Consider the following 57671-nt stretch of genomic DNA (forward strand, 5'->3'; position numbering starts at 1 on the left):
CCGGGACGAGCGGTTGCACCGGGTCGACTTCATCAAGGCCGACGTGGAGGGCGCCGAGGCTGCGGTGCTCCAAGGAGGCGCCGAGGTGCTGGTACGGCACAGGCCCACGTTGATGTTGGAAATCGAGGACAGGCACCTGGCGAAATATGGCTGCGACTCCTCCGCGGTGGTCGATCCCCTCCGCGAACTCGGCTATCGCATGCACGTCTTCCGCTCCCCGGCGTGGCGGCGGACCGACGTCGTCGACGAGTCCAGCCGCAACTATCTGTTCACCGCGAACCGCCGTAGGGGGTGATGTCCATGCCGGGATAGAGATCGGCGACACCACGCAGCGTGTCCTCGTTCCAATAGGGGTCCTCCGGCGTCGGGAATCCGATCAGTTCGCGCTGGCCAGGCGTCGCCTTTTCGATGAACCGCCGGATCGGCGCGGATTTCGGGTCGGCGGGCAACGCCGACCAGGACCGCTGGAAAGCCCCGGGTGCGGTCGCCGCGTGGTAGTTCATGAAATGCGCGAACCGATATCCCTTGTCGGCCCGTACGGCGGAGCCGCGGTGCACGGTCGTGCCCTGAAAGAGCAGCAACGACCCGGCGGAGGCGATGATCGGCTGCTCGCCCGCATAGAGCTCGGGGTAGTCCTTTTGGTCGAACGCCGCATGGCCTTCCTTCGTCATCATCGGCGTGTCGCCCACTCGGTCACGCGGCACCACGAAGGTGGGGCCGAGCTCCCCAGTCACGTCGGTGTAGTAGACGATCGCGAAGACGCGCAGGTAGTGCCCGTCGGATCGGGGGCAGACCAGGGAGGTCTTCTCCCAGCCGTCAAGGTGGAGGCGCTGGTCCCGGTCGGGGCCGCACAGCGGGCCGTACTTCGCCTGGAGCAGCGAGTCGCCGAGGCGCACCTGCGGAGTTCCGAGCACCTTCGTCAGGAAGGCGATCGTCTCGGGGTGGGCCGTGACCTGGTTGAGCGCGTCGCCCTCGAAGGGGAACGTCGCGAAGCGGTCGGTCTTGCGATAGCGCTCGGGTGTGGCGAGGAACTCGTCGACGTCGGGGAAGTAACGCGCGATATCCCGCCGGCAGCGGTCAAGCTGCTCAGGGGGGATGAACCCGGGGATCAGGACGTGGCCTTCGGCGAGGAATTCGTCGATGTGCTCCTGGGTGATGTGCATCTCTCCACTTCCCTTGCCCTAGAGGCCGATGTTTTCCGTGAGGGAGCGTATTGGTGGGGCGCGGTCAACCGGTTGACTCGCCGGTCGACATTTATCCAGGCAGATCGGTATCGGCTGGCCGGCTGTGGATAGTCCGGCGAGCCTGGGAGGGTGGGGCGGATTTACCGACAGTATCAACTGAGGATTTCCATGCAAGAGGGAGATTCTGCTCTCCGACGGCATGCGGGTTTGCTTTGCCGTCGGCAGTGGACTGCATTTGTGCAGGTGGTAGGGGGTTTATGTAGGTCAATGATGTAGTGCGACCCTTCTATGTGATAATTCCGACTTCCCTATCCGATGATGCGCTGCCTAGCCTGGTGGAGCTTCAGGGGAGTTTCGCCGGGATGTTCCGGCGCTCTTTCTCCTGATATCCAGAGTTCTTCTCTGTATGCGGGAGGAGGTGGAAGAACATGGAGCGGCGTGAGCTTGAGCTTGAATTCCTCGGCAAACTGGAGGATGTGACTCAGGGTTGGACCGGCCCCACCTGGGACTACTGGGATGGTGACTGGACCCCGTGAATCCAGGGAGATTCTTCTCAGCATCCCGGAAAACCGTTGGGTGAGGCTTTTGCCGCGAGAAATCCGGCGGAGGTTCATGGGGTGCCACGAAGAGCCCGGTAAAGGCCGCGAATGCGGCGATGGTGCGGACACGCAGGACACGCATATGGGCCTGTGTGTCCGCACCTTCCCTGACCCGGCGCGAGCGCGACCTGAAGTAAGGAAAGGACCCCTTCCCATGTTCCGGCAGTGGGCAGAACGCAAGCGCCTACGGCGCGTCCTTCGCGACTTCGCTCTCACCGGGGATCCGGCGGGCGCACCACGGTCCCGCGGCACACCGCCACCCCCTGACGCGACGCCGTTCACCGAACTGCTTCCCGCGCTCGTGCAATACCTCCGCGTGGGACGGGCCTTCCGCCGGCGCGGACTCGGGGCCGCCCTCGCGGCCCTCCCCTCGCCGCGTGTCCGTCCGGGCAGAGCGGAACAGACCCCCGCGACGGTGTTCCACGCCAGGGACGCCGCGTGGCGGCTCACCGGGCTGGGCCGTACCTTCGGCGGCAGGCACCTGTGCCTCCACGAATCGCTCGCCATATGCGCCGCGTTGCGGTGGCTCGGCTACCCCGTCGAGGTGGTGGTCGGCTACCCCGTGATCGAACCGGCGAACGGCGGAGAGGAACTGCACGCCTGGCCGGTGCTCGGCGACGCGCCGCTTTCCGGCCGGACAACGTCGGCCGCGGGCAGCTACATCGAACTGCTGCGATATCCGGCGGCCACCTAGCGAGGAGTGATCGTGCTTTTGACCTCCTTTGGCATGTGCGGACGACTGCCACTGCCAGCCTGGTCCGCCTTCCCGGGCTACCGCCAGGTCGACCGGCTAGAGGCGCTCACCTCCTCTGCCCGGGGGGAGGAGGACGGCGGGCGAGCCGTCCGCCTGGCCCAGGGACCGATCTCGGCGGGTGGCCGCGCCCAGCCCGCACAGGACATGCGCGTCCTTCTGACGGGCTGGATGGATCTGAGCCCCGAGACTCCGCCGGCGCGTGGAGAATCGGCGCTGCACCTGCTTCAACGCCTGATCGACCTGGAGGGGGCCGCCGCCGTGCGCCGCCTGCGGGGAGAGTTCGTGCTCGCCCACCTCTCGCCTGATCTGCGGGAGATCTCCCTCTATCGGTCGGTGAACGCGCTGATCCCCCTCTTCTGGCGGCAGAGCGCCGACGCGCTGACCTGGGCGACCGATCCCCGCCACCTCCTGCCGGGAGCGCGTCCCAGCCTGGGGGACGTGGACGTCGAGTTGCTGCCGATGATCATCGCGGAGCGGGGGGTGCCGGCGCGGCGCTCGTGGTTCGCCGGTGTGCGACGGCTGGCCGCCGGTGACCGCCTGACCGTGACGGGTGCCGATCCACGCCCGCGGGTGGGGGGTTTCGATGCGTTCGGCCCAGCGGAGGTCACGCCCCCGCGAACCATCCGTGAGGCCGCCTCCGGTCTCGGCACCCGGCTCGCTCAGGCGTGCGGCCGTATGCTCGCCCCCGGTGATCCTGCTGTCGTGCTGCTCAGCGGCGGCATCGACTCGGCCGCCGTCGCCGTGGAAGTGGGGCGGCGCACCGCCAAGGGCACGGCTCTGCACTTCACCCTGCCCGGCTTCCCCGGGTTCGGCGAGGACTTGGAGGCCGCGCGGGTGGTGGCCGAGGCCGGTGGGCTGAAGCCGGAGTCGTGTGACATGTCCGTCTACACCGTTCCGGGCGGCTCCTACCTGGACGAGCCGCAGACCGGTTCGTTGCCGCAGACCCACGTGCCGAGGGGCGGCCTCGCCGAGGCGGTCGCGAGGGCCCGGGCAGACGGGGCCGCCTTCGTGTTATCGGGGCTGTTCGCCGACCAGATCCTCGCCCACGACCTGCACCGCGGCCTTTTCGAGGTCGCCGGCGCGTCACTGCTCCGGCCGACGGTCGCGGGTGAACCGATCTGGCAATTGCTGCCCCGCGTGGTCAAGGAGTCCTTCGCCGGGTCGGACGGGCGCGGATGGAGAACACCGGCCTACCTCTACAGCCTCCTCGCGGGCGACCCCACGGTGGCGCTGCCCAACCGGGAAACCTTCATCCACCCTCTCGGCTTCACCGACACCGCCGCCGAAAACGTCACCGAGGCCGTGCGGGCCGCCGCCCGGGAGGCCCGCACCGAACTGCTGAGCCTCGTAAACCGCTCCGGATCGGCACGCCACCTGCCCGCCGGCATCACCTCCCTCTATATGATCCGGGAGGCTCTGAACAGCGCCAACATGCAGGCGTCCTGGCTCAACTACGGCATGCCGGGCGAACGTTTCCTGACCACCCCCTACCTGGACCGGGACGTCGTCGAGTTCGCTCTGACGCTCCCCACCAAATACCGGATCGCCTTCGGCTACGGCCTCACCCTCGACAAGTTCGCCCTGCGGCTCGCCTACTCCCGCTCCGGGATCCCCGCCGGGATCGGCCGCCGCATCCAGCAGGCCCGGCTCGACGCCGTCTCCTCGGTGTTCGTCACCCGGAACTTCGACATGTGCCGACACCTGCTCGCCGAGGACTCGATGCTCGTCGAACTCAAAGTGGTCGACGAGGCGTTCGTATCCAGGCTGTCCAGGCAGAGCGTGCACCGCAACGGTGAGGAGATCGCCCGTCTCTGCGTCCTCGAACGCTGGCTACGCGGCCTGGTGTGAGGAGAACCCATGAGTCTCGACGCCCCCGGACGGCCCGTCGCGGTGCTCGCCGACCACATGCTCTTCCGCGAGCTCCCCTTCTGCGGCGTGCTTCTCGACACCCGCTCCTTCCACGCCTACCGTCTCTCCCGGCCCGCCGCCGCACTCCTGCGCACCGCGCTGTACGGCACAGCCGCCCCGGCCCCCTATCCCACCGCCGCCGAAGAGCTCCCGCCAGAGGAGACCGGCCGCGCCGAGGCCACGCGCCTGCTCCTCGGCTCCCTGGCGAAACGCGGCATGATCCGCCCCGCTCCCCCCATCGAGAGCACACCATGAGCGACCTCTCCAGTACGGCGGAAGCCATCGCGGCCTCACCCGTGAAGGTGGACGGCCACCCAGGTCTGGCGTGGGTGACGAGAAATCTCCACCACTTCGCCCTCTCCGGCGCCGGCACGCCGAACCTGCTTCTCTCCAAACGTGTGGGAGAGCTCGCGATGCTCCACTTCTACCTGGGGCGCCGCCTGCGGTCCGGCCTGCCTGCCGCCGACGCGGTGCACCGTCACCTGCGCGACTGGCGACGGCTGCTCCTGCGCGAATGCGGCGGCACAGGCTATCTACGCCATCTCGGGTCAGCCCCGGACTCGGGGCTCTACCACCTTCAGCCCTATCTCTGGCTACGCGCCGCGGGTCACCGTACCGATCTCGGTGAGGGGACGTTGCGCGGGCTCGCGGCGCGGGGGGTGCGCCCGAGGTCGGCGGGGGAGTTCCACGCATTGTGGACGGCGGGGCTCGTCCGGGACCGGCCGGACTGGGGGTCGCTTCTCCGCCGGACCGCTGCCGTGCCGCACGGCCGGCTCAGACGTGACGGCTACCGGCTCACCCACGCGGTCTACTACGCCACGGACTTCGGCGCGCACGACGCGCGGGTGCCGGCCGACGTCTCGGACACGGCGGCCGGTGTGCTCGACCGCCTGCTGGAAGAAGCTCTCGCGGCCGGCGACCACGACCTTACCGGCGAATCGCTGCTGGCCCTGTCATGCCTCCCCCCGCGGGACGTCGGCCGGGCCGCGCGGCGGGAGGCGGTTCACGTGCTGGCCGGGGCACGCCTGCCGGGAGGGGCATTGCCGAAGAACCGCGCCTCCGGAAGCCGGCCGGACGGTGCGGAGGTGCCGTTCCGCGACTGCTACCACGCCACGATGGTCGACGTGCTCCGGCACTATACCGACCTGGAAGCAGGTGATTGACGTGGAGGAGCCGGAGGTCGTCGTCGTGGGCGCCGGGCCCGTGGGGCTCATGCTGGCCGGGGAACTGGCGCTCGGCGGCGTGCGGGTCACCGTACTCGAACGCGAGGAACGCGTCGACACGCGGCTGCGCGCCCCCGGCATCACGGTGCGCACTATTGAGGCGCTCGACCGGCGCGGCCTGCTGGAGCCGCTTCTCGACCGGCTGGACCGGCACGGCGCGCTGCCGGGCGAGGTGCGCGTGGCAGGGGAGGGGAGCACCGTGCCCGAGGCGCTTCCACTCCGTGAAGGGGTGCTGGAGCGCGTGCTTGAGGAACACGCGCTCGCCCTCGGGGTGGAGATCCGGCGCGGGCACACCTTCACCGGTCTGGCGAAAGGGGTCGCGGCGGGGGACGACACCGCCGAGGTTGTCGCGCACGCCGAGGACGGGGAGGGGCGGCGGACCCGCGTACGCCCGCGCTATCTGGTCGCCTGCGACGGGGGCCGGAGCTCCGTGCGCAAAAGCGCGGGCATCGCCTTCCCCGGCACCACCCCCACAGTCACCGGCTACCAGATCGTCGCCGACCTCCCCGAGGCCGGCACACTGCCGCGAGGGTGGCATCGGGGCCCAGGCGGCGTCACGGCCTACATGCTGGGTCCCAGCCGGGTTGTGACGATCGAGTTCGACGGTCCGCCGCCCGATCAGGCCACGCCCGTCACCCTGGCGGAGGCGCTCGCGAGCCTCCGCCGCACCAGCGGCATGGACGTCACCGTGTCGCGCACGCGCGGTCTGACCCGCTTCACCGACAACACACGGCTGGCCGAGGTCTACCGCCGCGGGCGGGTCCTGCTGGCGGGGGACGCGGCCCATGTGCACCCGCCCTTCGGCGGGCAGGGTCTCAACCTCGGTGTGCAGGACGCGGTCAACCTGGGGTGGAAACTCGCGGCGGCGGTGCGCGGCTGGGCGCCTCCCGGCCTGCTCGCCACCTACGAGTCCGAACGCCGCCCCGTCGCCGAGGAGGTGCTGCGCTACTCGCGTGCGGCGGTCGCCCTGCTCGACCCGAGCGACCGCAACACGCCGCTGTTCGACCTGTTCTTCCACGAGCTCATCCCGCACGCCCCCATCGGCCGCTACCTGCGCGAGAAGACCGCCATGACCGGCGTGCGGTACGGCGGTGCCCAGCCGGACGGGCACCCCCTCACCGGCCGGGCCGTACCCGACCTGCCGCTGGAGACGACGACGGGCCCGACGCGCCTGGCGGCCACGAGGCGGGCCGGCCGCGGGGTGCTGCTCGACCTCGGCGGCACTCAGCCGGGGCACTACGAGTGGTTCGCCCCCTGGTCGGACCGGGTGGATCTGCTTACGGCGCGCTGCCTCGGCGACGGCCCGGACGGGAATGTGCTGCTGGTCCGGCCCGACGGATATGTGGCCTGGGCCGGTAAGGCCGGGGGCCACCGGGCCGCGTTGACGGAGGCGCTGCTCACGTGGTTCGGCCCGCCCGGACGCGGCACCCGCGAGCCGGACCGCCCCACCTCGATCGAGGAGTGACATGCAGATTGCAGGCGAGCGCCGAGACGCCGGCGCCTTTCCCATGCCGCGCACATGCCCTTATCACCCGCCACCGGGTTACGCCGGACTCCGGGAGCGCGGCCCGGTCTCCCGGGTGACGCTCGCCGACGGCCGCCCGGCCTGGGTGGTCACCGGCTATGAGGAGGTGCGGCGACTGTTTGCCGACCACCGGGTGTCGTCGGACCGCGCCGACCCGAACTATCCCAGGTTCCGCCCCGGTCCCCCCAGCGCCCGGCCCGACCCGCGGGCCGTGCGGGCCTCGCGGACCTTCGTCGAGATGGATCCGCCCGAACACGGCCACCACCGCCGCATGGTGACGCACGCGTTCACGTTGCGGCGCGTCCGCGCCATGCGGCCCGCGGTGAGCCGGGCCGCCGGCGAGCTGCTGGACCGCATGGCCGAGCTCGGCTCTCCGGCCGACCTTGTGCGGGCTTATGCCGTACCGCTGCCCGCGTTGACCATGTGTGATCTTTTCGGCGTGCCGGGGGAGGACCGGGGGTTCTTCGTCGAGCAGACCGGGTGGGCGGCGCTGGACCGGCGGGCGGCGGGGCGGGCGCGGCGGGAGCTCGGGGCATATTTCGGGGAGCTGGCGCGGGCCAGGGAGCGGCGGCCGGGGCGGGATCTGCTCAGCACGCTGGTGGTGCGGCATGTGCGGGCGGGGGAGCTTACCGGTCAGGAGCTCTCGAACATGGTCGTCATGATGGTGGTGGCCGGGCACGAGACCACCGCGAGCATGATCGCGCTCGGCGCGCTCACCCTGCTGGAGCACCCAGGGCAACTCGCCCTCCTGGCGGAGGACCCGTCGCTGGTCCCGCGGGCGGTGGACGAACTCCTCCGTTTCCTCACAGTGGTCGACACATTCCCCCGGGTCGCCAAGGCGGACATAGACCTCGGCGACGTGCGCATCCGGGCGGGGGACGCGGTGATCCTGCTGACCGCCGCCGCCAATCGCGATCCCTCGGTCTTCCCCGACCCCGACACGCTGGACGTGCGGAGGGCCGCCCGCCCGCACCTCTCCTTCGCCTACGGCGTGCACCAGTGCCTCGGCCAGAACCTCGCGCGCCAGGAGCTTGAGATCGCCTTCTCCGCGTTGTTCACCCGCTTTCCCACGCTGCGCGGCGCCGCGCCACTTGGCGACATCCCGGTGAACGAGGCCGTCGGGGTCCAGGGCGTGGGCGCGCTCCCCGTCCAGTGGTGACGCACCTGGCCCGGTGGGCGTCCCGCGCCCCGCGCGAGACCGGCTCGGAGCGGGGCGAGTGGCGCGCCCTGCTCGGCTACGCGGCGGCCGAGCGGCGGTGGCTGCTGGTCGGCATCCTCCTCGGCCCCGTCGGCACACTCGGCGCGCTGGCCCAGCCCGTGGCCGCCAAGGCGATCATCGACGCGCTGGAACGGGGCGCCTCTCTCTGGCGTCCGGTGGTGGTGCTGACCGTGCTGGTCGTGGCCGCCGCTGCCTTGCGCGGGCTGGATCTGTGGCTCCTGGAGCGTACGGCGGAGCGGATTGTCCGCCGGGTCCGCCTGGACCTGGTGACGCGGCTGGTGCGGGCGAGTGTACCCGCCACCGACCGGCACCCCGTGGGCGAGCTGACCACACGCGTCACGGCGGACACGACGCTGCTGCGCTCCGGTGTGACGCACGGGCTGGTCGACACCCTGGTGGGCGCCATCGGCATGGTGGGGGCCGTGGTCTTCATGGCGGTGCTGGATGTGCGGCTCCTGCTCGTCGCGGCGTTCGTCGTCGGGGCGACCTTCCTCGGCCTGGTCGTGCTGCTTCCCCGCATGCGGCGGGCCACCGAGCACACCCAGCGTGCCCTCGGCGGCGTCGGCGCCGCGTTGGAGCGGGTGCTGGTGGCGACCCGCACGGTGAAAGCCAGCCAGGCCGAACACCGAGAGCTCGCGACCCTGGCGGAGCGTGTGGAGGACGCCTACCGGCATGGGCTGAGCTTCGCGTGGCTCCGCAGCGTCGGCGGCGTGGTGACCGGCCTGGCGGTGCAAGGGGCGTTCCTGGTCGTGCTCGCGGTCGGCGGTGTCCTGGTGGCGCGGGGCGAGCTCGAGGTCTCGGCGCTCATCGCCTTTCTGCTCTACCTCTTCTATCTCGCCGGGCCGATCGGCTCCCTCACCACGGGCGTTACGCAGATCAATCAGGCGCTCGGGGCGGTCGCCCGGCTGGCACCTCTCGCCGCGCTGCCTCAGGAGGAGACATCCCACGGGCTCCCCGGGGGCCTGGACGGGACGGGCGCCGGGGGCGTTGTCGAGTTCGACCGGGTGACCTTCGCCTATCGGGCGGACCGGGACCGGGTGCTGGACGGCGTCACCTTCGCCGTGCCCGCGCGGGGGCAGACCGCCGTCGTCGGCCCCTCGGGTTCGGGGAAGAGCACGCTGTTCGCGCTGCTTCAGCGCTTCTACGAGCCGCAGGACGGGCGCATCCTCCTCGCCGGTCGCGACATCCGCGACCTCGGCCGGTCCGAGTTGCGGCGGTGGCTCGGATATGTGGAGCAGGACTCACCGGTGCTCGACGGCACCCTGCGCGACAACCTCCTCTACGCCGCTCCGGACGCCTCGGAGGCGGACCTGCGCGACGTCGTGCGCGAGACGCGACTGGACGAACTGGTGGAGCGCCTGCCGCGGGGACTGGACACCGATGTGGGCACGCGGGGGACCGCCTTGTCGGGCGGTGAACGCCAGCGGGTGGCCATCGCCCGCGCGTTGCTGCGCCGCCCGGAGGTCCTGCTGCTGGACGAGGTCACGGCCCATCTCGACGCGCTCAACGAGAAGACGCTGCGGGAGGCCGTCGCCCGTGCCGCCGGCCACTGCACGGTGATCGTGGTCGCCCACCGGCTGTCCACGGTGCGATCGGCCCGCCACATCGTCGTCATGGAGCGCGGGCGGGTGCGGGCGCAGGGAGCACACGCCGATCTCATGGCGGAAGACCTTCTCTACCGGCGGCTGGTCACGACGCAATTGACGGTGCCATCCGCATAGTCGTCTTTCGGATTCTCCGATGTTTTCCGCGTGCCGTCGTTCGATGGGAGTAAGTCTCGATTTAAATCGCCGTGGGATTTCATGGTGATGCCGATTGCGGGTGGCCGGGGCGGAGGGTGGACACGTATGGCTGAGAGAGTTAGGGGCGTCCTAAAAAGGGGTTAGGCACTTCCCTAATTGGATGTACATGAGTGAAAACCGCTTTGCTGTTGACTGGGTGATGTGCCGCCTGCATATACTCGAACGTATTCACCAATTTGTACTCATAATGGCGAGATCTGCCCACGTTGCCCACTATGGAAAAGCAAGGGATGATCGGGACGGTCCGATATCCTGGCCCCGATCATCCCCTTAACCGGTTATCAGCTTTTGTCGCGCGAGCCTTCCGAATGGCTGCCCTGGGTTACCGACAGCACCAGCCGCTAGCGGAACTCTTGCCCCGTGCTATGCGAAGAACAACCCGGCGAGACCGACATGGGGAACTCCGGCCTGTGGGAGGACTATGGGAGAGGGAGTCGACCAAATGTTTCTGACCCCGCGTCAATCTCAGATCATGACGCTGATCGCGGAGGGGCATTCCAACAAGGAGATCGCCAGCCGGCTGGGACTGTCCTCCAAGACCGTGAACGCGCATCTGCAACGCGTCTACGACCGGTACGGCGTGCGCAACAGGGCCGCCGCTGTCGCCAAGTGGCTACGCGAGGAGCCCCGGCCCAAGCTTTGACCGGGCCTTCGCCGTACACGGCCGTCCCGCGGCACCGGGAAGGCGGGACGGCGGCGGGGCTCAGTGGCCGGCGGTTGCCGGGGCGCGGGTGTAGACGGTGACGGAATAGGGGCGCCGGGCGTCGTTCTCGACGTGTTCGGCGCTCTTCGCCAACGCGGCGTCGGCGTCGAGATGCCGGTAGAGCTCAGGTGCCTCCGGCCAGGGATGCACGAGGACGAGCACGCCGCCGGGGGCGAGGAGGTCGCGCAAGCGCCGGGAGGCGAGCCGCAGGCGGTCGTCGCGCCCGAGGTAGTAGAGCGTCTCCGCGCAGAAGACCAGATCGAACCGGCCGAGGTCGGGTGGGTTCAAAAGGTCGCCGGCGATGAACCGCGGACCGCCGTCGCCGACGGGGCGCGCCGCCCGGGCCCGCGCGAGGGCACGCTCGGAGATGTCGATGCCGATCGTCTCGGCGCCGGGGTGTGCGCCCGCGGCGAGGTGGGTGAACGTGCCCTCGCTGCACCCTGCGTCCAGAATGCGGCTGTATGAGCGCTCCGGGACCTGTCTGAGCGTCGCATGATATTTATCCCGCTCATAGGGGCTGACGCTCAAGTGCCACGGGTCGGGCGTGCGGTGCCACCAATTGAAATATCGCCGCAATATCTTGCCCTGAGCCTTCGGGCCGAACAGCGATAGAAATCCAAAGAATCTCCGATGAAGCGAATCCGTGAACAAGCGGCCGGCCCCCGATGTCGGATCGCCCCTGTCCGGGCGACAATTCAATTACGCGTGAAGAACCACAGGCTACTAAGCGGGCAGGCAGGTGTCCATCGGGGTTTCCCCCGATCCGGAGGTCCGGCGGCCCCCTGTACCGCCGCCCTCCTCTCCGCTCGTTAAAGGGGGTTGACCTGCGATTTCGTCAAAGCATCGCTGTCGTTCCCGTGTCGGGGCGGGCGGGCGATCTAGACTGGTCGGCGCGGTGTGCCGGGCCGCCGGCCCGGCCGGCATGACAGGCCGGTCGGCCGCGTTTCGGTTTCGTGGCCGCGGTCAGAGAAGGTGGGTGCACCGGCTATGCGCATCGGTGTGATGCTCAAGGAATCCTCCGGCGAGGACCCGCTGTCCTCCATCGAGCGCCAGATCGCCCGTGCCGCGGGCGACGGCTTCGCCTCCGTGTGGATGTCGCACATCTTCGGCTTCGACGCCATAACCGCGCTCGCCGTCGCGGGGCGGGGGGTGTCCGGCATCGAGCTCGGCACGGCGGTGGTCCCGACCTACCCGCGCCACCCCGCCGCCATGGCCCAGCAGGCACTCACCGCCGGCGCCGCCCTGCGCGGCCGTTTCACGCTCGGCATCGGCCTGTCCCACCGCGTCGTGATCGAGGGGATGTTCGGCTACAGCTTCGACAAGCCGGCCAGGCATATGAGGGAATACCTGTCGGTGCTCCTTCCCCTGCTCAACGGGGAGAGGGTGGCGTTCGAGGGCGAGACGCTGCGCGCCGACATCGGGCTCACCGCTCCCGCCGCCCCGGCGATGCCGGTGCTGATCGCCGCGCTGGCCCCGCGCATGCTCAAGCTGGCGGGTGAGCTGGCCGACGGCACCGTGCTCTGGATGACCGGCCGTAAGGCCGTCGCCGAGCACATCGCGCCGACGATCACCAAGGCCGCCCGCGAGGCCGGCCGCCCCGAGCCGCGCATCGCCTGCGGCCTGCCCATCAGCGTCACCGACGACGTCGAGGCCGCCCGGGCCAAGGCGGACGAGGTGTTCGCGATGTACGGACAGCTCCCGTCCTACCGCGCGATGCTCGACCGCGAGGGTGTCGCGAGCCCCGGCCAGGTGGCGGTGGTGGGCGACGAGGAGAGCGTCGGCAGGCAACTGGACGACCTGGCCGCCGCGGGGGCGACCGACTTCATGGCTTCGCCGTACGGCTCGCGCGAGACCGTCGGCCGCACGTTGGAGTTGTTGAAGTCGCGGTTGTGACGGGGCCGGCGGTCCTCAGGGGCTCTTCCCGGCGGTGCAGTACGGCTCGCGCGAGACCGTCGGCCGCACGCAGGAGCTGCTGAAGCCACGTTTGTGACGATCGTCACGGGTTTCGGTCCGCCGGCGCTGCCCAAGCCAGGCATCGATCATGGTCGGCGCCTGGCTTTTTTGCTGCTCGGCGGCTGATCAGCGGCTGTTTGGTGGTCTGATGGGCGCTGTTTCGGCCTATGAATGAACAATTGGTGAATAGCCGAATATTGGGGTGGATTTGCCGGTGCGTGGGGGAAGAAGTAGTGCAGAGTGCAAGTCCCTGCCTGGCAGGGGATGATGCTTGTGCTCAATTCTTCGGACGTCGCCAACGCGCGGAGGGAAGTCTGGTAAGGCACTTGGTGCAAAGTCCGTTATGTAGGGTCCTGCTCCCATGTCTTCTCGTGCGCGACCAGCGCACGGATAGCAGTAGTCGAAGCTCATGCCGAATGGGCTAGTCAGCCCTAAGTTGGATATCGGTATATTCGATATTCGATGCCCTGAATGTCAGTATCTCGGGCTACGGCATTCCATTATCTGTCGGTCGGCCGTGTGAAGCTCCCCACCGCAGCGGGGCTATTCGGCTATGCTCCACAGATCCCACTGGAGGATGAAAAGCTCGCCGAGCGATATTCATCCGATATTCCACAATGGTCGGTCGGATCCCGGCACCTTGTGTGATCTGTTGTGATCCGGCCTGCATCCTGGGCCCTTGCCAGGGTGAGACGCGTCAATGCGCAGATGACCACAACATTCAAAGGGGCAAGGAATGTTCATCAGTCATGCCCGGTTAGCCGCGGCCACCCTCTTGACGATGATCTCGGTGGTCTCGTCCGGATGTCTGACCAGCTCCACGCGCACGGTGGTAGAAGCGCCGGTCGAGAGTCCGATCGACATCAACACATCGGCTGTCGTCGTGGACCTGGCCCAGCCGGACCTCGTCATCCACTATGACCCGCATCTGCGGTCCCGTGTCCTCATGAAATACAACAACCTTGAGCCGTGTCAGAAACGCAGCCGGGAAGAGGATGTCCGCGGGCTGGTCGCGGGCGGGTCCTTCATAACCTATGGCCAGGTCAGATACGAACTCCTGAACGTGCACTACCACACCCCGAGCGAGCACACGGTGGACGACGAGTCCACTGAGATGGAGGTGCATCTCGTGCATCAGAGCAGTATGGGAGATTATCTGGCCCTGGCCGTCCATCTGACGGTGTCGAGCACACCGGTCCCCAGCGAGCACGACAGGCTGCTCACCTCCACGCCGCCTACCGAGACATGCCCTCCCGAGGTGCCTCAGATGTCGGTCAGGCGGGACATCGCCCTGCGCGAGTTGCTGCCGGCGAACCTGACGGCCTTCCGCTACCTCGGATCCCTCACCACAAGGCTGTGCGGCGCCTATCTGAGGCCGGTGCAGTGGATCGTCTTCAAGGAGCGGATGACGATCCAGGCCAGCACGCATGCCGCGTACAGCGCGATCTGGCCCGAGCCCCACTTCCCGCACGGCAACTCCAAGCCGGTTACGGTGGCGAAGCCCGACATCCGCGAGAAGTGACCGCACGGAGGGCGAACGCCGGGCAACCACCCCCCGGAGGGCGCGAAGCCCTGAAGGCCGGGCAGGCGAACCCCCCGTAGGGAGAAAGACACCCCGGCCGTGAGAGGCGGACTAAGGCCCACAGGGTTCTGTGGGGGGTCAAGGATGCCCCCCCACGGCAACCGCGCCGCTACGGGTGTGTCAGAGGGCCCGCAGGCCGTTGATGACCTCGCGCAGGAGGCGCTCGTGCGGGAGCTGGGCGGCGGGGGCCGGTGGCCGCACCGTGACCAGCTGCTGATCGCGCAGGTCGCCCACGAGCACGCGGACGACGCCGATCGGCAGGCTCAGCTCCGAGGCGATGTCGGCCAGCGGGGTCGCGCGTGTCGCCAGCTCGAGGATGGTGAGCTGTTCGGGGCCGAGATTGCCGGGCCGGCGTCTGCCGGTCGCCGTGATGACGGCGATGAGGTCGATGGCGTTGCCCGATGGTTTGGCACGCCCTCGGGTCAAGGCATATGCGGGGACGATCGGTCCTGCGTCTTCGTCCAGCCAGCGTTCCCCATGGTCACTCATTCAGGCGCTCCGGGGAATCGAAGCCTGGGCGTGACACGGCGTGGTGCTCACTTCTCGCCCTCCTCGCTCAGTTCACTCTCCTGACGGCCTCGGTTCCATCCTCTTTGCAGGGAGGTCAGCAGCAGTCTCGCCTCCTCCGGCGACCGGGTCTGAGCGTTTTCGGGGTCCGGACGGCTCTCGCGCTCGCCTCCATGGCTTCCAAGGGGCTGCACCTCTCGGAGTTGCGGAGCGAGGTTGGCCTGTCTGACCCTGCGGGGCAGGGCCGTCCGTTCTTTGGAGGGTACGTCACGGGCGGTCCGAGGTGCGTCGCCAGTCGGGGAAGGTGTGATGTGCTCCACAGCGGCGGCGGGACGCGCGGGCGGCGCGGGTGGCGCGGGCCGGGGCGCCTTCTGGTCGGGCGGGGTCGGCCGGGGAATCGAGTGGATCGTCTGGAGCGGCGGCACCGGCGTGATCGGTCCGGTGACGGGATCGGAGTCGGACGGAGTACCGTTCTTCGCGGTGACCGGGCCCGCGATGGCGATCATCGGGGGCGCCGGCTCCTCCTCGTCGGCGATGACGAACTCAGCGGGGATCAACACGATCGCCGTGGTCCCGCCGTACGGCGAGGTGCGCAGTGTCACCTGGATCCCGTGGCGGGCGGCGAGGCGGCTGACCACGAACAGCCCGAGCCGGTCGCTCTCGGCGAGGTCGAACTCCGGCGGGTTGAGCAGCCGCTCGTTGAGGTCGGCGAGTTTCTCCTGGCTGACGCCGAGGCCGCGGTCCTCGACCTCGATGACGAAGCCGTTGGCGGCCATCTCGCCCCGGACGTGCACGGCGGTGTTCGGCGGGGAGAACACGGTGGCGTTCTCGACCAGCTCGGCGACCATGTGGATGATGTCGCCGACGATCGATCCCTGGAGGGAATACGACGACATGGGAAGTACGGTGACCCGCGTGTAGTCCTCGACCTCGGCACTGGCGCCGCGCATGACGTCGAGCATCGGCACGGGTTTGCGCCAGCCGCGGCCGGGCGTCGCGCCGGAGAGGATGATGAGGCCCTCGGCGTGGCGGCGCATACGCGTCGTGAGGTGGTCGAGTCTGAAGAGGTCTTCCAGCGAGTCCGGCTCGTGGGTGTGCTCCTGCATGTGGGCGAGCTGGATGCGCTGGCGGTGCAGCAGGGTCTGGCTGCGCCGCGCGAGGTTGAGGAAGACCTGGCCGATGCCCTTGCGGAGCTGGGCCTGGCCGACGGCGGCCTCGACCGCGGTGTGCTGCACAGCGGAGAAGGCACGCACGACGTCGTGGATCTCGGCGGTCGTGCCGCGGGTGGCGATGGGCGGGGCGACCCGTTCGACGTCGATCTCCTCGCCTTTACGCAGCTTCTCCACGATCATCGGGAGCCTGCCGTGGGCGAGTTCGAGCGCGGTCTGGCGCAGGCGGAAGAGTTCGCTGGTCAAGCGGCTGCCGAGCCGCATGGAAATGATGATCGAGGCCACCACGACGGCCAGGCCGAGGCCGCCCACCAGGTAGGCGCCCTGCAGAATCGAGTCGGCGATCGGCTCGGCGCGCTTGGACAGGCTGGCCGCGGTGTTGTCCTGCGCGGTCTGCAGGTGTCCCGCCACCGTGTCGGAGGACTCCTGCCAGGAGTTGAGGCCGCCGGCGCGCAGCGGGGCGCCGCCGATGAGCTGCTCTTCGAAGACGCGGAGCTGCTGGTAGGTGGGGGCGGAGATGATGTCGACGTACTGCTCGCGCAGCTCGGGGTCGAACTCGGCCAGCGACTGGTCGATGAGGAAGCGCCGGTTGCCGACCCATTGGGTGAGCAGCGTGCGCTCGTCGGTGGTCATCGTGTTGTCGCTGATCATCGCCCCGCTCACCAGGGCCTGCTCGCGGGTCAGGAGTTCTCTCGCGAAAGCGAGCGACATGAGGACGCGGCCCTGCTGGTAAGTCGGGATGTCGTCGATGAGGGCGAGCGTCTCCAACATTCGGAAAATTGCGTCCGAAATGTCGTTATATGCCTCTAGTGTCCGAAGGCGATTGGAAAGTTGAACGTCAATCTCGGCGCGGATCTCGTTCAAACGCTCCAGCTGGACCAGCAGGGTGTCGACCTGCTTGCGGGTGGCGTCCTTGCTCGCATCGCGAGACGCGTCGGAGAGGGCGAGCTGCCGGAAGTTCTTGCGGGCGTTGTCTGTGCGGGAGCGCTGGACGGTCAGTGCCGTATCGTCGGGATCGCCGCCCAGCCCGAGCCTTCTGGCGGAGAGCAGCCGCTCTCGCTGGAGTTCGATGATCATCTGGTCGGCCGGCTCGTGCAGGTTTGTCCAAATGGTGGAATGCGTACGAAGATCGAGGCTGGTGACCCATGACCCGCTGGCGATGACGCCCCAAAGTGCGATCAGTGAGACCAGGGGGACCAGGAGCAGGCCAGCGATCTTGGACCGGATCGAACGGTCACGTGAACGGCCAGGGGTACCCATGTCACTCGTCCCTCGTGTTCAGGGGGTGGTGGGGTTGGTGCTATTCGTGAACCCCGGGGGAGACAGGGGAAGAGGCTAGCAGTGGAACGACAGGAATTGATCCCCGAAGGCATGAGATATCGGGAAATATCGCATCTACTATGCTCGGCGCTACTCTCCGGTGTGATCTTGCAGTAGCGTCGATCATGATCAGGTTTTGCAGGAAAGGACCCGCCGAACATGCGCCGGTCAGCACGTCTCATCGCCATCGGCGTCGCCGCCCTCACCGCCCTAGCGCTCACCGCGTGCTCCGGGGGAGAGGTGCGCGGGGTGCGGTCCGGCGACACCTCCTCGGCGCTGCCGGCCTCCGGGAAAGTCCGGGAATCGACGTTCGTCTACGTGCAGAATCTCGAGGTCGTCACCGAGTGGGATCCGGCCGTCTCGTATTCCAACGAGATCATCGCCATGCAGAACATCTACGAGAGCTTAACGATCTACAACCCGGTGACCAGGAAGGCCGGCCCCCGCCTCGCCACCTCGTGGACCGCCTCCCCCGACAGCAAGACCTGGACTTTCACTCTGCGTTCCGGCGCGAAGTTCCACAGCGGTAGGGTGGTCGACTCGTCCGCGGTCAAATCCTCGATCGAGCGCACCATGAGGCTCGGCGCCGCTCCCTCCTACATCTGGGACTCGGTCGACACGATCACGACGCCCGACGCCAACACCGTGGTGTTCAATCTTAAATATCCAGAGGCGCTGGACATGATGGCGTCGGCTAGTTACGCCGCCTATATCTATGACACCGAAGCCGCCAAGAACGAAGATCTTGGTAAGTGGTTCGCCCAGGGCAATGACGCAGGATCCGGCCCCTACCGGGTGGCCAAGTGGCAGAAGGGCAAAGAGGCCGAGCTGCGGCTGACCGCCTTCGAGGAATACTGGGGCGGCTGGGAAGGCCTCAAGTACAAGAACATCGAATTCCGCGTGGTTCAGGAGCACAACACCGCCTGGCAGCTCCTCCAGCGCGGCGAGGCCACGTTCATCGGCCGGCTGACCCCGCAGCTCTTCGACCGGGCCGCCGACGTCGGCGGCATCCGCACGATGCAGGTGCCGTCGTTCCAGACCATGTTGATGCTGTTCAACAGCGCGAGCGGGCCGATGCAGGACATCCGGGTGCGCAAGGCGGTCCAGAAGGCGATCGACTACCCCGGTGTGATCAGGGCGCTGAAGGGCGCCGGCGCGCCCGCCAGCGGCCTCGTGCCCGAGAGCATGCTCGGCTACAAGAAGGGCCAGGAGCCCGTGGAGGACCTCGCCGGCGCCCAGGAGCTGCTCACTCAGGCGGGCTACGGCCCCGGCAGGGAACTGCGCCTGACCCTCACCTACGCCGCAGGCGACGACGACCAGCGGGTGCTGGCCACCCTCCTCACCTCCATGCTCGCCCGCGTCAACATCACCCTGGACGCCCGGGCGATGTCCTGGGAGGCCCAGTGGGGCCTCGGCAAGAGCAAGGACACCGGGAAGCGCCAGGACATCTTCGTTATGTACTGGTGGCCCGACGTGGCCAACCCTTACTCCTGGTTCGTCAACCTTGTGCACAGCGGCGACCCGGTCAACTTCAACCTCACTTACATCAAGAACGCGCAGCTCGACGAGAAGATCCAGAAACTCCCCGCCCTGACCGCCACCAACCGCCGCGCCGCCCAGGACGCCTACGAGGACCTCCAGCACGAGGTGATCGAGGAGCGCGCCCTCATGGCCGTGCCCTGGGTGGTCAACTACCAGCGGGCCTACGCCGGCGGTGTGCGCCACTACACCGACAACCCGGCCTACCCCAACGTCGTCTTCGTCCACAGCGTTTCCCCCAGCGCCTGAACTTCGCCTGGCTCCTGGGGTCCCTGTGAATATTCACAGGGAAGCCTTGGGGTGACGGCTGGTTGATGTGCGCCGGGCCGGTTGTCGGTGCTTCTCGCCGCTGCGGCGCCGGGAGGGCCGGCTGCAGGGGGTGAATCGACGAGCGCCTCGGCCGAGTAGTGCGCGTGCGCGGCGGCCTCGGGCGCATCTTGCAAGATGCGCATCGCGCGCATGCCGTGAGGTGCGCGTGCGCGGTGACCTTGGGCGCATCGTGCATGAGCGCCTTGCGCACCTTTGGCGGCCTTGCGCACATTGTGCATGGGCGCCTCGCGCTGCTCGCGGTTCCCGGCTGTGCGTGCTTCGCCGTACGTCCGCTCCACGCGTCGGCGGCCGTTCGCCATGCTCCTGCTCGTGTTGTGGGTGGTCGGCGGCTGGTGGCCGGGAGAAGGCGGCTTGGGGCTGTGTGTGAGTCGATGAGCGCCTTGGCGGCCTTGTGCACAGTGATTCCATCCGGTTCGGGGCCCACGTGGGTGGGGTTCGGGTCGTCGGTGCACGCCTATCCGGCGCATCGGTGTCTCGAGGGGGCTCGGTTGTGTGTGCTTCGCCGTACTTCCGCTCCGTGCGCCGCTAGCTTGGGGGGAGGGGCGATCTTGGGGTGGCGGGGGTGGGGTTGTTGGGGCGGTCGGGAGAATCCGTTGGCGGAGACCCGGGGGGTTCTGCCTATCCTGTCGGGTGGCCGTGCGTGAGGACGCGGCCGGGGGACCACGGCCTTGGGAACGTTTTCTTGAATTCTCCGCTCGACGACCTGAATGCCCGTCTGTCTGAGTTGACGCCGCGTGATCGGCGGCGGCTGGGGCGCCGCCTGGAAGGCGTGCGGCGGGTGCGGAGCAATGCCTCGCGGCACAAGATCCTTACGGAGATCGAGGGGGAGATCGATCGGGCCGCGGCCAAGGTGGAGGCGCGCCGGGCGGCCGTGCCTGAGATCACCTATCCCGAGGAGTTGCCGGTCAGCCGGCACCGTGACGATCTGCTGAAGGTGATCCGCGACCACCAGGTGGTGGTCGTCGCCGGTGAGACGGGGTCGGGCAAGACCACCCAGTTGCCCAAGATCTGCCTTGAGCTCGGCCGGGGGGTGCGCGGGCTCATCGGGCACACGCAGCCGAGGCGGATCGCCGCCAGGACGGTGGCCGAGCGGGTGGCCGAGGAGCTCGGCGGCGAGCTTGGGCAGGCGGTCGGCTACAAGGTCAGGTTCACCGATCAGGTGAGCTCCGGCACGCTGGTCAAGCTCATGACCGACGGCATTCTGCTGGCGGAGCTGCAGAACGACAGGCTGCTTGAGCAATATGACACGCTGATCATCGACGAGGCGCACGAGCGCAGCCTCAACATCGACTTCATTCTCGGCTACCTCAAGCAGGTGCTGCCCAAACGCCCCGACCTCAAGGTCATCATCACCTCGGCCACGATCGACCCCGAGCGTTTCTCCCGGCACTTCTCAGGCGCCCCGATCGTCGAGGTCTCCGGCCGCACCTATCCCGTCGAGGTGCGCTATCGGCCGCTGCCTGAGGACGACGACCAGATCCAGGGCATCATCGGCGCGGTCGAGGAGCTGAGCGCGGCCGGGCCCGGCGACATCCTGGTCTTCCTCAGCGGCGAGCGGGAGATCCGCGACACCGCCGACGCGCTGAACAAGCGCGCCCTGCGGAACACCGAGGTCCTTCCCCTCTACGCGCGCCTGTCTGCCGCCGAGCAGCACCGCGTCTTCCAGCCCCATTCCGGCAGGCGCGTCGTGCTCGCCACGAACGTCGCCGAGACCTCCCTGACCGTGCCCGGCATCAAATACGTCGTGGACCCGGGCTTCGCGAGGATCTCCCGCTACAGCCACCGCACCAAGGTGCAGCGGCTTCCTATCGAGGCGATCTCGCGGGCCTCGGCCGACCAGCGCAAGGGCCGCTGCGGGCGCACCTCGGACGGTATATGCATCCGGCTCTACGAGGAGGACGACTTCCTCGCCCGGTCCGAATTCACCGATCCGGAGATCCTCCGCACCAACCTGGCCTCGGTCATCCTCCAGATGACCTCCATCGGGCTCGGCGACATCTCGGCCTTCCCGTTCGTGGAGCCGCCGGACCAGCGCCAGGTCAAAGACGGCGTCAACCTGCTGCAGGAGCTCGGGGCCTTCGACGCCGACCGTGCGCTCACCCCGCTCGGCCGCCGGCTGGCGACGCTCCCGGTGGACCCCCGCCTGGCCCGCATGGTGCTTGAGGCGGACAAGAACGGCTGCGTGCGCGAGGTCATGGTCGTCGCGGCGGCGCTCTCCATCCAGGATCCGCGGGAGCGGCCGGTCGACAAGCAGCAGCACGCCGACCAGCTGCACGCCCGATTCACCGATAAAGAGTCAGATTTCCAGACTTATCTGAATCTCTGGGAATACCTCCGCGAAAAGCAGCGGGAGTTGTCATCCGGCCAGTTCCGCCGCATGTGCAAGGCCGAGTTCCTGAACTACCTGAGGGTCCGCGAATGGCAGGACATCTTCAGCCAGCTCCGCCAGGTGGGCACCCAGCTCGGCATCGCGCTCAACAACCAGCCCGGTGATCCGTACAAGGTGCACGTCTCCCTCCTCGCCGGACTGCTCTCGCACATCGGCCTGAAGGATCCCGAGAAACACGAATACCTCGGCGCCCGCAACGCGCGCTTCGGCGTCTTCCCCGGGTCGGCGCTCTTCAAGAAACAACCTCGCTGGGTCATGTCCGCCGAACTGGTGGAGACCTCCAGGTTGTGGGCCCGCGTCAACGCCAAGATCGAGCCCGAGTGGATCGAACCGCTCGCCGCCCACCTCCTCAAACGCACATACTCCCTGCCGCACTGGGAGAAAAAGCAGGGCGCCGTGATGGCCCTGGAGAAGGTCACGTTGTACGGCGTGCCCATCGTGGTCGACCGCAAGGTCAACTACGGCAGGATCGACCCGGAGTTGTCCCGAGAGCTGTTCATCCGCCACGCCCTGGTCGAGGGCGACTGGGACACCCACCACAAGTTCCTCAAGGAGAACCGCAAGCTCCTCGACGAGGTCGAGGAGCTGGAGAACCGCGCCCGGCGCAGGGACATCCTGGTCGACGACGAGACCCTCTTCGACTTCTACGACCAGCGCCTGCCCGCCGAGGCGGTCTCGGCCCGGCACTTCGACACCTGGTGGAAACAGGCGTCGCGCACCGACCCGGCCCTGCTGACGTTCTCACCCGAGATGCTGATCAACGAGAACGCCGACGTCAGCATGGGCGACTATCCCGACACGTGGCGGCAGAGCGGCCAGCGCATGCGGCTCACCTACCAGTTCGAGCCGGGCGCCGACGCCGACGGCGTGACCGTGCATGTGCCGCTCCAGGTGCTCAACCAGGTGAACTCCGACGGTTTCGACTGGCAGATCCCCGGCCTGCGCGAGGAGCTCGTCACCGCACTGATCCGGTCGCTCCCCAAGAACCTCAGGCGCAACTTCGTGCCCGCCCCCGACTTCGCCAGGCGTGTGCTCGGCGGCGTCAAGCCCGGCGGGGAGCCCATGCTGGAGGCCGTCGAGCGCGAGCTGCTCAAGCTCACCGGCGTCCGCGTGCCGCACGATGCCTGGAACCTCGACGCCGTGCCCGATCACCTGCGCGTCACCTACCGCGTGGTCGACGAGCGGAAGCGCACCGTCGCCGAGGACAAGGACCTCTCCACCCTCAAACGCAGTCTCGCCCCGAAGCTGCGCGAGACCCTGTCGGCGGCCGCCGACAATCTGGAACGGCGCGGCCTGCGCACGTGGGACTTCGGCGAGTTGCCGAAGCTGTTCGAGCAGGGGCGCGTCAAGGCATATCCCGCACTCGCCGACGAGGTCACGAGTATCGCGATCCGCATGTTCGAGACCGAGGCGGAGCAGCGCCGCGCCATGTGGGAGGGCACGCGCAGGCTGATCCTGCTCAACTCAGTCTCGCCCGCCAAGCAGATCCTCGGCGGCCTCGGCAACCAGGCCAAGCTCTCCCTCAGCCGCAGCCCGCACGGGGGCGCGGCGGCGCTGTTCGACGACTGTGTGTCCTGCGCCGCCGACAAGCTCATGGCCGACGCCGGCGGCCCGGCGTGGTCCGCCGGGGACTTCGTCAAGCTGCACGACCACGTCCGCGCCCACCTCTACGACACCACCGCGGAGGTCGTGGCCCGGGTCGAGCGGGTCCTCGCCGTCTGGCACGGCATCTCCGGGCGCCTTTCCGCCCTCACCGCCGCACAGGTGGCCGACGCCGTCACCGACGTGCGCGACCAGGTGTCGCACCTCGTCTACGACGGCTTCGTCACCGAGACCGGCTTCCGCCGCCTGCCCGACCTCCAGCGCTATCTGCGGGCCGCCGAGCGGCGGCTGGACAAGCTGCCGGAGGATCCATATCGCGACGGGCAGTGGATGGCGACGGTCCACGGCGTCGAGGACGCCTATCACGATCTGCTCGAACGGCTGACGCCCGCGCGCAAGGAGTCCGCGGAGGTCGAGGAGGTGCGGTGGATGATCGAGGAGCTGCGGGTGAGCTTCTTCGCGCAGAGCATCGGCACCCCGGCGCCGGTGTCGGAAAAGCGCATCCGCAAGGCCATGGACCGCTTCGCGCCCTAGCCTCGCCGCCGGCGAAGGGCGCCGGCTCGCCAGGGGCCGGTGCCGGAAAAGGGATGTTTCACGCGTAAAGTACTGGGACGCGTAGGGAGGCGATTGCATGGTCCGGGCGCTGGTGTTCGACGTCGGCGAAACGTTGATCGACGAGACGCGCATCTGGTCGCGCTGGTCCGACCGCCTCGGCGTGCCCCGGCTCACCATGCTCGCCGTGCTCGGCAGCATGGTGGCCGTCGACCGGCCTTACTTCCATGCGTTCGAGATGGTCCGTCCGGGCCTGGACGTCGAGGCCGAACTGGCCGCGTGGGAGCGCGACGACCCCCACGGCCTGCGCGAGAACTTCGACGCCGACGACCTCTACCCCGATGTACGTCAGAGCCTGGCGGCCCTGCGCGACGCCGGCTACCAGGTGATCATCGCAGGCAACCAGCCGCCGCAGGCGGAGGCCGCCCTTGTGGCCATGGACCTGCCGGTGGAGTCCATCCACACCTCGGCCGCGTGGGGCGTGGAGAAGCCCAAGCCGGAGTTCTTCGACAAGGTCGTCGAGGTGGCCGGCCGGCCGCCCGGCGAGATCCTCTACGTGGGGGACCGCCTCGACAACGACGTGGTGCCCGCCAGGCAGGCCGGCATGCGCACGGCGCTGCTGCGCCGCGGCCCGTGGGGCTATGTGCACGCGGCCCGCCCGGAGGCGGCAGGCCTCGCCGATCTGGTGGTGGGCGACCTGCGCGAACTGGTCGTCGCGATGGCCGAGGGCAGACTGGCGCGCTGACCGGACCCCGCGCCCTTTGCCGGGAAAACGGGAGAGATAGTCGAATATATCTGACTATTTGCTTATATCCTGTATTTGGTGGACGGCGCGGCCTATGTGAGTCACCCAGGCTTCTTGGGAAAATCGTAGAATGTCGCCGGTGCCGCGCGATAAGCCTGTGTTAATTTCGGCGAGGTGTGGGCGTCCCCTTCTTGGCGAATGGTTTCCTGTGAAGGTCAGGTGCCTGATCCGTGGTTTGCGGGTAGGGCAGTCACCGTCACGTCCAGGTCGTCTTTAAGGGGCATTCCCGCTATGGCAAAGGCTATTCCGCGCGCCACGGCACTGGAGAACGTCATGTTCTCCCTCACCTACACCATTCCGGGACTGCTGCGCGGGGCTTTCGCCACGCAGCCTAAAGGGATGGACATCGTCGCCAAATTCGATGCAAACCGCCGCGCAAACGAGTTTGTGAGCAAACTTCGCGTGAGATACGGCGGCCGGTCCATCTGGACGCGTGGGCCCGTGGGCCCTGTGCTCCTGGTGTTGTCGCAGGGCGACATCAAGCGGGTGCTCTCCGCCTCCGACCACGTGTTCTCCCTGGCGAGCCCGGAGAAGGTCAGGGGGCTCAGCCTCTTCCAGCCCGCCTCGCTCGTGCTGTCCGCGGGGGAGCAGCGCGACGACCGCAAGGCGTTCAACGAGTTCGTGCTGGCGGCGGGCGACCGGGTGCATCCACTGGCCGACCGCTTCCTGACGGTGATCGCCGACGAGATGGACGTGCTGCTGGCCGGGGTGGGGGTGGGCACGCTCACCCGCTCGGCGTTCGACCACGCCTTCGCCAGGGCGGCACGCCGCATCCTGTTCGGGGAGGCGGCGCGGAACGACGTCCGGCTCGGCAACCTCCTGCGTGCCCTGCGCATGGAGGCCAACTGGCTCGGGCTGCGCCCATGGCGCAACCGCCGCAACCAGGCGCTGCTCGACCGGATGAACGCCAAGATCCGCTCCTACGCCGCCACGGCCGACTCCGGCAGCCTCGTGGGCATGTTCGCCGGCGCCCCGAAGACCGCGAAGACCGATCCCGCGGGTCAGGTGTCGCACTGGATGATGGCCTTCGACGTGTTCGGCGTGGGCATCATGCAGGCTCTCGCGATGCTCGCGATCCACCCGGCGAAGGCAGCCGAGGCCGCCGAGGAGATCCGCTCCGCCGAGCAGGCACACGGCGCGGGCACGGTGGCCGCCGTCACGGCCATGCCATACCTCAAGGCGAGCCTGCTTGAGGGACTGCGGCTCTGGGCTCCGGTGCCGACCTTGATGCGCGTCACAACCGAGCCGATCGACTGGCACGGCGACAAGCTCCCCGCCGGCACCAACGTGATGATTCCCGCCTCACTCCACCACAGGAACCCGCAACTCGCCTATGCCGACCGGTTCGCACCCGAGGCGTGGATCTCCGGCGAGGCCGGGGACGACTGGTGGATCAACCCGTTCAGCCGGGGACGGGGGCAGTGCCCGGGGGCGAGCCTGGCCCTGCTGGTCGGCCCGGCCGTACTGGCGGCGCTGCTGCGCGACCGCCGGGTGGAGCTGCTGGAGCCCGAGATCAGGGCAGGCCGGCCGCTGCCGCTCACGATCAACGCGTCGAAGCTCCGCTTCGGGGTGCACTTGGCCGGTCCCGCCGCGCCCGCGGAGCCGGTGCCCGAGGCGCGGCAGGCCGAGGCCGGCGCTAGTACAGAACCTTCCCAGGGTTGAGGATGTTCTTCGGATCCAGCAGGCTCTTGATCGCCTGCTGGATCCGGAGCGCCGCGGGGTCGAGCTCGCGGCGCAGCCACTCGCGCTTGAGGATGCCGACGCCGTGCTCCCCGGTGATCGTGCCGCCGAGCTCCAGTCCGGCCGCCATGATCGCGTCGTAGGCCTGCTCGGCCCGCTGGAACGCATCCGGATCGGACTGGTCGAACACGACGGTCGGGTGGAGGTTGCCGTCGCCCGCGTGGCCCACGGTCGAGATGTAGAGGTCGTGTTTCTCGGCGATGGCGGCGATCTGGTCGATGAACTCCGCCAGCCTGGTGCGCGGCACCGCCACATCCTCGATGAACGCCGTAGGCCGGCCCGGCTGCGTGGCCGCGTGGCGCTGCAGCGCGGGCAGGACCAGCCGCCGCGCGTCGAGCACCTGCTTGGACTGCTCCTGGTCGGCGGCCACGGCCATGTTGAGGGCTCCTGCCGTACGGCACAGCTCGGCGATGGCCGAGAGCTCCGCGGAGGGGTCGTCGCCGTCGCACTCGACGATGAGCGTCGCGGAGGCGTCGGGAGTCAGCATCGGGTGCCCGAGGGCGGCCACCGCGGCTGTGGTCACCTGGTCCATGAGTTCCAGCGCGGAGGGCACATGCCCCGCCGCGATGATGGCCGCGACCGCCTCGCCCGCCGCCGTCGCGGACGGAAACTGCGCCAGCATGGCCAGCGAGGGCGGCTGAGCCGGCCGCAGGGAGAGGGTGGCCTCGACGATGACGCCGAGTGTGCCCTCCGAGCCCACGAAGAGCTTGGTCAGGTCGTAGCCCGCGACGCCCTTGACGGTGCGCCGCCCCATCCGGACGAGCTCGCCGTCGGCGGTCACCACGCTCAGCCCGAGCACGTAGTCCGCCGTGACGCCGTATTTCACGCAGCACAACCCGCCCGCGCCCACCGCGATGTTGCCGCCGATGGTGCAGTCGTTCCACGAGGCCGGGTCGGGCGGGAAGAACAGCCCGTGCCCGGCCACCGCGTCGGACAGGGCGCGGTTTGTGACGCCGGGTTCGCAGCGCACGAGCCGGTTGCCAGGGTCGATCTCCAGGATCCGGTTCATGCGCAGCAGCGACAGCACGATGCAGCCCTCGTCGGCGTTGGCCGCGCCGGCCAGGCCCGTGCGGGCGCCCTGCGGCACGACGGGCACGCCGTAGGAGTGGGCGACGCGCAGCACGTGCTGCACCTGCTCGACGGTCTCGGGCGTGACCACGACGGCGGGCACGCCCGCGGGGCTGAAGGGGGCCGAGTCGCGCGAGTGCCGCTCGCGGGTCTCCGGGTCCTCGTGGAGGCAGCCGGAGGACAGGCCGGCGCGCAGCGCGGGCAGCCAGGTGAGGTCCAGGGAAGTGGTCACGGGTTCAAGTCCTCGACGGTAGAGGTGATCGGGACCTCGATCAGCGTCGGTCCCCTGCCTGCCACGGCGGCCGAGACCGCCGCCGCCAACTCCTCGCGGGAGTCGGCCTGATAGGTCGCCAGGCCGTAGCCTTGGGCGATCGAACGGATGCCGATGCCGGGAAGGTCCAGGCCCGGCACACCGGAGACCTTTTCCAGCTGGCTGAACCACTTGAGGATCGAGTATTCCCTGTTGGTGAGCACCACGATCGTCAGCGGCACGCCGTAGGCCGCCGCCGTCCACATGGCGGGCAGCGCATAGTGCATCGAGCCGTCGCCCATGACCGCGACCACCGGCCGTCCAGGGTCGGCCATCTTGGCCCCGACCGCCGCCGGCAGTCCGAAGCCGAGACCGCCGCCCGTCGTGAACAGATAGGCGCCCTCGGCGCCGATGCGCACGCGGTCCTGGAACATCAGGGTGTTCGACGGCGACTCGTTGACCCAGATCGTGTCCGCGGGCGCGGCGTCCGCCAGCGCGGCGAAGACGCTGACGGGGGACATCCTGCCGTTCTCCACGGCGAAGTCCGGCTCAGGCTGCGGCCTGCCCCGCGGCGGCACCTTGCGGCCCGAGGGCGTGACGTGCTCGGTGAGCATTTCGAGCGCCGCCCGCGTGTCGCCCACGATGGCGTCCCCGACGGGGGCCTTGGCGGCCTCCTCCGGGTCTGAGGTGATGTGGGTGAGGGTGGCGCCCTCGGGGAGATAGGCGCCGGGCAAGTAGGGGTAGTAGCGGAAGACCGGCGCCCCGATCACCACGATGAGGTCGTGACCGCCGAGTGCCGCCGACAGCAGGGCGATGGCCGGCGGGAGGAAACCCTGGAAGTGGGGGTGGTTCTGCGGGAAGCAGAGCCGTCCTTCGAGGGGCGCGGCCCACACCGGGAGCCCCGCGCGCTCCGACAGGGCGACGGCGATCTCCAGCGATCCGGTCGCCGAGACATCCCCGCCGAGCACGAGCACCGGGTTGACCGCCGACGACAGGCGCCGGGCGAGGTCCTGGATCGCGCCGGGGAGCGGGGCGGTGCGTGAGAGCACCTTGCGTGTGCTCACGGCGAGCGCCTCGGACTCGTCCACCTCGGCGTCGAAGTCGTCCATCGGCAGCGATACGAAGACCGGGCCGGTGGGCGGCGTGCTCGCGATGTGGAAGGCGCGGGCGAGCGCGGCCGGCACATCCTGCGCCCTGGGGGGCTCGTAGGACCACTTGACCGCGGGTTTCGGCAGCGTGGTGGCGTCGTTGTTGGTGAGCAGCGCCTCCAGGGTCATCATCGCCCGCACCTGCTGGCCGGCGGTCACGACCATGGGGGTGCGGTTGGCCGCCGCGTTGACGACGGCGCCCATGGCGTTGCCGAGCCCGGCGGAGGTGTGCAGGTTGACGACCGCGGTGGTGCCGGAGATCTGGGCGTATCCGTCGGCCATGCCGACCACCACGGCCTCCTGCAGGCCGAGGACGTAGCGGAAGTCGGCCGGGAACTCGTTCAGCATGGGCAACTCGGTGGACCCGGGATTGCCGAAGATCGTGTTGACGCCGTGGGATCTGAACAGATCGAACACGGCCGTGCGGACGATGCTCACAGAATGTGCTCCTCCTCGCGTGATCCATCCCCGACGGGCAAGGAATGTAACGTTGAGTCTGTACATTGTCACGCTACGTGATGTTCGATGGGGAAGATACTCCGAGCGAGGGAAGCGACATGGTGCTTGAGCGACCTACCGAGAGTGATGTTCCCGATGAGAGGCCGGAATCAGGTCCATCCTCTGAGCAGCGGAGGACCGATCGGAAAACCGGACAAACTATCGGTGAGAGGCCGATCGAGGGGGACAAGGAGAAACCCTGGCACAAGCGGCCCCTCCCGATGGCCGTCCTCGGGCTCGCCCGCATGCGCGAGGAACTCCGCAGGCACAACCTCCACGACACCTACGGCGCCGGTGGCGAGCGCTCCCGCACCCCCACCCCCGACATCCCCTCCCACCGCACCTACGACGGCTCCGGTTACGACCCCGACGACATCGACATGGGCCGCGCCGGCACCCGCTTCGACCGCAACGCCCCGCTGGCCATGACCTTCCCCGAGCCGATGGACCGGCTCATGTCCCCCAACCCCCGCATGGTGGCCGACCGGCTTCTGACCAGGACCGACTTCATCCCCGCCCGTTCGCTCAACATGCTCGCCGCGGCCTGGATCCAGTTTCAGAACCACGACTGGTTCAGCCACGGAGACAACCATGAGGCCGCCCCGCTGGAGGTCGAGCTGGACGGCGGCGACCCGTGGTACGAACGGCCGATGCGCATCCGGCGCACCCGTCCCGACCCCGTCGCCCACACAGGCGGCGACCGCCCGCCGACCTACGAGAACACCGTCACCCACTGGTGGGACGGCTCCCAGGTCTACGGCAGCTCCGAGGAGCGCTGCCGCAGGCTGCGCTCGGGCGAGGACGGCAAGCTCGCGATGGCCGGCGACCGCCTCCCCGACGAGGACAACCCCGGCCTGACCGGCATCGACCTCACCGGCTTCAGCGACAACTACTGGTCCGGCCTGTCGATGATGCACACGCTGTTCGCCCGCGAGCACAACACCATCTGCGACATGCTGCGCTCCGCCTACCCCTCGTGGCGGGACGAACGGCTCTTCCAGACCGCGAGACTCATCAACACCGCGGTCATGGCCAAGATCCACACCGTCGAATGGACTCCCGGCATCCTCGCCACCCGTGCGCTGCGCGTCGGCATGAACATCAACTGGTCCGGCCTGGCCGGCGCCAAGTGGCGCCGCCGCCGCGGCAGGCTCGGCCGGAGCGACGTGGTCTCCGGCATCCTCGGCTCGAACGTCGACCACCACGGTGCTCCGTACTCGACCACCGAGGAGTTCGTGACCTGCTACCGCCTCCACCCCCTGATCCGCGACGACTACCCGATCCGGTCGCACCTCCGGGGGCAGCTCGTGGAGACCATCGGCTTCATGCCGATGCAGGGCCGCGAGACGCGCGAGGCGGTCGACAAGTACGGCATGGCCGACCTGTTCTACAGCTTCGGTGTGATGCACCCCGGCGCGATCACCCTGCACAACCACCCGGCGGTCCTGCGCGACCTCGTGCGCGTCAACGGCGAGCACATCGACCTCGGCACCGTCGACCTCGTGCGCGACCGCGAGCGCGGCGTGCCGCGCTACAACGGCTTCCGCCGCATGCTCGGCAAACGCCCGGTCGAGAGCTTCGACGAGCTGGAGTCGGGCGACCTGCTGCGCGAGGTCTACGACGGCGACGTCGACCGCGTCGACACGATGATCGGGATGTACGCCGAGACGCCGCCCGAGGGCTTCGGCTTCTCCGAGACGGCGTTCCGCATCTTCGTGCTGATGGCCTCCCGCCGCCTCAAGAGCGACCCGTTCTTCACCGAGCTCTACACCCCCGCGGTCTACACCCCCGAGGGGCTGGCCTGGATCGACGACACCGGCATGGTGGACGTCCTGCTGCGCCACCATCCCGAACTCGCCCCCGCCCTGGCGGGCGTCCCCAACGCCTTCGCCCCGTGGCGGAGGCTCTCATGACCTCCACGACACCTGTGAAGGGGCGGTGACCGGGCCATGGCGGCCGAACCCGTGCGCGTCTCCATGCTCGCGCAAAACACCCGGGCCGACGCCCGGCTCATGACCGAACAGGCCCTGCGGCTGCGCGACGCCGCCGCGAGGATGCGCGGCAACCCGATGGTGCCCGACTGGTTCGAGCACACCGTGCGCGAGCAGATCACCCGCTGCATGATCGCCGCCGCCGAGCTCGAGGTCGCCGCCCAGCGGATGGAAGAACACGCCGGCGATCTGCTGGGACGGGGGAGAAGACAGTGAGCGTCGACGACAGGACATCTCCCCGGGCCCGCATAGGCAAGACCGGCTCGCTCCCGGACGCCCAGGCAGACGTTCCCGGGCCGCCGGCGCCGGGCGGCGGGCAGGAGCCGCACCACGCCGACGCCAATCTCGTGGAGGCCGGCGAGAGCGGGACCTACATCGGCGATCTGGAGACCGTCGGCGCCGTCGCGGCCGAGATCGCCAAGGCGGCCGACGAGATCAGGGGGGTCGCCACCCGGCTGACGGCCACGATCGCGCGGTTCGGGCTAGCCACCGCCTCCATGAGGTCCGCGAGGTCGGGACTCGCCGCGCAGCGGGCGCTGCTGCGGGCCGCCGTGTCCGGCCGCGGACTCGGGCACGCCTTCACCGGGGGCAAGATCGGCGCGTCGGCCGGGAGGGTCGGCGGCTGGGTCGGCCGGGAGAGCCTCGCCGTCATGGTGGCCGTCACCTCGCTGCGGCTGCGCATCGCCGCGGTCGCCAAGGCGCACCCTGAGTGCCACACCGACCCCGCGGTGCGCCGGCTGATCGACGCGGTCAGCAACGACAGGTCGATCGAGGCCATGCGCGCCCTGCGGCGCCTGATCAAGGACCGGGGCGTGCAGGACGCCCTGACCCGCATCGCCCCGATCTACATCGAGCTGCTCGCGATCAACGCGCTGCTCGACGAGAACCCCTCCAACGACGAGTCGGGCTGGTCCATCGCCGCGGGCAGGCCCATCACCTCCGAGCCGCTGCTCGGCGTCTCGGTCAACGCCGTCTGCCGGTGGGACGTCGGCGACGGCTCGGCGCAGCGCGTCGATCTGACCCCGGCCGAGCTGGGCAAGCTCAGCCACGAGGGCACGGTCAACGGCTTCCTGCGCAACATCGCGGTGGTCGGCAACACCGGCCGCATCTACATGCAGGAGTTCGAAGGGCCGGACGGCGTCAACCGCTATGTCGCCCTCATCCCCGGCATGCAGTGCGGCATGCCGCGCAACGACTCCCCGCAGGACCTCGTGGGAGCCTGGCGCAACACCCTGATGAACGAGTCGCCCTACACCCGGGCCGTCGCCAAGGCCATCGAGGACTTCGGGGTGCCGGACGGGGCGGAGATCGCCGTGGTCGGGCACAGCGAGGGCGGCGCGGCGGCGATGAACCTCGCCCAGGATCCCGCCTTCCACGAGCGCTTCACGCTCACGCACGCGATCGCGATCGGATCCCCGGTCGACTTCAAGAAACCGCCGTCACACGTCTTCGTCGCCACGATCACCAACCAGCACGACATCATCCCCAGCCTGGACGGGCAGGGGCCGGGCTCGCCGTTCCACTTCCATCCCGACTGGTACGTCGTGGACTACACGGACACCACCCACGAGTTTCCCGTGTGCCACGGCGCCTGGCACTATCTCGACAACCTCGAATACGACCTGCACGAGGCCCGCGACCACATCAACGCCGCCCTCGCGGCCTACCAGGGCACGGTGGTGCGCGGCCAGGCCTACCGCGTGTTCGACGAGGTGCGGTCCCCGGAGGGCTTCCCGTTCCTGCACGTCGCCACCTCGCCCACCGAGACCGCCGAGGGCTCGGTGGACATGCCGGTGCGCTGCTCGGACGGCACCGCCGTCACGGCCTTCTTCCACGCCGACGCCCGGGTGGCGCGCGAGCTGCTCACCGGCACCGGGCTGCGGCCCGCGCTGATCGGCGGGGGCGCGGTCGTCGTCGTGTTGCCCCGCGCCTACCGGCAGAGCTCCGTCGGCGCCTTCCAGGAGACGGCGGTCGCGATCGTCGTGCACGATCCGTGGCGGCCCCGGCCGCTGCTCGTCTGGACCGAACTGCTCCGGCGGGCCGACCGGCGCAGGTCGGGGCTGCGGGTGCTCGATCTGGCGATGGACAATCCCGTCGCCCCCGGCCTCGCGTATGAGATCTGGGGTTATCCGGCCTTCCCCTCGCAGGTCACGGTGGAGACGGGCGGGAGCGGGTTCACCGGGCGCACGATCGCGGTGAGCGTGCGCGACGGCGGGCGGCCCGTCATGGAGCTCTCCGGCCGGCTCGGGCCGTGGCTGCCGTTCCCCGAGCTCGACGTGGTCACCTACTCGACCAGGGGCGACACCACACTGCGCTCTCTGGTGGACACCCACGGCATGCTGCGGCTGCACCCCTTCACCGGGGTACGGCTGCGCGCGACCGGCGAGCACCCGATGGCGGACCGGCTGCGCGCCCTCGGCCTTTCCGGCGCCCGGCCGTTCCTGGTGCTGTCCACCGACCGCATGCAGGCCAGGCTCGGCGCGGGGGCTCCGGTCGTGCTGCCCTCTTGAGCACAACTCGACTCCGGTGGGCGGGGCGTCGGCACACCCCACCCACCGGCCCTGACATCCGGGAGGGCGTCAGCCCAGCATCACGCCGACGAACAACGTGGCGAGCGCGGTCAGGCCGCTGAGCGAGCCCAGCGCCGCCGTCGCCCCCTTGGTCTTGGCCCGGGTGTGCAGGAAAGCCGTGAGACCCGAGAGCACCACGAAGGCGAGCTTGACGTAGAGGGTCGTACGGTATTCCGGGCCTGTGTCCCCGATCGTGAGGACATTCCAGACACCCGTCAGGGCCAGCACCCCGAAGGCCGGCCAGGCCACCCGGTTGAACGCCTGTGCCGCGACCTTCGTCACCCCGTCCCCCGCCCGCCGGAGCGCGGGCACGAGGAACGCCAAGGTGAACTGCCCGCCGACCCAGACGGCGGCGGCGAGGACGTGGAGGAACACCCGCAGGGTGTCGAGGGATACCGAAAGCACCCGAACAACCTATTCACCCCAAGGCTCGGCCGCCACCGCGGAAGGTCCTTTAGCGAACTTCCGGGCCGGTAGGCACGGGTAAGGTCGGGGCATGACCGCGATCTCCAAGGAGTCCGCCGACGGGGCCGCCCCTGTCCTGGTGTGGCGCGACCTGCCGACGGCTCCCGCCGTGCGCGGGTCCAAGTCCCTTTTCATGACGGAGGCCGCGGGGCAGGGGCTTTCTCCGGGGCGCGAGATGCTTTATGTGGGGCCGGAGCCGGCGGGGGAGCGGGTGGCCGAGGCGCTGCGGGTGCCGTCGGGGGCCGAGGTGGTGGCGAGGCGCAAGGTGATGACGGTGCGAGAGGTGCCGGTGCGCGTGGCGACGAGCTACTTCCGTGCCGACCTGTTCGGCGGCACGCGTCTGGCCGAGCAGGGGTTCGTCACCCCGACGCTCCAGTCGGCGATCGCGGAGCTCGGCCATGTCTTCGGGCGGGCCGAGGAGGTGCTTCAGGCCAGGCCGGCTTCGCCGTACGAGGTGTCGGTGTTGCGGCTGGAACCGGGGGAGTGGGTCGTGTGCATTACCCGGGCGAGCTATTCCGAGGATGATGTGCCCGTCCATGTGCTGGAGACGGTTTGTGCGGCGTCCCGGCATATGTTCCGCGTCCGGCAAGCCGCAGGTCACGACACGTTTTAGTCGGGGTCAGTTGCCGGACATGTCCGTACAGGTAGTCTCATAAGAGATGAATGAAATTTCACGTTGGATCGATCTCGACGGTGCCGTCAACGTCCGTGATCTAGGCGGTCTCCCCACCAGTGACGGCGGGACCACACAATTCGGCAAGATCTTCCGCTCGGACAACCTCCAGGGCCTGACCGAGGGTGACCTCGACAGGCTCGTCGCCGGGCTGAAGCTCCGCCATGTCGTCGACCTGCGTTCGACCCCCGAGGTGCGCCTGGAGGGCCCCGGCCCCCTCACCCGGGTGCCGACGGTCAACATCCACCACCTCACCCTGTTCCCCGAGGGCGGCCTGCACACCGACGTCGAGGCGGACCGCCCCGCGCTCGACGGCGACAAGGTCCTGCCCTGGCAGGAGCGCGCCGCCGAGGACATCGAAGCCCTGCACAAGGTGACCGGCTTCTACTACGGATATCTGCGTGACAGGCCCGACTCGGTGCTCGCCGCCCTGCGCGTCTTCGCCCACGGCGACGGCCCGGCGATCGTGCACTGCGCCGCCGGCAAGGACCGCACCGGCGTGGTGGTCGCCATGGCTCTGGCCGTCGCCGGCGTCACCCGGGAGGCCATCGTCGCGGACTACGCCGCGACCGGCGACCGCCTGGAGGGCATCCTCGCCCGGCTCCGCGCCAGCGAGACCTATCGCGAGGACCTCGACAAGCGCCCCGCCGAGGACCACCGGCCCCGCGCGGAATACATGGAGAGCTTCCTGTCCGTGGTCGACGAGAAGTTCGGCGGCCCGATGAACTGGCTCGACACCCAGGGCTGGACCCGGGGCGACACCAGCGCCCTCCAAGCCCGCCTGCGCGGCTGACCTTCTCCTGGGTTGGGCGTGTCCTGGTGGGTTCTCCACATCCACCGGGACCGCCTCCCGAAGATCGTCGATCCTGCTTCAGGTGAGGTGGACGACGCGGCTTTCCAAGGCTGAGAGGTGGGCGGCCTCGATCACGGTCAAGGTCGCCACGGCCTCCTCCGGGTCGACCGGGGGCGGGGTGCCCTCGCGGAGGGCGGCGGTCACACCCGTGTAGAAGTCGAGGTAGGCGCCGGGTTCGGTGGGCAGAGTACGGCTGTCGCCCTCGGTGCCGAGGGTTCCCCGGCGCTCGTCGGGCTCCTGGGCGAAGCCGGGGGAGCCCGGGGTGTGGCCGGCGCGGAGCTGCTCCTCCTGGACGTCCAGGCCGTGTTTGACGTAGGCCGCGGCGGAGCCGATCACGCGGAAACGCGGGCCCGGTTGGCCGGCGACGGCGCTCATCCACAGGTGTGAGCGTGTCCCGCCGGCGTGGGTGAGGGCGACGAAGGTGTCGTCGTCGGAGGCGACGCCTTCGCGGCGGGTGTCCATCTCGCAGTAAACCTCGCGGACCGGCCCGAACAACCACAGGGCCTGGTCGATCAGGTGGCTGCCGAGATCGTAGAGCAGGCCGGCGAGTTCGTCGGGGCCGCCCGTCTCGCGCCGGCCGCCTTTGTGCACCGGCCGCCAGCGCTCGAATCGCGACTCGAACCGGCGGACCTCCCCGAGGGTGCCCTCCGCGACCAGGCGCTTCACGGTCAGATAGTCGCCGTCCCAGCGGCGGTTGTTGAACACCGTCAACATCAGGTCACGCGAACGCGCCAGCCGTACGAGTTCCTCGGCCTGGGCGGCGGTGGCGGCCAGGGGCTTGTCGACCACCACCGGCAGGCCGGCCGACAGGGCGGCGCGGGTCAGCGGGACGTGGGTGCGGTTGGGGGAGGCGACCACGATCAGGTCGCTCAGCGGGAACAGCTCCTCGGCCTCCGCCACCGCCTGAGCGCCGTGCTTGTCCCGCACCTCCGCGGCTCGGTCGGGGTCGCGCGTCACGACCCCGACCAGTTTGAGGCCGGGTGTGGCCTGGATCAGCGGGGCGTGGAAGAACGCCCCCGCCGTGCCATAGCCCACCAGTCCGACTCGGATCTCGTCCACCGCCGTCCACCCCCTTCGAGATCACCTTAGCGGGTGGCCGACGGATGGTTCCGAGGGGCGGTTAGGGGTTAAAGGTCCTGGTCGTCGCGCTCGGCGAGGAAACGTTCGAACTGCGCGGCGAGTTCGTCGCCGGTGGGCATCGGCGTGCTCTCGGCGATGAGGTTCTCCCGCTCCGAGCCGCCGGCGAACGCGTCGTATTGCTGCTCCAGCCCGACGATCGCGGTGGACAGCTCCGACGACGCCCGGATCTGCTCCTCGATCTCGTTGTTGGTGCGCTCGGCCGCCTCGCGCAGGGCGTCCATCGGGAAGACGAGGCCGGTGCCGCGAGTCACCGTCTCCAGCGCGGTCACGGCGGCCTGCGGGTATTCGGCCTGGGCGAGGTAGTGGGGCACGTGTACGGCGTAGCCCACGGCGTCGCGGCCCTCCTCGCCCAGCCGGAACTCGATCAGCGCCGCCGCGCTGCCCGGCACCTTGACCCGGCCGAAGGCGCTCGACGCGCCGTCGATCAGCTCCGGGCGTGTGCCGTGGGAGGTCACGCCGAGGGGGCGGGTGTGCGGGACGGCCATCGGGATGCCGTGCATGGTGACGAGCTTGCTCACCCCGAACCGCTCGACGAGTTTGCCCACGGCGGAGGTGAACAGCTCCCACTCGCGGTCCGGCTCCGGGCCGCTCATCAGGAGGAACTGCGTGCCGGTGACGTCCTGCGCCAGGTGCACGGCGAGGGAGGGCGCGTCACAGGACACCCACTTGTCCACGTCGAACGTCATGATCGGGCGTCTGGAGCGGTAGTCGAGCAACCGGTCGTGGTCGAACGTGGCCACGGTGCGGTGGTCGAGCTCGGAAAGGAGGTGCTCCACGGCCAACCGGCCGGCCCCGCCGGCGTCCACGAACCCATCGAAGTGATATAGGAGCAAAGGATCACGCAGGTCGGGCACCTCACCGTCGAGCCGGTATAGATCCGTCGGGTCGAACACGGTGTCTCAGCCTTCCTTTAGGGTTCGTTTCCCAGAACCCGCAGGTTCTTTTTCCCAGAACCCGCGACAGCCTCCAGGCATTCCGGTGTCGTGCGATCAGTCCGTTGGTCTCCGCGAAGCCTATCGGGGGACAATGGGATGTATGGAGCCGGACGTTGAGCTTGAGGAGTTCGCCACCCGGATGTTCGACCTGGCCAGGGCGGGCAACACCGAGCATCTTTTGGCATATGTGGATGCCGGTGTCCCGGTCGATCTCACCAACGGCAAAGGCGACACCCTGCTGATGCTGGCCGCCTACCACGGCCACGCCGGCACCGTCCGCGGCCTGCTCGAACGCGGAGCCGACGCGGGACGGGCCAACGACAGGGGCCAGACGCCCCTGGCGGGTGCGGTCTTCAAGAAGGAGGCCGAGGTCGTGCGCGCCCTCCTTTCCGGCGGCGCGGATCCGCGGGCGGGCACCCCCTCGGCGGTGGAGACCGCCCGCATGTTCAACCACGAGGAGTTTCTGGCCTGGTTCGACGAGGCGTGATCTCTCCGCCGGCGCCGTCTCCGTGTCCGGGGCCGCGGCGGGTGGCTGAGGTGGGTCCGCTATGTCAGTCGACCAGCTCGTGATGGAAGCTCTCCACCTGTTCGCGGAGCACCGGGTCGGAGAAGCGCTGGCTCTCCAGGGCCCAGTCGTGGTAGCCGCGCATCCAGTGCTCCAGGCCGACGACGCAGCGCATGGTGCCCTCGCGGGTGTTGTGGCGCAGCCCGAGGGTGTCGAGCAGGGCCATGAGCTCCTTCTTGGCCGCCTGGAAGTCCTCGATGCGGCGGGCGATCGTGTCGATGACCCGCTCCACGGCCTCCTGCAGTGAGCAGCCCGCGTCGTAGCGCAGGACGATCACGAGGTTGTGGAACTCGCCCTGGCTGAGTTCCCTTCTGAGGCCGATGAGGTCGTTCGTGCAGACCACGACGTGCCCCGCCTCGTGGATCAGCCGCCGGTAGGCGGAGGACTCCCGGATGACCTCGGGAAGCTCGAAGTGTTCGACGAACTCGACCACGTCGAACGAGGGCGGGACGTAGGCGATGTTCAACTTGTGCTGGACGTAGGCGTCGGGGTCGGGAATGCGGCCGTGGACGCGGTTCTCCACCTCCCATACCGCCGTCTCGAAGCAGTCGCGGAAATGGTCGGTGAACCGGTTCCACCACGCCTCACTGGCATAGATCTGGAAGCGGTCCCTGATATCGGCGAGTCCCCGCAGCACCGGGCCCGCGGAACGGTCCAAGGGTGCACCCCGTAAGAGTGCGTCGGCTTTGTCCGCCCAGCGTCGTGCCAGATCGGGGTCGCGGCCGACCTCGGCCAGTTCGAATTGATCATCGTAAACATGGAACCAGCTGTTGAGATCGGCGGCGAGCGCCAAGTCGAGAAACGAGGCCTCGGGGTACAGCCGGGCCACGAGACGGGCATACGATTCGCCGCGGAAACGCGCGGCCGATGCCTTCCCCTCGACCAGCCTCATCCGATGCGCCCAAAGCGTGGTGTGCTCGATGGCCTCCTCGACGAATGGGTTGATACGAGAGGGAAAAGGGATGTTTAGCGAGGGAAGGCGGAAATGTGGTACTTCTTCCATGCGGGTTGACCTCCAGGCTTCCTAAACCCGGCACTATATGTCATAACTATCAGAAAGATAGCAAGCAAGGGTGAGTGTCACTTTTCACAGCATGTGTGGAGAATTAGGTATTTGTAGTGATTGGGAGAGTGGTCATCCTCTTACACGGTGTGACGCACGGTCAAGATCACGTATCGGGGCGCCGTGGGAAGGGTGCCGGGCCAAGCCCTCTCTTCGTCGTCCAGACTGTCTGTGACCTGCGAAAACGCTCACGAGCTCATCGCGGCGCGCGGCAACGGGTCCTCCTCGTCGTCGAGCGCCAGGGTGACGGCCTCCTCAAGCGTGAGCCGCATGCCCTCGTTCACATACTGCAGAAAAACATCCTCGCCGATGTCACGCTTGCACTCTTTCACGCAAGTCGTGTGCTCGTCGTGGAGGAAAGGACTGCCAAATAGAGGCAGTCCGAAAAGCTTCCAATTGCTGTCGGCCGCACCGAAGAGCTGGGCCGCGCGCCGCGGATTTCCGGTCGCCGCGGAGACGCGCGCCATGGTCTCCAAGCACATCAACGTGCCGATCACATCGTGAAAGTGCAGCTTGATCCGCAAACCCTCGCGGACACTCGCACACGCCTCGGTCGTGCGGCCGCCCTTCACCTGCGCCTCGGCCGTGGCCCAGTGCGCGTGTGAACGCAACCAGAGCTCACCGCGCTGCTTGCAGAGTTTGAGGCAGTCCTTTAGCAGGCTTTCGGCCTCGCGAGGCTCGTTCTGGGCGGTGAGCACGAAGGACAATTCGACGATCGCGGGCAGCAGACCGGGGTTCAGCTCACGCTCGTTGCCTCCCCGGTGAAAATCGATGGCGACGCCGAGCAGCGCGGTCGCCTTCTGCAGGTCGCCCTGGAACATCGCCGCCGTGCCCTGCATCTTGGTGGCCAGGATGACCGACGCCGAGTCGCCCACCCGCACCGCCTCGGCGCTGCACTGCTCGGCATATTCCATCGCGGCGGTGATATCGCCCTGCGTGCTGCACACATAGGACATCACCCAGAGGGCCTTGCACCGCGCCTTGCTCGGCTGGGGATTGGCCTTGAGCGCCCGCTCCAGATAGAGCCGCCCCTCCCGGGCGAGCCCGCACGCCACCCACATGAACCACAACGCCGACAACAACTCCAGAGCCACATGACTCTGGCCGGGCGTGGTCAGGCAGTGGTTGAGCGCGGCCCGGATGTTGTCGTGCTCCTGGCGCATCCGGATGAACCAGTAGGCCTGGCGCGGCCCCGACCACGCACTCTCCCCGCGCTGCGCGAGATCGAGGTAGTAGTCGCGGTGGCGGCGCCGGATCTCGTCGGCCTCGCCGAGCTTCGTAAGCCACGCCTCGCCGTAGTCGCGCAGCGTGTCAACCAGCCGGGTATCTCACTCCGGCGTGGTTGCTCTCGCTCAACAGGATGGACTTCTCCACCAGCCCCGTGACGAGGTCCATGATCTCACTGGGGTCGAGGCTGTCCGCCGTGCAGACATAACGCGCCGCGTCCAGCTCGAAGTCCCCCGAGAACACCGACAAGCGCGCCCAGAGCAACCGCTCGGCCGGCTCGCACAACTCATGGCTCCACCCGATCGCCGCGCGCAGCGTCTGGTGGCGGGGCAGCGCCGTACGGCTGGCGCCGGCGAGCAGGCTGAAGCGGTCGGCGAGGAGGGCGAGGATCTGCTCGACGGAGAGCGCGCGGAGCCGCACGGCGGCGAGCTCGATCGCCAGCGGGATGCCGTCGAGCCTGCGGCACAACTCGGCCACCGGCTCGATGTTGTGCTCGTCCAGCACGAAGTCGGGCATAACCGCGCCGGCCCGTGCCGTGAAGAGCTGCACCGATTCGTTCGTGAACAGGCTCTCGCTCGGGTCGTCGCCCGGGACCGCGAGCGGCGGCACCGCGACCACCTGCTCGAACGGGAGCTGGAGCGACTGGCGGCTGGTGGCCAGGATGCGGAGGTGCTCTGAGCGCTTCAGCAGGTTGTCGATGAGGGAGGAACACGACTCCACCAGGTGCTCACACGTGTCGATGATGAGCAGCATGTCGCGGTCGCCCACCCACTCGCTCAGCGTGTCGTGTCCGGACCGCTGCGACTGGTCGGCGATGCCGAGGGCGGAGGAGATCGTGTGCTTGACCATCCCGGCGTCCTGCAGGCGCGCGAGATCGGCGAACCAGACGCCGTCGCGGTATTGCCTGCGGGTCTGGTGCGCCAGCCGGAGGGCTGTGCGGGACTTCCCGACGCCGCCGATGCCGGTCACCGTCACGAGGCGGGATTCGCGCAGGTGCCTCTTCAGATTGGCGAGTAGGCTGGTGCGGCCCACGAAGCTGGTGAGCTCGGCGGGCAGATTGCCCTCCCGCCGCCATCCTGTTGGCGTTGCCATGGCCGCCTCGTCATGCGTCGATGGAAGGTGGTCGGTGGAGCTGCTAGGGCATCGTACCCCGCTTGTTATTACCTATCCTTTACGACAAAGGGTTCGGGGGAGACGTTTTCCGCCACGGAGGATCTCTCACCTCCCGGGTCGGTAGAATGTCCACGTGACAGTTCAGGGCCCCGATGACCTGCGGCCGGTGGACCTCTTCGAGGACGGTCCGCCCGTGCTTCCCGACCAGACAGGCGACGACACCGATCTTGGGTGGAGTGAGTGGGGAGAGGCCGACGACACGGCCCGCCTCCTAGAGGAACGCCCGCCTCACTGGTAAACCGCCCCGCCGTCCGGCCGTCCCGCTTCGTCGATCCAGCGCCTTCAACACAGCGCTTTCAACACAGCGCCTCTAACACAGCGCCATCGATCCCTATCCACAGCTCGCACCCTCTCGGGTGACCGGCCGCCACTGAAGCGGCCCGGCATCCGGGAGGGTCTTGTCTTTCCGGCCCCGGCGCATGTTGGATACAGCGCTTATCAGACCTTGCCGGGCCACAGTCCGTGGGACGGCTCCCAGCGCGCGGAGGCACCCCGAGACCTCCCGGGAGGGGGATCGCGCCGCCAGGGAAGCCCTCAGCGCCGCGCAGCCCGCTCCTGATCCGCCCGCGCCCGGGTCGCCGCCGGGCGTGGGCGTCTGTCGTGGGCGGGGCGTGGGCAGGGCGTGTGCGCCGCACGCGGGTCAGGAGACGATGTCCTTACGGCGGAAGCGGCGGAAGGCCAGGGCCATCAGGAGGACGCCGTAGGTCACCGACAAGGCCGCGCCCCGGGCCATGCCGCCCCAGTCGACCTCGATGGCCAGCACGTCCAGCCACGCGGTGTTCCAATAGGTCGGGAGGAACTGCCGCAGCTCGCCCAGGTCCTCCACGGCCTGCACGATGTTGCTCACGATGACCAGGCCGACGGCGCCGCCCACCGCGCCGAGCGGGGAGTCCGTCGTGGCCGACAGCAGGAAGGCCAGCGCGGCCACCACCAGCTGGTTGAGCAGGGTGTAGCCGACCACGATGGCGAAGCGCGGCAGCGCCTCGCCCGCCGCCACGCTCTCACCGGTGCCGGGGAGACGCACGTCGTTCCAGCCGAAGGCCAAGGTGCCGGCGATGAGCGCCATCACCGGCACGGTGACGACCGCCGCGGCAGCGTAGGCCAGGGCGACGGTGAGCTTCTGCCGCAGCAGCCGGTCGCGCGGCACGGGCGCCGCCAGCAGATAGCGCAACGACGACCAGTTGGCCTCGCTCGCCACGCTGTCGCCGCAGAACACGGCGACCGCCACCACCAGCAGGAAACTCGCCGACGTCCACAACACGAAGATCGCGAAGTTGATGGCGCTGTCGGTGGCCAGATCCACGGTGCGCAGCGCCGACGCGGCGGGCCTGGCCTGGCTGGGGATGAGGGTGAAGGCCGCGACGAGGATCCACGGGAGCGCCGCCAGCAAGCCGAACACGACCATCGTCCGCCGCCTGCGGGCCTGCCGCACGAACTCCACCCAGAGGGGAAGAGTACGGCGAGGCCGATATCCGGCGGCCGAGCCGTCACCGGCCGCGGAATCGTCGCGGCGCCGCGCGTCACCGTTCGCGTCGATCGCCGGGTCGCCACCGGCCGAGGGCGCTCCGCCGTTCGCCGGACGGGCGGCCCTGGTCGCGCGGGCGGCACCCGCGACTGCGGGTACGGCGGCGCCGGTCTCGGCGTTCTCGGTCGCATGAGCTGCGCCCGCCGTCGCGTCACCGCCGGCCGGGCCGGAGGGAGTCCTGCCGTCGCCGTTGCGCGGGTCGCACGGGTCGCCGTCCGGGCCGTCGCCGGAGGGGCGTGGGGCGGTCACGTGTTCCTGGCTCACGCGTTTTCTCCGATCAGTTCGAGGAACACGTCTTCGAGGCGGCCCCGCTGCGCGGTCTCGGTGTGCGAGCCGAGCAGGTCCTCCACCGGTCCGGCGATGACGAGGCGGCCGCGGTGCATGACGACGAGGTGGGTGCACGTCTGCTCGACCTCGGCCAGCAGGTGGCTGGAGACGATGACGGTGCGGCCCCGGCGCGCGTAGCCCTTGAGGACCTCGCGCATCTCGCGGATCTGCGGCGGGTCGAGGCCGTTGGCGGGTTCGTCGAGGACGAGCAGGTCCGGCAGGCCCAGCATGGCCTGGGCGATGGCGAGCCGCTGGCGCATGCCCTGGGAGTAGGTGCGGACGGCGCGGTCGAGCGCGGCGCCGAGACCGGCGATCGCCAGGGCCTCGTCCACGTGGGCGTCGCCGGCCGGGCGGCCGGTCGCCCGCCAATAGAGCTCCAGGTTGGCGCGGCCGGAGAGGTGCGGCAGGAAACCGGGGCCCTCCACGAAGGAGCCGAGCCGCGACAACACGGGCGCGCCGGGGGTGACGCGGTGGCCGAAGATCCGGATCTCCCCGGAGTCGGGCTGGATCAGCCCCATCAGCATGCGCATGGTCGTGGTCTTGCCGGCGCCGTTCGGGCCGAGCAGGCCGAGCACCTGGCCGCGCTCCACGCGGAACCCGAGGTCGCTGACGGCGGGGTCCCCGTTGCGGTAGGACTTGCCGAGGCCGGTGATCTGGAGCGGCACGTCGGCCAGGGCGGTGTCGCGCGGCTCGGCCGACCGGCGCAGCCGGCCGGTGGCGAGCATGACGGCGGCGGCGAGCAGCGCGGCCAGCGGCAGCGCCCACACCCACCAGGGCAGGCCGGTGGCGGGAGTGCTCAGCGCGGCGACCTTCGGCACGGTCACCTTCGGGGTGATGAGCGCGACGCCGTGCACGGAGGGCGACGTTGCGTTGGCATATCCGAGGTCGGTGGTGGTGAAGGTCACCCGCAGGCGCCGCCCGGTCTGGAAGAGGTGGTCCACGGCGGGCAGGGTGACGGTCGCCTCGGCCTGGGGCGCGCCCTTGGGGATCGTGAGGCGGATCGGCGACACCTGCCCGGCCGGCAGCACGGGCGGGGTGCCGGGGCCGCCGACGTCGTAGAGCTTGGCGAACAGCGTCACGGTGCCCTCGCCGCTCACCCGCACGCGCACGGTGGGCGCGCCGGTGACGTGCAGCGGCGCGGGCAGCGGCGCGGATTCGAAGCTCGCGCTCTGCCCGGCCATCTCATTGGTGAGGTTGGCCCCGGCCGCGCCGCCGCCCGCCATCGCGGCGAGGCCGGGCACGGACGAGATGGACGCGGGGGCGCCTCCCGGCGGGGTGGCGACGTTCTGCTCGCCGCCGGTCAGCGGCAGGTCGGTGACCTCGGTGCCGGCCAGGCCGGGATAGATCGGGGCGTCGGCGTGCACCAGCACGGGGCGGCGGGTGCCGGGGTCGCGCCCGCCGTCGCGGGTGACGGTGAACTTCGAGCCGGGCGAGCTGCCGGGCGTCTTCTTCAGATAGTGGTCGAACCAGCCGGCCACCTGCTCGTGCAGCCAGTCGAGCTCGCCGTCGCCGCCGTCGTGCCCGCCGTCGAACCACGACACCCGCACGGGCGCCCCGGTCGCCGCGATGGCCTTGGCGTTGGCGTCGGCGTGCGACAGGGGGAAGAGCGAGTCGCGTTTGCCCTGGAGCAGCAGCGTGGGCACCTTGATACGGCCCTGGACCGACACCGGGCTGGCGCGCCGGAGCGTCTCGATCGTCTTCTCGGAGGCGGCGCCGGTCTCCGCCGCCAGCTCGTACATCTCACAGATCTCCGGCAGGAACCTCCCGCACCGCGCCTCCTCGGCGGTGAGCGGGCGCGGGGGAGTGTTCGCGGCCGGGGCGCCGGGTGCCGTCGTGGGCCGTGCGGTGGCGGGGCCGCCGCGGCTGAAGAACAACCCCGCCCACATGCGCTTGAAGACCCCGCTCTCGGGACCGGAGCCGCCGCCGTTGGGGAAGAGGGCGTCCGCGAGGTCGAACCAGGTGATCTGCGGCGCGATGGCGTCGACCCGGGCGTCGTAGGCGGCGGTCATGAGCGACACGGCTCCGCCGTACGACCCGCCGGTCATGCCGACGCGCGGGTCACCCGGTTTGTCCAGCGCGACCTCGGGCCGCTGGGCGAGCCAGTCGATCAGCTGCCGGGTGTCCTTGATCTCGTAGTCGGGCGAGTTGAGCGCGATCTCCCCCTCCGAGCGGCCGAAACCGCGCGCCGACCAGGTGAGTACGGCATAGCCGGCCTGGGCCAGCAACACCGCCTCGTCGCGCACGCTGTCCTTGCTGCCGCCGAAGCCGTGGCCGAGCAGCACGGCTGGGGCGCGGCCACCGGTCGGAGCCGGGGAAGGCGGGTAGAAGGTGGCGTCCAAGGCGACCCGCAGGTCGTCGTCCGGGCCGTCGACGACACTGATCGTGTGCGTCTCCCCGCGCACCTCGGGTGCCGACTGCCATACCAGCCAGATGCCCACCGCGGCGATCGCGACCGCGGCCGCGGCGATCCAGACGGTCGCCTTGTCCAGACGTCTCATGCGCGAAGGGTACGGCAAACATGTAAGAGGGATCCGAGTTGCTGCTGAGAGCGCGCTGAGACGCTACCTGCGAAGCTGTCCAAGGTTTAGGGGGAACATCGGGGTTTCTCCTGATTGCGGCGGCGGTAAACGGCAGGCATCATGTCGAGGCGTGAAGCCAGAATCGAGTGCCAAGCAGTCCACGGGCAGGATGACCGGATGGGCGGTCAGACCGCTCAAGTCGGCTGCCGCGTGGGCTCTGCCGTACTGGACCAGAGGGGAGCCTGGGCGGGAGACGCCGAGTGATCTGTTCAGGGTTCTCTACCTGGGATGGGTCATCGCGATGACGCTCAAAGTGCTTGGCTCGTCCTGGGACGTGTCATGGCACTTCAAATGGCTCCGTGACGACCTCGCACCGCCGCACCTGATCAACAGTGTGGGCACGGCCATCGTGGTCGCGCTCACGATCGTGCACGGTTACACGGGTTACGGTGTCGACCGCACCGCGCTGCGGCTCATCCAGACCGGCACCGGCGTCTTCCTCGTCGCGGTGCCGCTCGACCTCATCAACCACCGGGTCAACGGGCTCGACATCACGTCGTGGAGCCCGTCCCACATGCTGCTCTATATCGGCACCGCGTTCATGATCGCCGGAGTGATCCGGGGATGGTTCACGGGGGCGCCGGAGGGGAGCAGGCGTTCGCTGGTGCTCGGGGCGTTGTTCCTCTTCTGCCTGGAGAACACGTGGTTCCCGAGCCAGCATCAGGAATACGGTGTGTTCGGCATCCACGCCTGGGACCGGGGCGAGCCCGAGGCCGAGCCGATCCTGCTGCAGTTCGCCGCCGACCAGATGGGGCGGGCGGTCGACCGCGACATGGTGGTCGCGTTCTCGCTCCCGGTGCCGGACTTCCTCTACCCGGTCTACGCGACGGTCGCCGGGGTGGCCGTGCTCGTGCTGGCCCGCATGATGATCGGGCGGGCGTGGAGCGCGACGTTGATCGCCGCCGCCTACGTCGCCTATCGCATGGTCATCTGGCCGCTGCTCGCGGTCGCCGACTTCCCCGTCTCGGCTGTGCCGTTCTTCCTGGTGGGGGCGGCGGTCTGCGTGGACCTCGCGTTCCAGATCAAGGTGCCGGTGGTGCGTGCCCTCGCCGGGGCGGCGCTGGTCACCGGCGGCTCCTACCTCGCGCTCTATGCCCAGCACACCCTGCTGGACTCGCCGCCGCTGATGCCCGCCTCCGCGCCCGTGGCGTTCGGGTTGCTCGCGGTGGTGTGGCTGGGCGGCGAGTGGTTCGTCCAGCGTTACAACCTGAAGGGTCAGCCGACCGGGGCGCGGGTGAGCGCGACGGCCACGCCGTAGGCCGCGCCCATGATGACGAGCTCCGCCACCGCCCACATCGCGACCGCCGTGCCCTCACGGCGCTCGACCCTCGGCAGCAGCCGATAGCGGATGTGGGCGGCGATCGGCAGCAGCATCAGCGTGAAGACCACCTTGGCCACCAGCAACCAGCCGTAGCCCGTGGTCACGATCGCCCCCGGCAGCTCGACGCCGGGGGTGAGCGCCATCGTGGACAGGCCGCTGATCAGCCCGGACAGGCTCACCACGACCAGGCAGAGGGTGGCGAGCCTGGAGAACTTCGGCAGCGTCGTGGCGAGCAGCTCGCGGTCGGCGGTGACGAACAGCATGACGGCGAGCAGCCCGCCGGTCCACAGCGCCGCGCCCAGCACGTGCAGCTCCATCGAGATCATGATGGGGTCGTGCCACACCGAGTCGACCGCGTGCCCGGTGACCGGGATCGGCAGCAGCCCGAACAGCGCGATCACGATGCGCAGCTCGGCCGGCACACTCTCCCCGAAACGCACGGCGAGCAGCCCGATGCCGGCGCTCGCCAGCGCGCACGCGGTGCTGAACAGCAGGCCCTGGCCCGCGCCCACACTGCTCACATAATCGACGACGGTCCCGATCGAGGGCACCTGGCCGGGGTTGAGCTCGGCGGCCTGGAACACGATCGTCACGAGCGCGCACAGCGCCCAGACCCAGGCGAGCGACACCGCCAGCGGGCGGACCCGGCTCATCACCGGCTCGGTGCGCGAAGGGTCGCCGAAGCCGAGCAGCTTGGGGAGTACGGTGAGGCCCACGACCGCCACGGCCGCCAGGTCGATCATCGCGCGGACGACGGGCAGCCCGTAGACGACGAAGGGGCCCGGCATCGGGATGCCGGGTGCCGGCTCCTCGCCGGTGAAAGCGCTCCCGATCAGCACGGCCACCACCGTGCTGGAGATGAGCCCGAAGACGATGAGGCGGCGGGCCGTGGCGAGGCGGCGGACGTCGGGCGACGCCTCGGCGGGGGGATCGGCGGTCAAGGTCATGCCGATTCGCCACCCGGCGCGGGCGACGGGGTCCCGGGAGAAGCAGAGGCGGCCGGCTTCGCGCGGCGCAGCGCGACGACCGTGCCGATGAGGAGGAGCACCAGGGCCGCGCCGACCCAGAGCACGGCCATGGAGGCTCCGCCGTTCTGGGCGGCCTCGGCGGCCTGGGCGCTCAGCGCGGCGTTCGAGTCGGCGGGCGGGTCCGCGGGCGGGTTCGCCGGGGCCGGTGCGGCCGGCTCCGTGGACTCCGCGTCCGGGCCGGTGCTCGCGGCGGGCTGAGCGCCCGTGGCCGCGGGGCCGTCTTCGGAGAGGGTGAAGTCGATCGTCCCGGAGATCGGGTGTCCGTCGGAGGAGAGCACGCGGTAACCGACGACGTACTTCCCCGCGGAGCCGAGGGGGGCCACGCCCATCGTGACCTTGGGGCCGTTGACCGACACCTTGCCCTGCTCGAAGCGCGCGCCGCCGGGGCCGATCACGGTGACCTGGGAGAAGCCCTGGCGCACGGGCTGATCGAACTCCAGCGTGATCTTCGAGGGCCCCTCGGCGATCGTGGCACCGTCCTTGGGATCACTGCCCGTCAGCACGTTGTGGGCCTGCGCCGGGGGAGCGGCGATCAGCAGTGTCGCCCCCGCGAGCATCAGAGCCGTGAGAAGCCGTCTCACGCTTATGACCTTCCCTTGGCGAAATCTCGTTAACGAGGACATGGTGCCACTGACCGGTGGTGTTCGCGTCAGGGAAATCCCGGAGTTGACATATGGGATGGAGTGCGCGCACTCCGGACTTCGCACGTGAAGGTGAGGCGGGGGCGGATGTGACGTCGCGACACCGGTTGTTGCGATTCGCACGGGGGCGCGTTGTGAGGTGCGTGTGGCCCGGAGCCTGTGCGTGAACGCGCGAGAGAGGCGGCACCGTCCGGGTGAGCGGTGCCGCCTCTCTCGGAAGTAGGTCACGCCCGGAGATCCGGGGGGAGGCCGCCGGGCGTGACCTACGTCTGTGGGTGCGGGTGGTGCGGGTGGAAAACCGGCCGTCACCCGGCGATCCGGGGGGAGGCTCGTCGGGCGACGGCCGGTCCGCCGTCCCGGACCGTGCGAGGGGGATCGTCCGCACGGTCCGGAGCTTTAGGGTCCCCGGCCCTCACGGGCCGGGGAGAGGTGCGCCGGAAGGCGACCTCAGCAGGGGCCGAGTTCCTTCCAGACGCCGGCCACGCCGGGCTCTTCGCCCTGGGTCCACCACTGGTTCTGCCATTCCTTGCCGTTGTGGGAGACCTTGGTGGTGGTGGCGTAGACCTTGCTCCGGTCCCAGGCCGGCGACGCGCAGGTGCCGGTCGGGCTCGGGCTGGGGCTCGCCGTGCCGGTCGGGCTCGGGCTCGGGCTGGACGTGCCGCTCGGGCTCGGGCTCGGGCTAGAGGTGCCGCTCGGGCTCGGCGACGGGCTGGAGGTGCCGCCCGCGCAGGGGCCGAGTTCCTTCCAGACGCCGGCCACGCCGGGCTCTTCGCCCTGGGTCCACCACTGGTTCTGCCATTCCTTGCCGTTGTGGGCGACCTTGGTCGGGCTGGCGTAGACCTTCGTCCGGTCCCAGTCCGGCGACGTGCAGGAGCCGGTCGGCCGGTCGGTCGGGCTGGCGGTCGGCTCGACCACGACTCCACCTCGGGCGTAGTCCTGGACCAGGCCGTACGTCTTGCCGCCGAACGTCAGCGTGATGTTGGTGAGACCGGCCTTGGGAAGCTGGTACACGTAGTCGAGCTCCGCCGTACCACCGGGGGCGATCGGCTTGTCGGCGGGCGACTTCACCGACACGCGGTGGAAGTCACCCTTGATGCCGCCGATGTTGTTCGCGGCGGTGTGTTCGCTGTTGATCACCCGCATGCCCCAGCCGCTCTGGTCCTTGGCGGTGCCGGGAGCCGAGGTGCCGTAGTCCCACTGGAACTCCGCGCCACCGGGGATGGTGGTCCTGGAGTTGTTCGTGATCTTCAGCTTGGGGTTGATCGGGTAGTTGTTGTCACCCGTGGGGAAGCTGTGCGCCTCGATCGACACGTCGAGCTTCTCGGCCGGGATCGTCACCTTGGCCTTGGTCGCGCCGTACGCCGTGGCCGTCTTGAACTTGTCGAAGAGGAGATTTGTGAGCGTGTTGCCCATCGTGTACTCGCCCTTGGTGGCGTTCCACTCGTAGTCACCGGCGAGCTCCCAGATCATGATGCCGCCGATGCCGTTGTTGTTGACGTAGTCCGCCTTGGCGCCGAGGGACTGCTCGTCCTCGGTGGACAGGAACACCTTCTTCTCGTTGTTCCAGAGCCACGGAGCCACAAGGGTCGCGTCGTAGTGCCGGGTGTAGGTGCCGGTCAGCTTGTCCTCGGGGTCGGTGTCGGGACGCAGACCCATGGACGGGAGATAGGAGCCGAGGATGCCCTTCTCAAGGTTCTTCGCGTGCCACATGGGGTTGAACCCGGCACCCATTTCCTGGCCGTTCTCGATGTCGTGCCAGATGTTGTCGATGCCGCGTGCGCCGTCACCGCATTCCGCGAGACCCTGGCCGCACGTGGGAGGCCGGACCACGGGACTCTGTCCCCAGAGGCCGTTCGTGCCGCCCGTGACGTTCTTCCAGCCGCGTGAGTAGTAAGGCACGCCGATGTTGATACGTCCGGACTGCATCGCACCGCGGAAGTAGCGGTAGGCCCAGTCGGTGTTGAGGTAGCCGAGGCCGCCGTAGTTCGCCTGGTTGTAGACGTTCCAGCGGGCGAGTTCCCCGTCCTTGCCGTCGTCGAAGAGCGCGGCCTGCGGACCGACGAACTGGTTCCACGCGCCGTGCAGGTCGTACGACATGATGTCGACGTAGTCGAGATACTGCGTGACCTGGAAGGTCTCCATGCCGCGCAGGAGGTAAGCCGACGAGGGCGCCGCGATCGTGAGCATGTAGTACTTGTTGTCGGCCGCTGCCGCGCGGTCCAACTTCTCACGAAGGGTCTTCATGAGGGCGGCGTAGCCCTTCATGAGCACGGCGCGCCGGGTGTTGGCGTGCGCCCAGTCCCCGGGGTGGCCGGAGTCCTTCATCGACGACGGGTATTCGTAGTCGATGTCCACACCGTTGAAGCCGTACTTCCGGATGAACTCCACCGCGGAGTCGGCGAAGGTGTTGATACCCGCCTGGTTGATCGAGTTGTCGTTGTTGACGGTCAGGCGATAGAAGCCGCCCTCGCTCTTGCGAATGTCGCCGTCGAGGATGCCGCCGGACTCCGCCCAGCCGCCGACGCTGATCATCGTCTTGGCGTGCGGGTTCTGCTTCTTGAACTTGTTCAGCAGGTTGAAGTGGCCCTTGTACGTGTACGCGGGGTCCATTTCAGCGCCTGCGACGCCGGGCCATTCCAGACCGGTCGCGGCATTGTCGGCGTTGTTCGCGCCGATGGTGATCTTGTGGTCCGCGCCGACGCCCGCGAAGGCGTAGTTGATGTGGCTGATCTTGGCCCAGGGGATGTCCTTGACCAGATACGAGGGCTGACCGTTCTTACCGGTCCGCCAGCTTGTGAAGTAACCGATGATGCGGCGCTTGTGGTTGGCGCCGAGCTTCTCGCGTCCCGCATCGTCGTAGTTGATGCAGTACGGCACGTCCACGCCGGGCGTCTTGTAGAGCCCGTCGGGCCGGCAGGTCTCGTTGTCGACCGCGGCTGCGGCCGAGCTGACGAGGACTCCGGCGATCAGGGCGAGGGAAGCCCCTGCGGCGGTGAGCGCCGCGCGGACGCGTGATCTTCTTGGGGGATGTGTCGCGAGTGCTTCAGACACGGACAGGCCACCTCCGACAGGCGACTTGGCATTGACTTGGGTAAGGCCCCGGCCCCCGTGGGGCTGAACGCAAACTAGATCGCTTCGAGCCCCGCGTCAACGGTTTCTTTTAGGAAAGTTTCCAAATAGTTGGATCTCTTTGCCGTGGTCAGACGCGATGAGGTTGAGTAACCGACGGCTTTAACCCTGCTCAGGCTAGGTCGGTGACACGGCGGATGCATGTGATGCAGGACACGCTTAATCGGCATTTAATACGGACTTAAGCCAATAAGATATGTGACGGTCCGTGCACGCTGCGTATACAAAATTCAGGCGCGGTGTGCGGCCGGGAAGTGATATCACCTTTGGTGGACCCTCCACGGGGGAGTGAGGCTCTTTCACCGCGTCGTGCAGCGCTTTTCGCGCGCCGTGACGGCGGTCATGCGCCCCCTGCGGAGTGGGCGTCGTTTCGCGGACGGTTCCGCGGGCGAGGTCGGCAGGGGAAGAGACGCGGGGTGAGATCCGCCGGAGGGAGTCGCAAGGTGAGGTTCCGCCGCACGGCCTGTTCACTCGCGCTGGTCGCGACGGCCTGCGGGTGCGGCATCCAGCCGACCGGAGTCGTGGATGCGGGTGAGCACCCCTGGGGTGCGGCCTCCGGCACGAGGCTTTACTTCGTGTCGGCCGGGCGGCTGTCCACCGCCGGCCGCCCGGGCCGGGGTGTCGGGCCGGCCGAGGCGGTCAAGCTGGTTTTGCGCGGTCCAAGCCGCGCCGAGCGCGAGCGGGGCCTCACCGGCGCGGTGCCGGCCGGGGTCACCGTCAAGGTGGCGGCCGAGGGCGAGTCGGTCACCCTGACCCCCGATCGGGCGCTGTCGCGCCTGGCCGAGGGCCAGCTCGTGTGCACCGCCGCCGAGGCGCAGGCGGCCGGCCGGGGAGTGCCCCTGTCGTCGGTCAAGGTCACCGTGGTGGCGGGCACCCCGACCGGCTGCGACGCCTACCTGAGGTGAGGCCCGGGGCCGCACGGCGGAGGCCGCGCAGGCCTCCGCCGTACAACGGCGTCAGCGCACCTCGTAGACCGCCGTGGTGCCGCTGACCTCGTTGCCGACGACCAGCAGGGGCTTGCGGGTGGGGCTGTCCTTGGCGGGGATGAACAGCACACCTTCGGGGCCGACGTCGCCCGCCGTGCCCTCGGCCACCGAGCCGGAGAAGTTGCGGGTGTTCACATAGCCCGCGAGGTCGGGGTCGCGGGGGTCGCTCACGTCGTAGGCGACGATGCCGCCGACCCGCTCCAGCCCGACGAAGGCGTAGGTGCGCCGCCCGACCTGGCCCACGGCGAGGCCCTCGGGCTCGGGGCCCTTGTTGTCGCTGCGGGTGTCGGTCGTGCCGTTGGCCTCGTTGTCGGTGTTGAAGTGCGCGGGCAGCCTGCTCTCGATGAGGCGCTCGAGCTCGTCGCCCGAGTCCCACACGAGGCGCCCCGACCCGCTGAACACCGAGATGGACCGGGTGCCGAACGCGCGCAGTTCGGTGTAGACGCCGGAGGGGTCCTTCGGCGAGTCGGCGGCGACGTTGAGCCGGCCGAGCTCGTTGTCCTTCTTGAGCGTGGTGGCGTCGGGGAAGACGTTCAAGGAGAGCGGGAGGTCCTTCACCCGCACCTCGTCGGCGTGGCACTCCCAGTCGCGGCCGTCGCCCTCGCCCGCGGTGACCACGTACGACCGTCCCTGGGCACGGAAGTGCGCGATGGAGTCGGGCATGTACATGCCCTTGACCGGCCGGGGCCGGATGTCGGTCTTGCCGTCCTTGTCGGAGGCGTCCATGCCGCTCTTCGACCAGTCCTTCAGGCCGAGCGGCACCACGCTTCTGATCTGGGCCTTCTTGAGGTCGACGACGGCGAGAGCGTTGTTCTCCTGCAACGTCACCCAGGCCGTGTTCCCGTGGACGGTGATGTACTCCGGTTCGAGGTCCCGTGCCACCGACGCCCCCGGCCCGGTGATCCGCACCCCCGCCTCCTTCAGCTCGGCGGCCTTGGAGTCGAAGGCGGTGAAGCCGGCCGTGCGCACGGTGCCTTGGCGCACGTCCACGATGCTCACCGAGCCCTCGGGGTCGACGACCTGGCCGGGGCAGTAGGACGAGGGCTCACCCTCGTTCGCCACCACGAGCTGCTTGCCGTCCTCGGTGAAGGTCACCATGTCGGGCAGCGAGCCCACCTGGACGTCGCGGATCTTCGCGCCGGTGCGCGCCTCGAAGAGCGTGACCGTGCCGGGGTCGGTCTTCACCGCGGCCTGCTGCGCCACCGCCACCACACCCTTGCGTACGGCGACGCTGTTGGCACCGGGTGTGTCGAGTGTGATGACCTTGCGCGGGGTGCGCGGGTCGGAGATGTCCAGGACATCGACCGTTCCGGCCTTGGCGTTGACGACGAACACCCGGCGGGTGGCCGCGTCGTAAGCCGTGATCTCCGAGGCGCCCGCCGCCACGGTGCCCGTCGTGTAGCGGCCGAGGAAGGCGAGGTCGAGGTCGCCCGAAACCGGCTTGGCGGCGGGGGAGGCCGAAGCGGCGGCGGGGGCCGCGGTCAGGAGCCCGCTGAACAGCAGGCATGCCGCGGCCAGGGAAGAAAGGGGGGTGTTGGTACGCATAAGGCGGATTGTCATCCCATGTCGTGACCAGTAGGTGCCCCAAAGATGACTGATCGTCTAACCGCAACGCAACCTATTCCGGCACAACCGTTTCAAGCACGTTCCAGAGCCGAAGCGCGTTCGGCCTCACTTTCGGGCGTCGTCTGGAACATTCCAATGTCCGCCTCCGGACAGACGGGCTTCGAATCCCTCATAACACCGCATCTCCCACCACCACGCATATCCGCCCGCGAAAGCCATATGGCCCGCCCCGGCCTTTCGGCGGGACGGGCCACGGAGGGGACGCCGCTGAAAATCGCTGGAACGATTCAGCGGAGATGCGCTCACGACCTCCTCCGGACGCCACACGAGTTCGCCGGCGACGTTGTCCGGGCACCCGGGCGCCGCGGGCGGCACTCGGGCACATGAAGCCGATGGAGCCGATGGAACGGCGGCCCGGCGGCTACGGTGTCGGGCGCGAGGTCGGGGCGCGGGTTGCGATATGCCGAGTCCCTCGGCGCGAGCAGCCACTCTCCGGATTGCAGAATCGCGGACTCGGGGCAGTTCCACTCGCCCGTGCACGCCCTGGCGGCGATCCATTTGGCTCCGGGGGCCACGCCGACGACTCTGCCCGCTCCGTCGTCGCCCACCATGGTGCCCATGGTGTGGGTGCCGTCACCCGAGCCGTCGCAGGGGTCGTCACTGGGGCAGTCGCCCGCTGCATTGAACCAGTTGTAGTTGTGGTCGACGCTGCCGTCGGGCTTCTTGCCGCGGTACTGCGCGGCAAGCGCGGGGTGGTCGAACTTCACACCGGCGTCGATGTCGGCCACGACGATGTTCTCGCCACGTGTGCCGAGTTCGGTCCACACACGGGGGGCGTTGATGTGCTTGATGTTCCAGTTCGCGGCGGTCGCCGTGGCTTTCGCGGTCGCCTTCGTGGCGCGGCGGGTATTCTCCGGGGGCTTGACGGTCTGGACGGGGTCGACGCGCAACACCTCGGGGCGTTTCGCGATCGAGGTGGCCAGGGCGTAAGGATGTTCGCCAATATCGGTGGGACTTGGTCATGCGACCTCCTTAGCGGGGCGTCTGTTCCGTTTTGCAGAAAAAGAGGGTGACGGCCCGCCTCGTCGGAACAAGGCGGGCCGCGGTTCTTCAAAGCGGACGGATCAGACGTTCAGCCCGTCTAGGGAGGGGCGGTGGCTCAGCCCGCCGGCTCTCGCAGTTTGAAGGTCAGGCTCTGCCCGTTGCGGAGCGCATCGGGGCTGTTGAAGGAGTATTCGAAGCCGGCGGTGCCGTTGTGGTTCTCCAGACCCACGGTCGTGCTGGCTCCGGCCTCGTCGGGATGGTCGATGCCGCGGTAGTGATAACCGACCGTGCCGTCCTCGCCGATGACCGCGGAGACGGAAAGGCGTTTGGTCTTGTCGCGGAGGAAGTGGACGCTACGCCACTCGACGACATACTTCCGGTCCGGTGCTGTGCCGTACGTGCCGGTGTAGATGCCGGAGCGGTTGTCGAGGCTGAGATATCTCCAATAGGCGAAGAGCGATCCGTTCGGGTTTTGATAGCTGGGCAGCTTGGTGTTCAGGCCGATGGTGTAGTTGCTGGCGAAGTTGATGTATCCGAAACTGCTGACCCGCGCCGTGGTGTGGCTCTGGCCGTAGAGCGTGAACGGGAACGGCAGGGTGATGTTCACGCCAAAGTTGCTGTCGGGTGTGACCTTTTCCAGGCCCTGGAGATAGTTGTTCGGCCCGGGCGTGCACATATAGCCGAAGGCGTCGACGCGTGAGGGCAGTTCGGCGTTGTCGGTCAGTCTGCCGCTCACATTGATCGGGCGGTAGACGGTGTTCTCGCAGCGGGAGGAGGAGACGGTCCGCAGCGTGTGCGCGCCGTGGGCCACCTGGAGCTGGTAACGCCCGTTGGCGTTCGTCCTCGCGAAGACCGAGGTGCCGAGGACGGAGACCACGGCGCCCGCACGGGGCTGCCCGCCGACGGTGATCGTCCCGGACACGATGGATGTGCGGCTCGGCGTCAGCACCACATGCGCGGTGGCGGTCTGGTCCGCGACGACTGTCGCGGTCACGGCCGAGTCCCGGAAGCCGTAGTGCCGGACGCCGACCTGATATTGCCCCGCGGGGAGACGGGACAGACTCCAGGTGCCGTCCCCGGCGGTGGTCGTGGTGCGGGTCACCGGTCCTGCGACCTTCACCGTCACGCCGCCGATCCGCCCGGTCGGGTCCGTCGGAGGCGTCGGGCCGGTCACCGTGCCGCTCAGCGTGCCGGCCGGGACGACGGGCGCGTCCCGCACGGCGGCGTAGGCGTCGAGGCGCCCCTCGCCGGCGATGTTATTGTCGGCCGCGGTGCCGCCGCATCTTGTGTCGTCCACGTCGATCGCGGTGCCGTCGAGCAGCGCGCGCGTGGCGGGAATGTCGCCGATGAGGCCGGGTGCACGCGACCATATCAGCGCCACCGTGCCCGCCACATGCGAGGAGGCGATCGCGCTGCCGTTCGTCAGCAAGACGGTGTCGTCAGGGGCCGCAGTCGTGATCGACACACCGGGAGCGGTCAGGTTGGGCTTGATCTCGCCGTT

Annotated in this window: 44 protein-coding genes (2 of these 44 cut by a window edge); 24 read left to right on the plus strand and 20 right to left on the minus strand. The window is 69.0% G+C overall.

Translation table 11 applies throughout. From position 1 onward, the window contains the following. Window positions 1-295, plus strand: the 3' portion of a protein-coding gene (locus Ssi02_RS10185) for an FkbM family methyltransferase (protein ID WP_204024140.1). It extends 560 nt beyond the left edge of the window; the window shows 295 of its 855 coding nt (coding positions 561-855); its start codon lies off the left edge, out of view; the stop codon is at window positions 293-295. On the opposite strand, the gene Ssi02_RS10190 is transcribed toward Ssi02_RS10185, so the two are convergent. Beyond that, complete coding sequence (locus Ssi02_RS10190; protein ID WP_204024155.1) at window positions 270-1163, minus strand: phytanoyl-CoA dioxygenase family protein; 894 nt, start codon at window positions 1161-1163, stop codon at window positions 270-272. The two genes, Ssi02_RS10185 and Ssi02_RS10190, sit on opposite strands and share 26 nt — an antisense overlap. 774 nt (window positions 1164-1937) lie before the next feature. On the opposite strand from Ssi02_RS10190, the gene Ssi02_RS10195 reads away from it, so the two are divergent. The 8 genes from Ssi02_RS10195 to Ssi02_RS10230 all read left to right on the plus strand — a co-directional run bounded on the left by Ssi02_RS10195 (window position 1938) and on the right by Ssi02_RS10230 (window position 10857). After that, window positions 1938-2477, plus strand: a complete 540-nt coding sequence (locus tag Ssi02_RS10195; protein ID WP_204024158.1) for a lasso peptide biosynthesis protein — start codon at window positions 1938-1940, stop codon at window positions 2475-2477. Between the two features lie 12 nt (window positions 2478-2489). Then, window positions 2490-4385 (plus strand): asparagine synthase-related protein, encoded by a 1896-nt coding sequence (locus Ssi02_RS10200; RefSeq protein ID WP_204024161.1) that lies wholly within the window; start codon window positions 2490-2492, stop codon window positions 4383-4385. Between the two features lie 9 nt (window positions 4386-4394). Then, window positions 4395-4700, plus strand: coding sequence for a hypothetical protein (locus Ssi02_RS10205; protein WP_204024164.1), 306 nt, complete (start codon window positions 4395-4397; stop codon window positions 4698-4700). Then, window positions 4697-5608 (plus strand): DUF6895 family protein, encoded by a 912-nt coding sequence (locus tag Ssi02_RS10210; protein WP_204024167.1) that lies wholly within the window; start codon window positions 4697-4699, stop codon window positions 5606-5608. The genes Ssi02_RS10205 and Ssi02_RS10210 overlap by 4 nt, the downstream gene beginning before the upstream one ends. A 1-nt stretch (window position 5609) precedes the next feature. Then, the gene (locus tag Ssi02_RS10215) at window positions 5610-7133 is read left to right on the plus strand and encodes an FAD-dependent monooxygenase (RefSeq protein WP_204024187.1); all 1524 of its coding nucleotides are present in this window, start codon (window positions 5610-5612) and stop codon (window positions 7131-7133) included. 1 nt (window position 7134) lies between these two features. After that, window positions 7135-8352: a cytochrome P450 gene (locus Ssi02_RS10220; protein WP_204024190.1), complete on the plus strand. Its 1218-nt coding sequence runs from the start codon at window positions 7135-7137 to the stop codon at window positions 8350-8352. Further along, window positions 8349-10133 carry an ABC transporter ATP-binding protein gene (locus Ssi02_RS10225; RefSeq protein ID WP_239128763.1) on the plus strand — a complete coding sequence of 595 codons (1785 nt, stop codon included), beginning with the start codon at window positions 8349-8351 and terminating at the stop codon, window positions 10131-10133. The genes Ssi02_RS10220 and Ssi02_RS10225 overlap by 4 nt, the downstream gene beginning before the upstream one ends. A 523-nt stretch (window positions 10134-10656) precedes the next feature. After that, complete coding sequence (locus tag Ssi02_RS10230; protein ID WP_204024192.1) at window positions 10657-10857, plus strand: response regulator transcription factor; 201 nt, start codon at window positions 10657-10659, stop codon at window positions 10855-10857. Window positions 10858-10917: 60 nt separating this feature from the next. Here the strand turns inward: Ssi02_RS10230 and Ssi02_RS10235 are convergent, their stop codons facing one another. After that, window positions 10918-11493 carry a class I SAM-dependent methyltransferase gene (locus tag Ssi02_RS10235; RefSeq protein ID WP_204024194.1) on the minus strand — a complete coding sequence of 192 codons (576 nt, stop codon included), beginning with the start codon at window positions 11491-11493 and terminating at the stop codon, window positions 10918-10920. 411 nt (window positions 11494-11904) lie between these two features. Between Ssi02_RS10235 and Ssi02_RS10240 the strand changes: the two genes are divergently transcribed. Beyond that, the gene (locus Ssi02_RS10240) at window positions 11905-12810 is read left to right on the plus strand and encodes an LLM class F420-dependent oxidoreductase (RefSeq protein WP_204024195.1); all 906 of its coding nucleotides are present in this window, start codon (window positions 11905-11907) and stop codon (window positions 12808-12810) included. Between the two features lie 796 nt (window positions 12811-13606). Continuing rightward, a complete protein-coding gene (locus Ssi02_RS10245; protein WP_204024196.1) occupies window positions 13607-14392 on the plus strand; it encodes a carbonic anhydrase family protein in 786 nt (261 codons plus the stop codon). Between the two features lie 180 nt (window positions 14393-14572). On the opposite strand, the gene Ssi02_RS10250 is transcribed toward Ssi02_RS10245, so the two are convergent. Both Ssi02_RS10250 and Ssi02_RS10255 read right to left on the minus strand, forming a co-directional pair. Further along, the gene (locus Ssi02_RS10250; RefSeq protein WP_204024197.1) at window positions 14573-14941 is read right to left on the minus strand and encodes a DUF742 domain-containing protein; all 369 of its coding nucleotides are present in this window, start codon (window positions 14939-14941) and stop codon (window positions 14573-14575) included. Window positions 14942-14988: 47 nt separating this feature from the next. After that, a complete protein-coding gene (locus tag Ssi02_RS10255; protein ID WP_204024199.1) occupies window positions 14989-17388 on the minus strand; it encodes a sensor histidine kinase in 2400 nt (799 codons plus the stop codon). A 219-nt stretch (window positions 17389-17607) separates the two neighbouring features. Here Ssi02_RS10255 and Ssi02_RS10260 point away from each other — a divergent pair, with 219 nt between their 5' ends. The 4 genes from Ssi02_RS10260 to Ssi02_RS10275 all read left to right on the plus strand — a co-directional run bounded on the left by Ssi02_RS10260 (window position 17608) and on the right by Ssi02_RS10275 (window position 26327). Beyond that, window positions 17608-19236, plus strand: coding sequence for an ABC transporter substrate-binding protein (locus Ssi02_RS10260; RefSeq protein WP_204024201.1), 1629 nt, complete (start codon window positions 17608-17610; stop codon window positions 19234-19236). Window positions 19237-19999: 763 nt separating this feature from the next. Then, the gene (gene hrpA / locus Ssi02_RS10265) at window positions 20000-23842 is read left to right on the plus strand and encodes an ATP-dependent RNA helicase HrpA (protein ID WP_204024204.1); all 3843 of its coding nucleotides are present in this window, start codon (window positions 20000-20002) and stop codon (window positions 23840-23842) included. 97 nt (window positions 23843-23939) lie between these two features. After that, on the plus strand, window positions 23940-24605 hold the full coding sequence (locus Ssi02_RS10270) for an HAD family hydrolase (RefSeq protein WP_204024207.1): 666 nt from the start codon (window positions 23940-23942) through the stop codon (window positions 24603-24605). Window positions 24606-24896: 291 nt separating this feature from the next. After that, on the plus strand, window positions 24897-26327 hold the full coding sequence (locus tag Ssi02_RS10275; RefSeq protein ID WP_204024216.1) for a cytochrome P450: 1431 nt from the start codon (window positions 24897-24899) through the stop codon (window positions 26325-26327). On the opposite strand, the gene Ssi02_RS10280 is transcribed toward Ssi02_RS10275, so the two are convergent. Further along, entirely contained in the window at window positions 26302-27705 is a 1404-nt protein-coding gene (locus Ssi02_RS10280) for an FAD-binding oxidoreductase (RefSeq protein ID WP_239128764.1), read from the minus strand. The two genes, Ssi02_RS10275 and Ssi02_RS10280, sit on opposite strands and share 26 nt — an antisense overlap. After that, window positions 27702-29309 carry a benzoylformate decarboxylase gene (mdlC, locus tag Ssi02_RS10285; protein WP_204024219.1) on the minus strand — a complete coding sequence of 536 codons (1608 nt, stop codon included), beginning with the start codon at window positions 29307-29309 and terminating at the stop codon, window positions 27702-27704. Before mdlC ends, Ssi02_RS10280 begins: the two co-directional genes overlap by 4 nt. A 281-nt stretch (window positions 29310-29590) precedes the next feature. On the opposite strand from mdlC, the gene Ssi02_RS10290 reads away from it, so the two are divergent. Genes Ssi02_RS10290 through Ssi02_RS10300 form a run of 3 tightly spaced genes read left to right on the plus strand, consistent with a single transcriptional unit; the run spans window position 29591 to window position 33870 of the window. Next, window positions 29591-31282 (plus strand): peroxidase family protein, encoded by a 1692-nt coding sequence (locus Ssi02_RS10290; protein WP_204024221.1) that lies wholly within the window; start codon window positions 29591-29593, stop codon window positions 31280-31282. A gap of 36 nt (window positions 31283-31318) precedes the next feature. Beyond that, the gene (locus Ssi02_RS10295) at window positions 31319-31576 is read left to right on the plus strand and encodes a hypothetical protein (protein ID WP_204024225.1); all 258 of its coding nucleotides are present in this window, start codon (window positions 31319-31321) and stop codon (window positions 31574-31576) included. Then, complete coding sequence (locus tag Ssi02_RS10300; RefSeq protein WP_204024228.1) at window positions 31573-33870, plus strand: acetoacetate decarboxylase family protein; 2298 nt, start codon at window positions 31573-31575, stop codon at window positions 33868-33870. Before Ssi02_RS10295 ends, Ssi02_RS10300 begins: the two co-directional genes overlap by 4 nt. Before the next feature lie 69 nt (window positions 33871-33939). Here Ssi02_RS10300 and Ssi02_RS10305 read toward each other — a convergent pair whose 3' ends face one another. Next, the gene (locus tag Ssi02_RS10305) at window positions 33940-34335 is read right to left on the minus strand and encodes a hypothetical protein (RefSeq protein WP_204024231.1); all 396 of its coding nucleotides are present in this window, start codon (window positions 34333-34335) and stop codon (window positions 33940-33942) included. Between the two features lie 91 nt (window positions 34336-34426). On the opposite strand from Ssi02_RS10305, the gene Ssi02_RS10310 reads away from it, so the two are divergent. Continuing rightward, window positions 34427-35008 carry a GntR family transcriptional regulator gene (locus Ssi02_RS10310; RefSeq protein ID WP_204024234.1) on the plus strand — a complete coding sequence of 194 codons (582 nt, stop codon included), beginning with the start codon at window positions 34427-34429 and terminating at the stop codon, window positions 35006-35008. Window positions 35009-35054: 46 nt separating this feature from the next. Beyond that, the gene (locus Ssi02_RS10315) at window positions 35055-35861 is read left to right on the plus strand and encodes a tyrosine-protein phosphatase (RefSeq protein WP_204024237.1); all 807 of its coding nucleotides are present in this window, start codon (window positions 35055-35057) and stop codon (window positions 35859-35861) included. 78 nt (window positions 35862-35939) lie between these two features. On the opposite strand, the gene Ssi02_RS10320 is transcribed toward Ssi02_RS10315, so the two are convergent. Continuing rightward, window positions 35940-36980, minus strand: a complete 1041-nt coding sequence (locus tag Ssi02_RS10320) for a Gfo/Idh/MocA family protein (RefSeq protein WP_204024238.1) — start codon at window positions 36978-36980, stop codon at window positions 35940-35942. A gap of 68 nt (window positions 36981-37048) precedes the next feature. Then, window positions 37049-37954, minus strand: coding sequence for a proteasome assembly chaperone family protein (locus Ssi02_RS10325; protein ID WP_204024241.1), 906 nt, complete (start codon window positions 37952-37954; stop codon window positions 37049-37051). A 133-nt stretch (window positions 37955-38087) separates the two neighbouring features. Here Ssi02_RS10325 and Ssi02_RS10330 point away from each other — a divergent pair, with 133 nt between their 5' ends. Further along, complete coding sequence (locus tag Ssi02_RS10330; protein ID WP_204024243.1) at window positions 38088-38483, plus strand: ankyrin repeat domain-containing protein; 396 nt, start codon at window positions 38088-38090, stop codon at window positions 38481-38483. 64 nt (window positions 38484-38547) lie between these two features. Here Ssi02_RS10330 and Ssi02_RS10335 read toward each other — a convergent pair whose 3' ends face one another. From Ssi02_RS10335 to Ssi02_RS38610, 3 genes are all read right to left on the minus strand, one after another. After that, the gene (locus Ssi02_RS10335; protein ID WP_204024245.1) at window positions 38548-39453 is read right to left on the minus strand and encodes a terpene synthase family protein; all 906 of its coding nucleotides are present in this window, start codon (window positions 39451-39453) and stop codon (window positions 38548-38550) included. 359 nt (window positions 39454-39812) lie between these two features. Then, entirely contained in the window at window positions 39813-40787 is a 975-nt protein-coding gene (locus Ssi02_RS38605; protein ID WP_239128766.1) for a tetratricopeptide repeat protein, read from the minus strand. Window positions 40788-40935: 148 nt separating this feature from the next. Then, window positions 40936-41943, minus strand: a complete 1008-nt coding sequence (locus tag Ssi02_RS38610; protein WP_239128767.1) for an ATP-binding protein — start codon at window positions 41941-41943, stop codon at window positions 40936-40938. A gap of 154 nt (window positions 41944-42097) precedes the next feature. Here Ssi02_RS38610 and Ssi02_RS10345 point away from each other — a divergent pair, with 154 nt between their 5' ends. Next, on the plus strand, window positions 42098-42262 hold the full coding sequence (locus Ssi02_RS10345; RefSeq protein ID WP_204024247.1) for a hypothetical protein: 165 nt from the start codon (window positions 42098-42100) through the stop codon (window positions 42260-42262). A 402-nt stretch (window positions 42263-42664) separates the two neighbouring features. On the opposite strand, the gene Ssi02_RS10350 is transcribed toward Ssi02_RS10345, so the two are convergent. Further along, window positions 42665-43813 (minus strand): ABC transporter permease, encoded by a 1149-nt coding sequence (locus Ssi02_RS10350; protein WP_239128768.1) that lies wholly within the window; start codon window positions 43811-43813, stop codon window positions 42665-42667. Beyond that, on the minus strand, window positions 43810-46374 hold the full coding sequence (locus tag Ssi02_RS10355) for a CocE/NonD family hydrolase (RefSeq protein ID WP_204024248.1): 2565 nt from the start codon (window positions 46372-46374) through the stop codon (window positions 43810-43812). The genes Ssi02_RS10350 and Ssi02_RS10355 overlap by 4 nt, the downstream gene beginning before the upstream one ends. A gap of 190 nt (window positions 46375-46564) precedes the next feature. On the opposite strand from Ssi02_RS10355, the gene Ssi02_RS10360 reads away from it, so the two are divergent. Continuing rightward, window positions 46565-47713 carry a hypothetical protein gene (locus Ssi02_RS10360; protein ID WP_239128769.1) on the plus strand — a complete coding sequence of 383 codons (1149 nt, stop codon included), beginning with the start codon at window positions 46565-46567 and terminating at the stop codon, window positions 47711-47713. On the opposite strand, the gene Ssi02_RS10365 is transcribed toward Ssi02_RS10360, so the two are convergent. The 3 genes from Ssi02_RS10365 to Ssi02_RS10375 all read right to left on the minus strand — a co-directional run bounded on the left by Ssi02_RS10365 (window position 47671) and on the right by Ssi02_RS10375 (window position 52496). Beyond that, on the minus strand, window positions 47671-48723 hold the full coding sequence (locus tag Ssi02_RS10365; RefSeq protein WP_204024249.1) for a CopD family protein: 1053 nt from the start codon (window positions 48721-48723) through the stop codon (window positions 47671-47673). The genes Ssi02_RS10360 and Ssi02_RS10365 overlap by 43 nt on opposite strands. Then, a complete protein-coding gene (locus Ssi02_RS10370; protein ID WP_204024251.1) occupies window positions 48720-49385 on the minus strand; it encodes a copper resistance CopC family protein in 666 nt (221 codons plus the stop codon). The genes Ssi02_RS10365 and Ssi02_RS10370 overlap by 4 nt, the downstream gene beginning before the upstream one ends. A gap of 507 nt (window positions 49386-49892) precedes the next feature. Further along, window positions 49893-52496, minus strand: coding sequence for a chitinase C-terminal domain-containing protein (locus Ssi02_RS10375; RefSeq protein ID WP_204024253.1), 2604 nt, complete (start codon window positions 52494-52496; stop codon window positions 49893-49895). Between the two features lie 521 nt (window positions 52497-53017). On the opposite strand from Ssi02_RS10375, the gene Ssi02_RS10380 reads away from it, so the two are divergent. Then, complete coding sequence (locus tag Ssi02_RS10380; protein WP_204024255.1) at window positions 53018-53479, plus strand: hypothetical protein; 462 nt, start codon at window positions 53018-53020, stop codon at window positions 53477-53479. A 51-nt stretch (window positions 53480-53530) separates the two neighbouring features. Here Ssi02_RS10380 and Ssi02_RS10385 read toward each other — a convergent pair whose 3' ends face one another. The 3 genes from Ssi02_RS10385 to Ssi02_RS10395 form a co-directional block, all read right to left on the minus strand. Further along, window positions 53531-55105: a choice-of-anchor I family protein gene (locus tag Ssi02_RS10385; protein WP_204024257.1), complete on the minus strand. Its 1575-nt coding sequence runs from the start codon at window positions 55103-55105 to the stop codon at window positions 53531-53533. A 323-nt stretch (window positions 55106-55428) separates the two neighbouring features. Then, entirely contained in the window at window positions 55429-56076 is a 648-nt protein-coding gene (locus tag Ssi02_RS10390; protein WP_239128770.1) for a S8 family serine peptidase, read from the minus strand. Window positions 56077-56285: 209 nt separating this feature from the next. Further along, window positions 56286-57671: the 3' portion of an NIDO-like domain-containing protein gene (locus tag Ssi02_RS10395; protein ID WP_204024259.1), read on the minus strand. Its footprint extends 1218 nt past the window's final position; 1386 of the gene's 2604 nt are visible here — the last part of the coding sequence; its start codon lies beyond the right edge, outside the window; it ends in the stop codon at window positions 56286-56288.

The organism is Sinosporangium siamense, from assembly GCF_016863435.1.
Classification (GTDB): domain Bacteria; phylum Actinomycetota; class Actinomycetes; order Streptosporangiales; family Streptosporangiaceae; genus Sinosporangium; species Sinosporangium siamense.

Excerpts from the sequence above, each read along its gene's own strand:
- Ssi02_RS10330 (WP_204024243.1), top strand. The coding sequence starts at position 38,088 with ATGGGATGTATGGAGCCGGACGTTGAGCTTGAGGAGTTCGCCACCCGG.
- Ssi02_RS10240 (WP_204024195.1), top strand. The coding sequence starts at position 11,905 with ATGCGCATCGGTGTGATGCTCAAGGAATCCTCCGGCGAGGACCCGCTG.
- Ssi02_RS10275 (WP_204024216.1), top strand. The coding sequence starts at position 24,897 with ATGGCAAAGGCTATTCCGCGCGCCACGGCACTGGAGAACGTCATGTTC.
- Ssi02_RS10230 (WP_204024192.1), top strand. The coding sequence starts at position 10,657 with ATGTTTCTGACCCCGCGTCAATCTCAGATCATGACGCTGATCGCGGAG.
- Ssi02_RS10195 (WP_204024158.1), top strand. The coding sequence starts at position 1,938 with ATGTTCCGGCAGTGGGCAGAACGCAAGCGCCTACGGCGCGTCCTTCGC.
- Ssi02_RS10250 (WP_204024197.1), bottom strand. The coding sequence starts at position 14,941 with ATGAGTGACCATGGGGAACGCTGGCTGGACGAAGACGCAGGACCGATC.
- Ssi02_RS10355 (WP_204024248.1), bottom strand. The coding sequence starts at position 46,374 with ATGAGACGTCTGGACAAGGCGACCGTCTGGATCGCCGCGGCCGCGGTC.
- Ssi02_RS10205 (WP_204024164.1), top strand. The coding sequence starts at position 4,395 with ATGAGTCTCGACGCCCCCGGACGGCCCGTCGCGGTGCTCGCCGACCAC.
- Ssi02_RS10260 (WP_204024201.1), top strand. The coding sequence starts at position 17,608 with ATGCGCCGGTCAGCACGTCTCATCGCCATCGGCGTCGCCGCCCTCACC.
- Ssi02_RS10270 (WP_204024207.1), top strand. The coding sequence starts at position 23,940 with ATGGTCCGGGCGCTGGTGTTCGACGTCGGCGAAACGTTGATCGACGAG.
- Ssi02_RS10360 (WP_239128769.1), top strand. The coding sequence starts at position 46,565 with ATGACCGGATGGGCGGTCAGACCGCTCAAGTCGGCTGCCGCGTGGGCT.
- Ssi02_RS10220 (WP_204024190.1), top strand. The coding sequence starts at position 7,135 with ATGCAGATTGCAGGCGAGCGCCGAGACGCCGGCGCCTTTCCCATGCCG.
- Ssi02_RS10190 (WP_204024155.1), bottom strand. The coding sequence starts at position 1,163 with ATGCACATCACCCAGGAGCACATCGACGAATTCCTCGCCGAAGGCCAC.
- Ssi02_RS10295 (WP_204024225.1), top strand. The coding sequence starts at position 31,319 with ATGGCGGCCGAACCCGTGCGCGTCTCCATGCTCGCGCAAAACACCCGG.
- Ssi02_RS10245 (WP_204024196.1), top strand. The coding sequence starts at position 13,607 with ATGTTCATCAGTCATGCCCGGTTAGCCGCGGCCACCCTCTTGACGATG.
- Ssi02_RS10365 (WP_204024249.1), bottom strand. The coding sequence starts at position 48,723 with ATGACCTTGACCGCCGATCCCCCCGCCGAGGCGTCGCCCGACGTCCGC.
- Ssi02_RS10210 (WP_204024167.1), top strand. The coding sequence starts at position 4,697 with ATGAGCGACCTCTCCAGTACGGCGGAAGCCATCGCGGCCTCACCCGTG.
- Ssi02_RS10255 (WP_204024199.1), bottom strand. The coding sequence starts at position 17,388 with ATGGGTACCCCTGGCCGTTCACGTGACCGTTCGATCCGGTCCAAGATC.
- Ssi02_RS10310 (WP_204024234.1), top strand. The coding sequence starts at position 34,427 with ATGACCGCGATCTCCAAGGAGTCCGCCGACGGGGCCGCCCCTGTCCTG.
- Ssi02_RS10385 (WP_204024257.1), bottom strand. The coding sequence starts at position 55,105 with ATGCGTACCAACACCCCCCTTTCTTCCCTGGCCGCGGCATGCCTGCTG.
- Ssi02_RS38610 (WP_239128767.1), bottom strand. The coding sequence starts at position 41,943 with ATGGCAACGCCAACAGGATGGCGGCGGGAGGGCAATCTGCCCGCCGAG.
- Ssi02_RS10290 (WP_204024221.1), top strand. The coding sequence starts at position 29,591 with ATGGCCGTCCTCGGGCTCGCCCGCATGCGCGAGGAACTCCGCAGGCAC.
- Ssi02_RS38605 (WP_239128766.1), bottom strand. The coding sequence starts at position 40,787 with ATGCGCCAGGAGCACGACAACATCCGGGCCGCGCTCAACCACTGCCTG.
- Ssi02_RS10335 (WP_204024245.1), bottom strand. The coding sequence starts at position 39,453 with ATGAGGCTGGTCGAGGGGAAGGCATCGGCCGCGCGTTTCCGCGGCGAA.
- Ssi02_RS10315 (WP_204024237.1), top strand. The coding sequence starts at position 35,055 with ATGAATGAAATTTCACGTTGGATCGATCTCGACGGTGCCGTCAACGTC.